We start from the raw sequence: 42,045 nt of genomic DNA on the forward strand, positions 1-42,045 counted from the left end.
GTCGCCGCCAAACTTTTCTTTTTGGCCTTAAAACACCCCGTTTTAAGGCCCTTTTTTTTGCCCCGTTTCTTTCCTTTGTTTTTAGACTCCCTTGTCAACCGCTCGTTATTTACCCTGATATCCCCAATAAAGCTACTCATGGATTCGTTTTGTATTTAAGAAAAACATTTTATAAATATTCAAATTTAATTTTATAAATATTATTATTTAGAGTGAAAACTTGTTGAATTTATATAAATGTTAAAGAGAGATGATATGAATCCAGAATTAAAATTTGAAACAGCATTGAAAGCTTGCTATGGTCAAAACGAAAAAATAAATAGCAATAAAGAGATTTTATTGTTTCAAAATGGTCAATGGCAAAACGTGGATCAATCCTACAAGAATCTCCAAGCTTTATTTGAGCAAACAATTCAAGAAATAGTTTCGCTAGATTCGAGTCAAATAAATACTCCTTTTTTAGCTGTTTGGATTCGAGATTTTAATGCGGCTAAAACGACAAAAGATTTGCAAAATAAAAAAATTACAACTATTAAAGCCTCTGATACCCATATTCAATTTAGTTCTGTAAAAGGATTTGAATGGTTGTCCAATTTTTATCCCACGCTTATATATGATGCTGAAAATCAATTTATTTATCCTCACGTAGAGGCTGCTTATGTGGCTTTTAAAGCTAAAATGGCGGGTAAAAGTCCAGAAGAAGTCAGAGAATTTGCAATAACAATGGACCCCAAATTAGTGAAACGGCTTGGATCTCATTTGTGGAGATGGGAAACTCCTGAAGATGGTAAAAAAGTAATTCAAGAAATGAGACGTTTGGTGGCATTAAAAGTGAGTCAAAATCCACTAATTAAAACTTGGCTAACGCCTTCGGTGGATCGTTTGTTGACTTTCGAAGAATTTACATCAGATACATTTTGGGGAAGTGGTTATGGAGCAAAGATCAATGATATGCAATCTAATCATTTAGGAAGAATTTTTAATGAAATCAGCAACGAACTCGAAAGCAATAGCAATGTCCAAAATTTCACTAATTCGGCATTGAAAGCAAAATCAAAAAAATCTAAAAATTATTAGTAAGCGGGCCGATTTTTATTTTTCGAATAAAAAATTAACTGCTTAGCTCGAGACCAGACAACTTGACTTTGAAATTCACCAAGTAGAATTTCAAAGTCAAGTTGGTTTTTTACATATTTTTTTCTTACGATTTATAAGGGGGTGTAAATTCAGGAATAAAAGGAACAGGATCGCCTGATGTTTTTGGTTTAGGATGAGTAACAGTTCCTTTTGCTAAAACATCTGGGAATGACATTTGATTGGGAACTTTATGAGCAAACCAATGAAGAGCTGCTGTAGTAGGCCGTTGTGCCTGCGCGTTTTGATCCATACCTTTCCAAAAGATGTCTTTAATTTTGCTTAGATCTTGTGGTCTAATTTCTTCTGAAATTGTTTTCATGATCACAGCATGATAAATCTCAAGTTTGATTCCTTTATCTTTTTGTAATTCTTTTAATTTATTAAGAGCAGTTTGTGTAATATAAGGAATAATGACATGAAAAGTAGGCTGTTCCACTTCAGTTTTTTTTTGAATAATTCTATTAGCACTAGAAATATTGTTAGCCATTTGGTTGCCAGAGTAAGAACCATCATCGACAATAACGTAGTCTCGTACGTTCTTGTTTCCTTCCATTTGGTCTAAAGAGTATTCTAATCTAGCAGCTCCTTCTTCTCCTACACAAAGATAGGCTTTTGCGTCGAATCCTTGTTTCATCACTAATTCTGTTACCCATTTTTGACTTTTTTCAGGTTCGACTAAAGCAATATAATCCGCTACTTTGCCGTCAAATTGCTGATAAGCTCGAGTAAGCGCTTCATGAAATACTTCATAGGAAACGTAGGTAATTTTATTTTGTAAGTTGTTTAATGCTGGTTGATATTTAGCTTCGTAACTTTCTACCCATTGTTTATAAGCATGGCCGTCAATTTGTTTTTCTGGAGAACGTTGTGGTTCCCCCATCGTTAATTCCCCTTCAAATGGATAAGTTCCAATGATAGGGATTCCATCATTAACTGGACCAATATGGTGATTAGAATAATCCATTTTAATTATCCTTTATTTTTTAAATTATTCATTAAAATGAAGGCTAAATTGTTTTAATATATTTTAATTTGTTATCTTTATTTTACAATTCGAATGGATTTTATTTATTAAGCATTTATTAATTATTTGTTAATTGTTTAACTGGATCAAAATTGAATAAATTTTTTTGCGAAATATACAGGGGAAAACTATAGTGAGGATAACTACGTTCAAGGAGAAAATATGTCTAAACCAGTCAAAATTGCAATTTCGGGAGGAGCGGGGCAAATTGCTTATAGCTTATTATTTCGCTTAGCGAGCGGAGAATTGTTTGGGCCTAATCAATTGATTGAATTACAGGTTTTAGAAGTTCCAAATGCTTTGTTAGCTTTAGAGGGTGTAAAAATGGAGATAGAAGATTGTGCATTTCCGCTTCTATCTTCCATTAAGATTTGCAGCGATCCGTATCAAGCATTTGAGGACATTGATTACGCTCTTTTAATTGGTGCAAAGTCACGCGGTCCTGGAATGGAGCGAAGAGATTTATTACAGGAAAATAGTAAAATTTTTGTTAATCAGGGACAGGCTTTAAATGCTGTGGCAAAGTCTTCAGCTAAGATATTTGTTGTCGGGAATCCTTGTAATACGAATTGTTTAATTGCATTAAACAACGCCCCCAGCTTAAAAAGAGAAAATTTTTATGCTATGACTCGTTTAGATCAAAATCGAGCTACGTTTTTTCTTTCCCAAAAAAGTCAAGTTTCAACAAAGGATGTCTCTTGTGTAACGATTTGGGGAAACCACTCTGCGACGCAGGTTCCTGATTTTGTGAATGCAAAAATTAGTCAGAAACCGGTTGAAACTATCATTTCCGACCGTCAATGGTTAGAAAAAGATTTTATAGAGTCTGTTCAAAAACGAGGAGCAGCGATCATTCAAGCTAGAGGAAAATCATCTGCAGCTTCCGCGGCCAGTGCTTTATTAGACGCCATGCGAGACCGGATTTTACCAACCCCCACCGGACAATGGTTTTCTACTGCGCTGTTGTCAGATGGGAATCCTTATGGAATTGAAGAAGGATTAATTTTCTCTTTCCCTTGTCGCGTCAAAAAAAATGGCCAGCTTTCTATTGTTTCAGGGCTTAAATGGGATGCATTTTTGGAGGAAAAAATTAAATTAACAGAGCAAGAATTAAAAGAAGAAAGAGAGATGGTTAGTTCAATATTAAAAATTTGAAATATTTTATTTTTTATTTGATATAAAGATGGATTAAACCCAAGGAATTGTTATGTCTGAAGTCCTGTTCGAAATAACAAAAGAAAGCTTAGAAACTGGTTTAAGGGGTTATCCAGTCGGATACTGTACAACTTCAAGTGTTGATCCTGTCAAAGGTCTTTTTTATGCAGGGCATCCAGTATCAGAAATTGATCAATGGGAACCCGAGCAAGTAATTTATTTGCTTTATCATGGACATGTTGGTAAACCTGAAGAGGTTTCTAGATTTAGTCAAGATTTGTTAATAAGAGCCAATTGCTCAACAGCGTTGATTGAATCGATTGAAAAATTGCCTAGAAATATTCATCCTATGAAACTTTTTTCTATTGCTTTACTTTTAGCAAGTGGATTTGAAGGAAAAAATGATTATCATGAAGATTATTTAAATTTAATCGCGAAAGTTCCTGAAATTGCAGCGACTGTTATTAACCATCATGCAGGATGGGGGAAGACCAAACGATCACAGCCTCAACTCGGCTATATGGAAAATTTTACGCAAATGCTTAATGTGCCAGATGCTAATCAGCAAGAGTTAGCAAGAGCCTTTAAATTTTTTAACGTTTTGCACTATGATCATGGAGGAGGGAATCTTTCAGCTTTTGTTGGTAAAGCTGTTGCTTCAGGCTTAGAAGATTTATATGGATCTATGTCAGCAGCTATGTGTGCATTAGCAGGGCCACGTCATGGAAAGGCTAATCAAGATTGTTTGACTTTTGTTCATCAACTCGTTGAAGAGTTAGGCGAGCATAGCACAGAAGAAGAATTAGAAAGGCTTATTCGGGCTCATTTAGATAAAGGAGAGTTGATATTTGGCTTTGGACACGCCGTTTTACGTGTTGAGGATCCACGAGCTACTCTTCTTTACGAAGTAACTAATCAGTATTATGCTTCCCATGCTCTTGTAAAAATGGCACAGCTTTTAAGAAAAGTGGGTAGTAAAGTGTTGCAAAATAATCCTAAAATTTCAGATCCTTATCCCAACGTTGATGCTATTTCAGGAATTTTATTGACAGCCGCTGGCTTTCCTTGTTCTGAATATTACACTGTTTTGTTTGGACTTGCACGTGTAGTGGGAATTGGAAGACAAATCGTCTATGAAAGAAAAGAAGCGCGAGAAGGAAAAGGCACGCCAATTGTGAGACCTAAATACTTTTTTAAGGAAAATAAACAATAGAAGATTTAATGGATTTTAATGCAATTTCTCATATTTTTAATCGGGCTCTAGCTTTAACATTTACAAAGAAAAAACTTTTATTGGTTTTTTGTATTCTTGCCATGAGCGGTGTTTTAATCGTCTTTTTTCGAGGAGTTTCTCTTCATGCGGGACGTTGGGTACAACTCAGCCTCACTTTTTTACCTATTTTCATTTGTACGGGAATTTTATTATCTGCAGGAATTTTATTAATCCGCATTTATCATGATGAAGTAAAAAATTATGAAGTAAATTATTGGAACATTTTATCCAAATCATGGGAAGTCATGATAGGCGCATCGTATTTTGCTATTCCGATTATTCTGAGTTATTTGCTTCTTTGGATTTTATTAGGAGTTTTTGTCTTATTACAAGAAATCCCAGTTATTGGGGAAGTTTTTGGTTTAATTCTTTCTTTTGCTCCTTTTCTCATTAATTTGGGTACGTTAATATTATGTGTACTTAGCCTTCTAGTTTTATTTTTTGTGGCTCCTGTCATTGCCTTAAGAGGAATCGAAAAAGGAGCTGTTTTTCATTTAACAGTCAAAAGATTAGAGCAAAATCCCTTCAACAATATTTTTTTAATAATGATGTCTTTATTACCTCTGATTTTTATTTTAGGTTTATTACTACTTTCTACATGGATGACTGGAACAATCTTTGTAGAATGTCAAAAGCCTATTTATACTATCCTAAAATGGTTTTTTATTATGCTTCCCTTTGTTGCTTTCCTGACACCTGCTGTAATTTTCTTTTTTAATTTTGCTGCAGAAGCACATGTATTGATGCAGAAACAAAAAGATCTTTCATAACCATCTTAATTCTTTATATGTTGTTGAAGGCTATTTTGTTGTAGACTTTATACAATTAAATTGATTTTGCAATGGCTTTAACAAGTTGCTTGGACATGAGGGCGTGGTATAACAGTCCTTTTGATCCCATGCCGGTTAAAATCCAATGACGGGAAGAAAAGCGATGGATAAAAGGTAGATGCTTGGGACCAACCCCTCTTAACCCTGCATAGCTGTTGACGACAGGAAGCTTTTCTAGGAAGGGTAAAATTGCCTGCGCTTTAGGCATAATTTCTGCAATTGCAATTTCTTTTTCGGGTTCGGCATTTGAAAATTTTTTTTCATACGTAGCTCCCACTAAACAGGTGCGTTTAGATTTAGACATCACAATGTATGCTTGAGAATTTACAGCAACTGGTAAAGGGGGAATAGTGTCTGGCCAGGCTAGCTCTAAAATTTGTCCTTTCACCACCCGTAGTGGTAGAGTGGAAAATTCAGGTAAAAGTGAAGTTTGTGCTCCCATTGCCAAAATAATATAATCGTTATTTTCGATTTCTTGTAAGGAGTGTATTTGTCGTTTTTGGAATCGAGCCCCTCTTTTTTGGCAGGCATTCCATAACCCTCGAAGATAAAGGGAAGAATAAACAATTAATCCTTTTTTTATCCATAAGGCAGGAGCTGGTGCGATTCCCGGTATCCAGGATAGAATTTTTTCTTGGGTTAACCACTCGACATCCATTGGATGGTTTAAAGCACAATTTTGAAAGTCTATAAGTTGTTTCGCACTTAAAGCAATTCGTAAAATTCCTGCACCATCACTAAAAACGGATTGTTTTAGTTCACGAGAAGCAATTTGAAGTAATTCATACGTTGCTTGGAAACCCTCCCATCCCGATAAATTTAATTTTGCTTGACCTCCTACATAGGGATGTAAAAGTCCCGTTGCAATCCCTGAAGCTGCTCCACCGATGCCTTTGGCATCAACAATCTGGATAGACGCGAATTGAAATTGAGGATGATTCAGCAAATGCCAGGCTGTGGCTAAGCCGCAAAACCCAGCTCCTACAATGGTAATTTTCATAATAGTAAAAAATGTTAGAAATCGTTTTAACTTGCTTTAGTGTCTCAAATTCGGAGAAAAAATTGTTTAAAATTTTCCAATTCTTCCGAAAAAATAACAAAGCGTCTACTTTGTTAAAAGAGTTGTATACATGATTGTTTTTCAAAATTGTCATTTAAATCTAACGAGGTTAGTATAAATCGAATAAAAAATGTAAAAAAGGCAGCTATTTTGGAAAACACAAGTATCCATAAACAGGTGAAGCAAATTGCCCTTCTTTTAATAATGGTTGTTTTGTCTGCTGTTTTTTTATCTGCTTTTTTTCTTTATCTTTATAATCTTATAGGGCAGAGCGATGTAAATAAAATGCTGATTGATTCAACTGCTTTTAAAAATTCTCATTTTGAAAAAAGGGAACAACAAGTAGTTGATAGATTAGAGTTTTCTTATTTTGATCCCAAACTGGCTCAATTTGTGATGCGTCTTGTGACATTTAAAAAATATCAAGAGTTTTATCGATTCGGTTCTTCCGAAAACATTTTGCAGTCAGTGGATGGGAAATTGGATCTTGTTTTTCATCATCATTCGACGGTATTAACAATGAAATTGAGATCGAATCCACAAAGTCAATCAGTTTTTCAGATCGCTCAATTCCTATTCCTACCTGATCCTTATTTCCGCATTCAGTTAATTGGAGAGGACAAGAGAGGACGGTGGGTTTATTTTTCCCGGTTTGCACTTTACAAAAAAGTTTTTTCATTATTTACGATTAACCAAAACTTTTAGATTATGGGAAAATTATTATTTCTTGGGACTGGAGCTTCGATGGGAATACCTGTTTTAGGTTGTGGCTGCGAAGTGTGCCATTCTTCTTCTACTTTTAACCAACGCTTACGTCCTTCAGCATTAATTAAAACTCATTTCAAACAGTTTTTGATTGATGTAGGACCTGATTTCCGTTTACAAGCTTTACGTCATCGCATTCATGTCTTAGATGGAGTCATATTAACTCATGCTCATCAAGATCATACAGCCGGTATTGATGATTTGCGTCCCATTTATTATAAACGAATAACTCCTCTTCCTATTTTGCTTTCGGAAATCACTAAAATAGATATCCAACAACGCTACCATTATTTATTTGCTACAGAAAAAAAAGATTTTATTCAACGTTTGCATTTGCAAACGCTTCCTTCAGTTAAAGAAGGAAGCGTGACATTTGAAGGAACTTTTATTAATTATATGACCTATGAACAGGGAGGAATGGCTGTTAATGGATTTCGTTTTGGTGATCTCGCTTATTTATCAGACATTCGAACATTTCCACAAACGATTTTTACTCAGTTACAAGATTTAAAAATCCTTGTTATTAGTGCGTTAAAGTATACAGCTTCTCAGCTTCATTTTTCAATTGATGAGGCATTAGACTTTGCTAATAAAACTGGTGCTGAGTCTGTTTGGTTGACGCATCTTTCACATGAATTAGATCATGATAAAGTAAATGCTTATCTCCCCAAACATGTGAGACTGGCTTATGATGGCTTAGAGATAGAATTTAATGATTATAAGGAATAAGAAATGAAAAATGATAAAACTGTCAAAGATGAATCAGATTTTATTTTACATGAAGAAGAAAAAAATCAGAAAGCTTTATTGATTTCGGTTTATCAAGGGAATAAGCAATTAAGGCTTTGTGAAGAACACTTAGAAGAGTTGGCTTTATTAGCTTATACATTTGGGATTGAAGTTGCAAAAAAAGAGCCTTGCTCACTACGAAAATTCGATGCTTCTACTTATGTTAGTAAGGGTAAGCTAGAGGAATTAATTCAAATCGCTAATGAATTAGCTGTAGATCTTATTATTTTTGATGATGAAATCACGCCTGCTCAGCAGAGAAACTTACAAGCAGCTTTCAATAAGCCGGTTATTGATCGAACAGAATTGATTTTGGGTGTTTTCGCGCAGAGAGCTCACACTAAAGAAGCGCGTTTACAAATTGAATTAGCAAAAATTAAATATGAAGCTCCTCGCCTAAAAAGATTGTGGACTCACCTTTCTCGTCAACAGGGAACTTCAGGTTCTGGCGGGGGAGGGGCTTATTTAAAAGGAGAGGGAGAAAAACAAATTGAAATTGATAAACGAATTCTCAAACGTAAAATGGACGTTTTACAAAAAGAGATAGACGATGTTAAAGCCGTTCGTGAGACGCAACGTTTATCAAGAGTCCGCTCTGCAATTCCTGTTTTTGCTATTATTGGTTATACAAATGCAGGAAAGTCTACTCTTCTCAATGCTTTGACTGATGCAGGTGTATTTGTGGAAGATAAGCTTTTTGCAACGCTCGATACGACCACCCGAAAATTTACCCTGCCTAATAATCAAGATATTTTAATTGTCGACACAGTTGGATTCATTCGCAAGCTCCCTCACTTACTAGTAGCTGCCTTTAAAAGCACGCTTGAAGAAGCAATTGAAGCAGATATTCTTTTACATTTGATTGATGTCAGTCATCCCATGGCAGAAGAACAGGCCGCTACAACTTATGAAGTTTTACAAGAACTTGGAGCAGGAAAAAAGCCTATTATTACAGTTTTAAATAAAATCGATCAATGCGAACATCCTCATATGATTCATCGAATTAGAATGAGTTATCCAAAAAATGTGCAGATTTCAGCTTTAAAAAAAATAGGATTTGAAGAGCTTCAAGAAGCCATGATTCAGGAATTGAGTCGCCAAAGACAAGTTGCTGAATTTCGTATTCCTCAAAGTGATTACGGTAGTGTGAGTGAAATTATCCGTTTAGGACATATTTTATCTCAAGATTATGAAGATAATGATGTTTTACTAAAAGTTGATTTGCCAGCATTAATTGTTGATAAATATGCGCATTATCAAATCTTAGCAGAAAGATAGGATAGGGATGAGAATAAATGAGCATTCCATTCAGTCTTTACCTAAAGAAGAAAGACCTAGAGAGCGATTAATGCGGCATGGCGCAGATTCTTTATCGCTGATAGAAATTCTAGCGATCATTTTAGGTAGCGGTTCAAAAGTGGCTTCAGTTTTGGAAGTATCTCGAGCTTTGGTGACACGATTTGGAGGGTTAGAAGCCTTAATGCAGGCAACTTTGACAGAGTTACTAGAAGTTCAAGGAATTGGATTTGCAAAAGCCATTCAATTGAAAGCAGCCCTTAATCTTGGATTTCGAGCGACGCGCCAACAAATTAAATCTCGCTATTTAATCAATCATTCCTCTCATGCCTACCAGCTGGTCAAAGATGAGCTTGAAAATGAGAATAAAGAAATCTTTATGGCGATATTTCAAGATACAAAAGGATATTTAATTACTTATGAAGTAATTTCTATTGGAAGCTTGTCCCAAACGCTTGTCCATCCAAGAGAAGTTTTTTATTCTGCGATTCGCCACAAAGCAGCCAGTTTAATTGTTGTTCATAATCACCCAAGTGGCGATCCAACGCCTTCAAATCAAGATTTAAAATTGACGCAAACATTATTAGAGGGAAGTCGATTGCTAGGCATCCCCCTTCGAGATCATTTAATTATTGGTAAAAACTCTTACGTATCATTTAAAGATCAAAACCTTTTGTTAAAATAAATAGTCTACAAATTTTTTTTGGCATAAAATATGCAGAAATCTTTTTAGTAAATGTATTTTTAGGTTTTTTTAAGATTGAGTTGTTTTTATTTTAAGATATTATTTTTCTGTGAGTATCGATTTACTAATATAATTTTATTTGTTAAAATATAGTTATGTTAAAAATAATAAAATTATAAATAATTTTTAGGTTTTTATGGCACCGATAAATTCTGTCCCACCTTCAAGCCATCTCTCTCAAAGTGATCAATCAAATACTAACGTTGTAAAAGTTGATACTACAGTCAGAACTGATGAAAAAGCCCAAAATGTTTTAAAGGATCAAACTTATTGGGGTGGATCTTTCAATCCTCTGAATTGGGGGTGGGGAATATTAGGTCCTAAAGAACCTAAGGATTCAGATGACATGGATGATGGGGCTGAGCCAAATTTAGATACTGATACTGAGGAAGAGCAAAGCGAGAATTTAGACTGGACTGAAACGGTTGCAACAAACTCGAGAGAGTCTCTAGCAGAAGAGATCCCCTTTTTAAATTCACAAGAAACAGAACTAGATCCTTTTGATACAATTTCCTCTCTTAATAATGAAAATTCTGAGCAAATATCTGCTGCTAAGTCAACCGCTGAAAAAGCAAATGAAATCACTGCCACTCGTATTTGGAATGCTATCACAACTGTTAGTTCTGCTTTACAGACCATTGGTTCATCTGTGAAAGCAGGGACATTTGCTGCCTTAAAAAAAGGTGGTGAAATGTATGTTTCAAATTATGCGAAAAATTTAGATAAAGAAGTTCTTGTTGCAGAAGCTTATGAGCGAATTCACGCTTCGGGAGTCGGTTCTGAATATATTGCTTTTTCACAATTTGTGACTAAAATTCTTTACGAGCCTATTACCAATTTAATTCCCTCTACTATCGATATAGATAAACAGTTTATCAAAGACCTTTTAGATATTAATTTAGCCATTGCTTTTTCAAATCTTGCTGTGAATGTACAAAAAGAGGGAAAATCGATTAAAAACTTTGGGAATCAGCCTGTTTTAGTTAGCATCATTTCTTTATTTGCTCAAAAAATTTCCGAACCTGTCGCTGAAGTAAAAATGGCACAAGTTGAAGAAAAGTATCGTGAGCATAGACAAAAACACGCTAAATTAATCAAAGAAATTTTTCCAAATATTGATGATGATTCTGAAAAGAAAACTCTTTTAAATCAGTGGGCAAATGGACAGCTTACAGGATCTCTTTCTAATACATCGTTATTTCCTGAATTTCAAGGTTTATCAGAAGAAATTCTCGAAGGTTATGTCATGCAAGGTGCGGACGATTCGACAAGAATTGGAAGCCGGTGGAATCAGGCGAGAATTTTAGCATCCAGTATGGAAAAAGAGATAGAACGTCGACAAGAACTAAAAGCTATCTTTAAACCAGCTGTTGATGATCTCATCAAATACTGTTTTCCAAACAAAGTGAAAGATTTGGTGATTCCAAAGCTCAATTTATCAACAATAGGCATGGGATCTTTACAAGAAAAACTTGAGGGTTTTATTTACAATTCCTTAGTGGATGTATTAACCAATCAATTGGTTGAAGCTTATAATCCACTTGAAAAAGATCTTACACTTAAACAAGAAAGAGAAAAAGTAATCCAGGATCGCATTGGAGATGTAAATATTGAAGGATTAATCGATGCGCCAGCTGCTCTTATTCTTAATTTAGGAAAAAAATTTATACAGACTGATCCAAAAGTGATTAGTTTGGTAGAAGATATTTTAAATACACCTAGCCTAGCTGTTCAGCCGCAAACAACTTCTGCAATTTTAGCGAAATGTTCTCAAGAACAATTAGCAGGTTGGATTGTAGAGTCTGTTCAAACAATGTTGCATACGAATGATCCCAACCTACTTAAGGTGGGTTATTTTACCCAAGGTGTTTTGAGAAATTTAACTCTATCTTTATTAGCTCAAGGAGCAGAATTAGTTATCCCTGAAGGTCAAACAATCGATGAAGGTCAATTTATTAAGGAATTAATAGACCGGATTCTAGCAAAAATTAAAACGATTGAAGAGGAAAAAGTTATCACTGACGAGTTTTTAAAAGATTTTGCACGTAAATTACCTTTACCTGATTTTTTAATAGAAAAATTGCTGATACCACAGCTCATAGAGAAAGCAAAAAGTTTGCAGAATGTACTCACTGAAATGAGCCCAAATTTTCAACAAGTTCAGTCTCTTTATGATGATGCAGTACAAAAAGTTAATGAATATCAAGAAGGTGAGCAGCTTTTAGAAATTAGCCAGGCCTTCAGTCATCAAATTGTCGATACAGCTTTATCTCGCCATCTTGATTTGATTGATTCGATAGGATTGGGTAGCGAATTAGAGGAATTATTTAACACCTATTTACCAGGTCTAAAAATTGATGAGACTTTAAAACAATGGTTTAAGAGAAACATCACGGCTTTAACTGCAGATTCTATGGGAGAGCCAGAATCAGTTTCTTTAATAAAGAAAGGGGTACAAGCCGCTATTTTGAAAGCGATGATCAATACGATCCAAATTAATTTTCATGAGGACAGCAGTGATTATGCTGCTCAATTATTTTCAAATATTCATCAAGCTTTTCAAAAAGCTTTTCCTGTATTGAATGCAGAAAAAATTGAAGAAATGAAAACGGCCCTTGCGTTGCAAGGGACTATCACCAAAAATGATCAAGAGATCAAACACCTTCAAAAAATTATTGCGAATCCATTCTCGGGAATTACTCCAGAACAATCTCTACTAATCCAAGCTGTTATTCAAGGAAACAAGCAACTTCTTCGTGCAAGTCATGAAGTAATGCTTCTGGAAAACAGATTAAATCACATTTTTGAGAAATTAAATAAAAATCCATCAATTGATTGGAGTCGCCCTCAATTAAATAAAGCTAGAGCAGCTATCGCTTATCGACAAACAATTCAAGATCAATTTCAAAACGAAAAAGAAAGTCAAAGTTTAATGAGTGATTTAGCAGTCATTCGATCGCTCAAATTGAAATTGGATGACAAATTAGCTTCATCCGCTGCTTTAATTGATTTACAAAAGCTACAAGAGGAGCAATTACATTTAGACATGTTGATTACGCTTTTTTCTCTTTCAACAGAAGAACTTTCGCTAGTTTCTGAAGCGATGGTGATGGAAAAAACGCTTCAAAATGCGAATAAAGAGCATGATTATCTGTTGAAGGTTTTACAAGAAAAGGAAAAGGCCGTTCAAAACGAAAAACCTTCCATTAATCAAGCACAATGGGATCAAGCATTAATTCAGAAAGATTTTGTTATTGATGCTTTTCATCAAATTCAAAAATATAAAGAAGAAAATTTATGTTTAACAGTAGAATTAGATAAGCATTTAGGCATGTTCCAAGTTCTGGTTAATGAATTGTCAGGCTTAATTGGTCTGGGGCAAAAAGAAAAATTAGAGCTTCCAGTCGCCATTCAAGATCAAATTTGGCCTTATATAGAAAGTGTTAAAGAAAAGCAGCTAGGCCGACTCGTTTTTGCTCAACTTTCTCCTATAATTTTAGCTATTGTTGAAGCAAAATCTAATCAACAGATATTGGCTTCAATGGGAACGCGAAGCCAGTTGTTAGCTCAACTTTCACATGTCGCTGCAAGTAGTCTTATAGATCATCTACCTAAAATGGTGGCAAGTTATAAGCCTCTTGCTCAATCCATATTAAAGTTGGGTAACATTATAGCCCCTTCTGAAGGTCAAATTGTTGCTATGGAACAAGCCTTAACTGATGAAATGCAAAAGCAAGGGTTAAGCGCATTAAATTTAGGTCAAATTAAACATTTTTTAGAAAAACGGATTCCTCAGGAAGATATTGATCGTGTTGGTGAACGGCTTCTTGCTTTGAAAGAAAGCAGGCAGATTTTATCAGAAGAGCATATTCGTACCATTTTAGCTGAAAATCAAGAACTTTATGAATTAAATCTGGATAAGAAATCGAAAGAATTGGTTTTAGAGCTTCATCACATGTTTATTCAGTTAGGGAAAGAACACCTTACTACCGAATTAGTGGTTTCAGCGTTTGAAAGAGCTTTAAACCAAACGTTAGATGAACAAGGCCAAGAACTTTTGAAAGCTTCTTTAGAAAATCAAAAAATACTTGGACACATTAAGAAGATTCTCTTGACTCCTGAACGTTTAGCAGAATTATTAAACGATGCTATTCCTGGAGCAAGCAGCTTGCATACTCTAATGGCTCCTCAAATCCAAGAGATGTTATCTGGCACGGGAACTGTTTTTCAAGGTAATTGGAGTATACTTGAGCGTTATGTAGAAGGAACTTTATTAAAAGTTTTTGTTAAAATTGCAGAAACTAATGAAGGAGAAAATTCTTTAGCTGTTATTGGTGAAAAGTTAAACAATTTTATTCAAGATCCAACGCTAATTCAAGGTCGTTCCAAAGAAGAAGCGGCTAATTTGGTGACAGAAAAAATATTAAAAAATATTTTAGGTGTTCAATCTGAGCAAGATATTATTGGTATTCCAGCAGTTTTGCAAAAAATGGCTTATCAAATTCTTAAAGAACAGGCTTATGAACACTTAAGTCCCGTTCTTTTGCCTATGATAGAAAAAGAGCAAAATAAAGAAATACTTAAGCATGCCTCAGGCTCCAAGCTGCTTGGAAATCTCGCCCGAGCTTTTTCAAAAGATGTATTTAAAGTTTTTCCTTCTGTTTTTAGAAGCTTGCGCCCAACAGCTAATCTTATTTTTAAGGATTTAGCCGGACGTGAACCAACAAGTGCTGAACTTGATGAATTTACACACAAAATTGCAGAGTTGACAGAGCATGCTCGCGAGCAAATGATCACGAATAAAGCTGTAGTAGATGCCTATTTACAAACGGCGCATCTTCATATAGAAAATGAAGTTGAATTTACAAATCTCATTCAAATTATTGATCAAAAAAGTTACAGAGATCAACTTTTTATACTTTTGGAAGAGTTATTTGATGTATTAATAACCCCTGAGCAAGTTACTAACTCCTTGCAAAAAGGTTTACCTCAAATGAATGGAGCTATTGCTCAACAGTTAGCAAATCAACTTGAATCAACAACGCGTTTAGATAACCCAGCCTATCAGAATTTGTCCGGATTTGCCTCAAATTATGTGGAATCTATGTTTTTACGATTGTTCGTAAAAATAGCTCAGAAAAATCCTCCAAGTAGAGGTAAGGATAGTTTAATTGTTTTAACTGAAAATCTGTTGGCAGTTGTTGAGCGCAAATACCAAGAAGCTAAAACTAGGCAGATCGAAGTTGTCGCGCAAGAACTCAATGACGAAGTTTTTAAAGAAATTTTAGGATTAGATTCTGAGGAGGCTTTTGAAGGAATTCCAAAACCTCTAAGAAAAGTAGTGTATGACGCTGTTAAAGATCAGCTTAACCAATTAGTTCTGCAAATTCATCACCATGTTTCTGAAACAGCAGATCAGCAAAATCAGACTATTTTTCATACCAAAGAATCATTAAAAAAATACGGTGTGGAAGCTCAAACGGGTAGAGCTTATGTCGATATTATAGTAGAGGATATATCTCAGGAGGTAATGAGAGCTATTCCTTCTATCATCAATGAAGCAGGATCTAATGGAAACCGTTTGATTAATAAAGCGACGACTGGAATAAATAGTTATTTAGAAGATTTATCAAAAGCTAATTTTGAAGTCGCTAAAGTATTGCTCAATTATGCAAAAGCACCAGCCTTCCAACAAATGGTTGGAGAGAAAATTGAAAAAGTTTCAGCTTCGGATGTTCTAATCGAAGATAAACAAAAAGTGGCTGCTCTTGTAGGTAATCTCGTTTTAGGAAATCTGCATCAGCTATTTGAGAGAGTGATTCATTTTGAAGAAGAGCAGGGGGCTCAATTCAATCGTAATTTGATGAGTAATCTTTTCAGCGTAGTTGGTAAACATATTGAAATATATAACAAAGCTAAAAAAATAGCAAAAGTTGCAGGTAGAAACCACATTAGCCATGAAGATTTTGTAAAAGCAGCAGATTCAGAGCTACACTCTGCTATTCCAACTAAACCGATTAGTTACGATCTGTCTGTCGCTGAAATCAATAAACGTTTGAATGAACGCTTAACAATTGAACAGCAAAATCTTTTAAAGATTGAGTTAGCAAACATGGTGGCTTTACAAGTAAAAGGGGACGAGGCTATATCCATCAACAAATTGGTTAGAGTCATCGAAAAAATACGTGGCGTCCCTCAAGATGCTCAACCTCTTAGTAAAAGTCGCAAACATGCTCTAAATAAAGTTATTGATGGTAAATCAATCAAAGATTTTATTAAGAGTGATGCAAATATTATTAAAGCTCAAAGACAAACACATTTTCACGATCCTGCGACTAAAACATTGATGAAAATGTTATTTCCAAATGGTAAAAAAGATTTAGATTTCATTCCTGAAAATCTTCGTTTGACGACTTGGAAATTGTTAAAAACAGATGTGTTCCCCATCGCAATTCAGTCATTTGTTGAAACTGTGCTTGATGAGGCAAATGTTAAAAAAATTATTTCAAGCGCACTAGCAATTACTCAAGAAACTTTAAATAAAGAAATTGTTTTAGATACAACTCCTCCTGGAGATCCTTCTTTAGAACAATTGAATGATGCGTCCGCAGAGTTAATAGCGGCTGTATTAGAAATGGTTGAATTACCTGCAGTTGTAAAAAATAAATTGAGAAATTCTAAAACGGGTAAAATTGATCCATCATTGAAGCGGGCTATTGGAGCCTCGTTAGGAAAACAATTTAATGAAAACTTTATAGAAAAAATTTTGAAATCAGCTCTTAAAAGTGCAGCTGAGCGGGTTCCATTGACTCGAGAACCTACAATTTCGATTGGTCCTTCTTCTGAAACCGCTAAAAAAATTAAGCGTGAGCAAAAAATTACAGAACTTGATGTAAAAATCAAACAACAAACTTACGATGTTGTAGATGCTAGTGTTTCTTATGCGATTAAGAATTTATGGAAGATCGCTCAAGCAAAATTTGATGACCTAGTTTTCAAAGCTTTTGGGAAAATGGGGCTTAATCTCAAAAATGCCTTGGATGTCTTATTTAATTTTATTTTCTTTAAAATAATTGGGTCTGTTCTTGAATTTATCTATGACAAAACAGGGCTTAAAAAGTTAATGAAAAAAGTTCTTTATAATTTCTTATCTCTAGATGCCAATCGTGAGAGAATTTTAGATTTCTTAACTTGTACACCAGATAATCAACCGGTGGATTCTCATCCTTTACATCTAGAAGCTTTGATTTACAATTTAGCGAAGGAAATACACATAACTGTAGAAAAAGCTTTAAGAGAAGATACTTTTTCTTTTCCAGTTGAAGAAAATAGTGTTTCATAAAGCTTGTTTTAATAAAGTTTTTAGCTAAATGGGTAATTTATTTTATAGGAGGCTAGGCTAGCCTCCTTTTCATTTAAAAATTTTTTAAAAGAAAAAATTCTTTCATTCAAGTTAGCTAACTAACGTGAGTTTATTTTCTCAATTTGATATATCTTTAAGCGAATTACATCTGAAAATACATAAAGTAAATGCATGGAAAACGAAACTAATAAATTTAAAATTATAACTTTAGGTTGTCGAACAAATCAGTATGAGTCACAAGCCTATCAAAATCAATTGCTGAGGATGGGATATCAGGAGGCTAAAGAAGGTGAAAAAGCTGACATCTGTATTGTCAATACATGCACGGTTACGGAATCTGCAGATAGTAGTAGTCGACATGCTATTAGGCAATTAGCAAGAGAGAACCAAGGAACGCAACTGTTAGTGGCTGGATGTTTTGCTGAAAGGCAACCAGAAATCATTCAGAAGATAGATGGGGTCACTCATGTCATTCCCAATCGGGAAAAAGAACAGTTGCTGGCTCGTTTATTCCCTAAAGAAAATCTCCCTGAATTTTCAATCACTCAATTTGATTCGCATACAAGGGCTTTTATTAAAGTGCAAGATGGGTGTAATTCTTTTTGCACTTATTGTATTATTCCTTATGTAAGAGGGCGTTCCCGTTCAAGAAGTGTGGAAGAAATACTTGAAGAAGCAAAAGCATTGATTTCGAATGGATATAAAGAAATTGTTTTAACAGGAATTAACATTGGTGATTTTGATGGAAAAGTTGCTAAAGGGGAAAATCCTGTTAGGCTATCCGAACTTGTTCGAATGGTGGATCAATTGCCTGGCTTAGAGCGCCTTCGCTTATCTTCAATAGACCCTGACGAGGTAGACGATGAGTTAAGTGACGCCATTCTAAATGGGAAGCATACATGTCATTCGATGCATATCGTTTTGCAATCAGGATCGAATGTCATTTTAAAACGTATGAATCGCAAATATACAAGGCAAATTTTTTTAGATACTATTGATAAATTAAAAGCGGCTCACTCAGATTTTACTTTTACGACAGATATTATCGTGGGTTTTCCAGGAGAGACAGATTTAGACTTTCAAGATACGATAGAAGTTATGAAGCATGTTAAATTTGCTAAAGTGCATATGTTTCCTTACAGTGATCGACCTCGCACACGCTCGAATCTGATGCCAAACAAAGTTTCACCTGAAATGATACGGATGCGCAAACAAGAAATTTTACGTGTTGCAGAGCAAACTGCTTACAAGTTGCGAGAAGGTTATCTCAATCGACGCATGAAGATTTTAACGGAAAGCATAGATGAAGCAAGGCCTGGCGAAATTCACGGGCATACAGAGAATTTCTTAAGTGTATGGATTCAGGATGAAGGCATTCAATCTAATAAGATTGTTGAAGTAGAGCTCGTAGCTAATACACCTGCAGGGCTAATTGGAAAGCCATGTCTAAATCCTTTCAAATTATACCGATCTTAGTGGGTAGGTAACATCTTTAGTAAAAACTCAACCTAAGTTAATAAATAATGATTAAGATTGCAGAGCGGTTGCGCCCTTTTAGTCACCAAAATGGGACTTTATGTTTAATTCCTATGTCCTCTTTTGCTGTTCAAGTATTTCCTTGTTTGATTCGTTTGTTTCGTTGGGATTTACCTACCCCTCAACTTGTTAACGAATATCATATTTTTTTAAAGGGTCCTGTTGAAGACTTTACTATTCAAACAGATTTAGAAAAAGGTAAAATTCTTGTTTGGGGAAAAACAGCTCTCGGACCGATTCGCTATATTATTACATCGACTTCCACTGGCATATCACTGATGTTAGATCGTTTCTCTGAACAAGGAATCATTTTTAAAAATCAAAATGAAGAACAATATGTGTTGAAAGGGAAATCGATTTATTTAATCAAGTTGATGCAAAGATTAGAGCATCTCTCCTTAGAAAGACTTTCTCTAGGGAATCATAAAAGACAAGATTGGGATTTAATCAAACGTCGGTTGGATTTAACTGAAATCTTTCCCATTTGGTATAGTTTAGGACAATGGATCCCCACTAGTTTAGGAATCAATAACGCTTTAGAGGAAATGGGATGCCATTTCCGAAAAATTGAAGAAATTATTAGTCAGAATCAATCCGATCAAGCAGTTCCTATTTGGAAACAAATCTTTCAAACGACTTTTCAAGGAATTTTAGTCCCTTTTTGGGAAGACGAATTTTTTCAAGGGATTATTGATCAAACAATAAGTCCTGTTTGTTCCCCTTTAGCCCTTTTGAAGAGGGGAATGCATTTGATGCAACGTCATTTTATTCAACAAGAGTTTAATCATATTTATTTGTTGCCTGTTTTACCCCCTGAATTTCATTGTGGTAGATTATTATCTATAAAATTAGCGGAACAGGGGCTTTTAAACATGGAATGGACTAAAAAAGTCATTAGACAAGCTTCTTTTTATTCTGCTCAACAACAAGATTTATATTTACATTTCCGTCAGGTAAAAAAATGTCGCATTAAAAAACAGGGTCAGAAGAAAACTGAATGGATAACGTCTGGTGAATGTTTTAATTTTGAAAAAAATTGTTATTACATCTTTGACAATTTTAAATAATTGACTATGATCCAGTCCAATTGCTGATTCCAATAAGGTAGACTATGATGACTATGCAACAGACTGAATTTGACTCTCAATTTAATGAACACATTTATCGTATCGTTCATGTTGTTCATCACCAACCTCATGCTTTTTTGGGTCTTCATTCTTTTTTCGAAGGATCTAAAGTTATTCGACTTTGGAGACCCAATGCGCAACAAATCTTTCTAGAATTATTCGGAAATATTGTTGAAGCTAGGCGTATTCATGAAATGGGGATTTTTGAATGCATTGTTCCTAGTCATACAACAGCTATTGATTATAAAATATTTCATCAAAATGGAAAACTTCATTTTGATCCTTATGCATTTCTACCTACATTTGGAGAAGTCGATCAATATCTGTTTGGAAAGGGTGTCCATTATGAACTTTATCACCAAATGGGCGGAAGATTAACCACGCATCAGGGTACTCAAGGAGTAAAATTTGCTGTTTGGGCTCCTAATGCGAAAAGTGTTTCCTTAATGGCTGATTTTAATCATTGGGATGGAAAAGTCAATCCTATGCGTATCATGGGATATTCGGGTGTTTGGGAATTATTTGTACCTGGTTTGCAAGAGGGAGAAAAATATAAGTTTGAAATTCATACTCAACAAGGGGAAAGAATTCTTAAATCCGATCCTTATGCGTTGTCAAGTGAACTGCGTCCAGCAACGGCCTCTAAAATTGCTAATATTGAGCGTTTTCAATGGCAAGACCAAGCGTGGATGGAACAAAGAAAGACGAAAAATTGGACTTCTTTACCCATGAATATCTATGAAGTTCATTTGGGGTCATGGAAAAAAAAGGATTCGAATTCAGAATTTTTAAATTATCGAGAACTTGCCCATGAATTGACTGCCTATTGTTTAGATATGGGATTTACTCATATAGAACTTCTTCCTATTCAAGAACATCCTTTAGATGAATCTTGGGGATATCAAGTTTCTGGTTTTTATGCCCCAACTAGTCGCTTTGGGCACCCTGAAGATTTTCAATATTTTGTGAATTATCTTCATCAACACCAGATAAGTCTTATTTTAGATTGGGTTCCCGGACATTTTCCAACAGATGCATTTTCATTAGCACGTTTTGATGGTTCAGCTCTTTATGAACATGCAGATCCTCGTCAAGGCTATCATCCTCATTGGCATACAAATATATTCAATTTTGGTCGACATGAAGTCTCCAATTTTTTAATTGCTAATGCCTTGTATTGGTTAGAAATCATGCATGTCGATGGCCTTCGAGTCGATGCTGTTGCTTCCATGCTATATTTAGATTATGGCAGAGAGGAAAATGAGTGGATTCCCAACGATGTTGGAGGGAAAGAAAATTTACAAGCGATCGAATTTTTAAAACATTTGAATTCTATTGTGCATTCTAAATGCCCAGGTTCATTAATGATCGCGGAAGAATCTACATCATTTACAGGAGTTACGCATTCCGTAGAAAAAGGTGGATTGGGATTTGACTTGAAATGGAATATGGGATGGATGAATGATACACTGCGCTATTTTTCCAAAGATATGTTATTTAGAAACTACCATCATCACGATCTAACTTTTGGATTAGTTTATGCATTTTCTGAAAAATTTATTTCTGTTTTTTCACACGATGAAGTCGTTCATGGTAAAAAAAGCTTATTGAGTAAAATGCCTGGGGATATGTGGCAACAATTTGCTAACTTACGTTTATTGATTAGTTATATGATTTGTCAACCGGGTAAAAAACTGCTGTTTATGGGTGCAGAAATTGGACAATGGAATGAATGGAATTGTAAATCGGGACTGGAATGGTTTTTATTGCAATTTCCTACCCATGCTGGAATTCACAAATTTGTTCAGGAAATTAATCACTTTTATTTAAAACAGCCAGCTCTATGGCAAAAAGACTTTAGTCATGAATCTTTTGAATGGGTAGATTTTGCAGATATGCACAATAGCGTGATTAGTTATGTCCGTAAAGGGGGTACAGAACGCCTTCTTTGTGTCCATAATTTTACGCCTCTTTATCACTCTGATTATATTTTACACTTAAGTCAGTTTGAGCACATTGAAGAAATCTTTAATTCAGATGCAGAGAAATTTGGAGGCTCTGGAAAACATAATTTGAACCCAGAAATTATTCGAAATGAAGCTAGGTCTGTAATAGGGGTACGTCTCATCTTAGCCCCTGTTGCTACCCTAATCTTTAAACTCTCTTAGTTGCTTGGTAAACTAGACGGTTTAAATTTTTTTTGAAAACCTGCCCAGAGACTCAAAATTCATGTGTATGAACTTAGAAAAACAAAATCATTTTACATGTTGACAAGTGGTAGTTTCTAACAGGCAAATTTTATTTCTCTGTATATTTTTATTTACTCAATATCGATTCACATGCAAATTTGAAGCGAAAAACTCAACTTCTCGATTCGAAATATTAAATAACATAATAAAATTAAAATTTAGGTTATGTCTCAATGATCACGCAAAAAGATTATGAAAAACTTTGTCATGAAATTTGGCATCATAACAAACTTTATTACATTGAACATCAACCCATTATTTCTGATGAAGAATTCGATGTTCTTTTAAAAAAATTGGAAGAAATCGAGCGATCGCATCCTGAATGGATCACGGAATTTTCTCCCTCTCAACGCGTTAATGAAAGTTTAACAAGTGGTTTTAAGACAGTTGCACATCGTACTCCTATGCTGTCTTTAGCAAATACGTATTCTAAGGAAGAAATTGAGGATTTTATTAAACGTCTTCAAAAACTCGTCGGAAAACGACAAGTAGAATTTTCTGTAGAGTTAAAAATGGATGGGATTGCAATTACTGCTATTTATGAACAAGGAATTTTTAAGCGCGGAATTACAAGAGGAAATGGAAAAAGAGGGGATGACATCACTACTAATATGCGAATGATTGAAAATCTTCCTCTTCAACTTAGGGGAGAAAATCTTCCTGATTTCTTAGAAATTAGGGGGGAAGTTTTCATGCCACGACAAGTATTTCTGCAATTAAACGAACAAAAGTTACAAGATGGAGAAGTACTCTGGGCTAACCCACGCAACGCTGCAGCAGGATCTTTAAAACTCTTGGATCCAAAAATGGTTGCGGAACGAAGGCTAGCTGTTGTTTTCTATGGTCTTGCTGAAGATTCTTCTGCCTCTATCAAAAAGCAAGCTGAAGTTCCTTCATTTTTTCGATCTATTGGTCTTCCGGCATTAGAACATCACGCATATTGTCAAAATATTGAACAGATATGGAAATTTGCTGAAGAAATTCGATCTTTGCGAACTACTCTTTCCTATGATATCGATGGGATTGTTATCAAATTAAATGATTTTAAAGATCAAAAAAGATTGGGTGTCACAGGCAAAAGCCCTCGTTGGGCTATTGCTTATAAATTTGCTGCTGAGCAAGCAAAAACCAGAATTATTGACATCACTGTTCAAATTGGAAGAACGGGTGTTTTGACTCCAGTTGCAGAATTAGAGCCTATCTTTTTGTCAGGAAGTACGATTGCGCGAGCCTCCTTATATAATCAAGAAGAAGTGCAACGAAAAGATATTCGAATTGGAGATTTAGTCACTATTGAAAAGGGAGGAGATGTCATTCCCAAAGTTGTGAATGTCGAATTATCTCAGCGTCCTTTACATTCCCAACCTTGGCAAATGCCTCTTTACTGTCCTTCTTGCGGGACGCAAGTCATTAATATCATAGGAGAGGTAGCTGTTCGATGTCCCAATGAAAATACTTGTACTGAACAAAAAATTAGAAAATTGATCTATTTTGTGGGAAAGCAAGCTATGGATATTAAACATATGGGAGAAAAAATCGTCATTCAGTTATTTCAAAAAGGATTTATCCATCTTCCATCTGATATATTTGCTTTAACTGAAGGGCAAATTTCGCAGTTGGCGAATTTTAAAACTAAAGCCATTCAAAATTTAATGAGAAGTATTGAAGAGTCCAAATATGTCTCTTTGGAACGTTTTATTATGGCCCTTGAAATTAAATATATAGGAATAGGGACGGCCGAATTATTAGCGGCAAGAGCTGGGACTATTGAAACGCTTATGCAATTAAACGAAAAAGATCTTATCAAAATAGAGGGGGTGGGCGAAAAAGTTGCACAGGCTGTAGTTGAACATTTTCAAAATCCAAAGCATCGGCAAGAAGTTTATCGATTATTAGAATTAGGTGTTTGTCCCCAATCTAAAACAGTTCAAATTTTTACGAACCATGCTTTTCAAGGAAAAATTTTTGTACTTACAGGAAGTTTGGAACATTATACAAGACAAAGTGCTGCTAGTTTGATTAAAGAACGAGGGGGAAAAGTTTCAGATTCAGTTAGCAGAAAAACCAATTATGTGGTTGCAGGAGCCGAGCCTGGATCTAAGCTTGACAAAGCCCGAACATTAGGAATTCCAGTTCTCAACGAAAAAGAATTTATGAGTCTTTGTCATTAGCTTCTAAAAAAACTATTGAGAGTAGGTTAATTTTTTATTTGCTTTAGAAATCCTCTAAAGTTTATGCATAAAGCTGATAAAAATGAGATTTTGAAGAATCAAATGTTTATTTAAAATTGGTTTTGCTTAAGGGATAAACTTCAATACTTATCCATACATGTATTAAAAAGTTTTTACCAAGGAAAGGTGTATATGTCTAAACAATCATTTCATCATGCTTTACGATTTTCAAAGTTTTTTGCAGCAGCTTTACTAGTCATAACAGCCGCAAGTTGCGCATGTAAAGATTCTCATGCTCATACACGACAAAATAACAATAAGAATAACGAAGTGGCAGATGCTGGTGTAATTCAGATTCGTCAAATTAAAAAAGCTAAAGCTGTTGTACGTGGAGTTAATGATAACAAAGTCAGAGGGACAGTGACATTTACAAAAGTTAGTGGAGGAGTCAAAATTATTGCAGATGTAGTGGGATTAACGCCAGGTAAACATGGTTTTCACATCCATGAATTTGGCGATTGTGGAAAAAATGGTGAAGCAGCTGGTGCTCATTTTAATCCCATGAATCAAAAACATGGCGGTCCTGATAGTCTGGAAAGGCATGTGGGAGATTTTGGTAATTTAGAAGCTGATAGCCATGGACATGCTCATTATGAAAGAGTAGATAAGTTTATCGAACTAGATGGTAAAAATTCCATTATTGGTCGCTCGATTATGATTCATGCTGATGAAGATGATTTTAAAACTCAACCAAGTGGTGCTTCTGGAGCTAGAATTGGTTGCGGAACAATTGAAATCGAAAATGAATAACCATTAAAGCTGATTTAAAAAAGTAGGTGATTCGTATTTATATCACCTACTTTTTTAAATCAATCAGTTACTGTAAATCACCTAACAAAGTTTGATGGCTATAGCCATGAATTTTAACTTGCTGCATTGTTCCAATCAACTCATCTCCACCTGTAAACAAAACGTTTTTCCAGCAACGCGTGCGACCTTTGACAAGGCGATCATCTTTAAAGTTTCGTCTTTCTACAAGAACTTCTACTATTTGCCCTAAAAACGCCTGTCTATGTTTCATATAAATAGTATCTTGGAGTTGTAAAAGCCTTTGCAAACGATCTTGCTTGACTTCTTCAGGGACATCATCACGCCATCGCATGGCTGGAGTTCCTTTCCTTGGACTATATGAAAACAAGAAAGCAACGGAGTATTCGATTTCTTTGAGTAAACGGTAAGTTTCTTGAAATTCTTCTTCCGTTTCGGTTGGGAAGCCAACAATAATATCCGTTCCAAGTGCAACATTGGGAACAATTTCTTTAAGCATTTGAACTTTTTCTAAATATTGTTCAACGGTATAAATGCGATGCATTTTTTTTAGGACGCGATTAGAACCAGCTTGTAATGGAAAGTGAACAAATTCGCATAGCGTTTTAAGATCTCGAATAGCTTCCATGAGTTCTTTCGAAATATCAACAGGGTGGCTTGTCATAAATCTGACTCTTTCTAAGCCTGGAATTTTATCTAATTGATAAAGCAAATCATGAAAAAGGCATTTCCATTCAAGCTTGTCTTTTCCGTAGCTATTGACATTTTGTCCAAGTAAAGTTATTTCTTTATAGCCTTGATTGACAAGGTGACGACACTCTTCTAAAATATTTTCAGGAGCTCGAGAAACTTCTGAACCTCTTGTATACGGAACAACGCAATAAGTACAAAATTTATCACATCCACGGATAATTGAAACGTAAGCTTTAATTTGATCTTCCCTTTTTGCATTCAAGTAATCGAGTTCGAACTCAAAATGATCATCTGTTCGAATAGATTGTTTACCTGAAGCTAAAACTTCATCAAGTACATGGTTTAAATCATGGATATTGTTAGTACCAAGAACAAAGTCAATGTGAGGAAGTTTTTGGAATAGGGAGTCTTTTTTAGCATTAGCCATGCATCCGGTTACGCCAATAATTGCTTGACTTTGTTTAGTTAATCCTAATTTTCCTAATTTACCCATGACTTTTCTTTCTGCGAGATCTCTGATAGAGCAAGTGTTAAAAATCAAAAGATCGGCGTCATTTTCATCATGACTACGAATCAGCCCTCGATTTTCTAATTGGCCAATCATAATTTCTGAATCGAGTTCATTCATTTGACAGCCATAAGTTTTGACAAAAAACTTTTTTAAAGATCGCATAATTATGTGTTGGGTTAAAAGATTAAAGCTGAACATTTAAAGGCTTTTGAATCGAGCCAACTCCGCTATTTCAAAAAAGCCAGCCAAAAAAATTCGCAGAGAGAGAGGATTTTAATGATAAAAGATCTTTATTTCAACCCGAAAAGATCTTTATAATTGCGTTTATTTTAATATTCTCTTTGAATGAGAAAATTTAATTCGTTAATTAGGAAAATTTTGAAAATATTTTTTTTGATTTAACAAAGTTTACTTGAGTTATTTGAATTGTTTTTTATTTTTTTTATGCTCTATAAATTTTATGCCAAATAAAATAAACCTCCCTAGTTTTATTTCGGAGTGGATCTGTTTTTTTACAGGAAATTAAAACTTCGATTGCAAGAGATAAAATTAAAAAATGCTTGGCAAAATAGGTGTAAATAAGTATGATTACGGCTTATATTATTTAAATAATCAGGTTTACGACTTACCCGTTAACCTGAGCTCTTTTTTGCAAAAGAGTGAAAATTATGCATAAGGTTCGAAAACATGCAAAAGACGTTTACTCCGAATAAAAATGAAATAAAACTTAAGTGGTTTGTTTTAGATGCAACCGGAAAGACTTTAGGTCGCTTGACATCTGAGATTGCAAAAATTCTTCGTGGAAAGCATAAACCTACTTACACAACTTATATGGATTGTGGAGATGGTGTTATTGTGGTCAACGCTGATAAAGTAGAAGTCACGGGTTCTAAAGAAGCTCAAAAAATTTATCATTATTATACAGGTTCTATGAGCGGTTTGAGAGAAATCCCTTACCGTACAATGAAAGCTCGTAAACCTGAATATATCATTGAGCATGCCGTTAAAGGAATGATGCCTAAGACGCGCTTGGCAAGACAACAAATTAAAAAATTGCGTGTATTTGCCGGAAAAGAGCATGATTTAGCTGCTCAACAACCAATCCACGTTAACATTTAAGAAGAAGTAAGAGGATTATGTTAGAAGAAACAGTAGCAACTGGACGACGAAAAACAGCTGTTGCGTCCGTTAGACTTAGAAGTGGAAATGGCAAAATTGATATTAATGGAAGATCCCTTGAAGAGTATTTCCCACTAGAAATTCAAAGAAGAACCGTATTTGCTCCTTTCGAAAATCTCGGCGGTAATAATCGTTATGATATGGTTATTCGTGTGAAAGGCGGTGGTGTTGAAGCTCAAGCTGTAGCTATTCGTTTAGGATTAGCTAGAGCTCTAGTTGAAAATGATGAAAATTTACGTCATGAGTTCAAAAGTCATGGTTATTTGACCCGAGATTCACGTAAGAAAGAACGCAAAAAATATGGCCGTGCTGGAGCTCGTAAACGATTCCAATTCTCTAAACGTTAATATTTTCTTGCTAAATTCCAAGATCAAGCACAAATTTGCTTTGTGCTTGATCTTACCTATTGCTGAATAAAATTTTTAATCCACCTAGATTTTTTCAAAAGATTACTAAAAAACTTTAAAATTCTTTTCTTTTAATAATTTTTGACGATTTAAAAGTTATCGTTGGCAGTCTGAAACGAGAAAACTCTCATAGATGAAATCTTAATCGCTATATTTTAGAGATTAGGAAAAATTTTGATAGATTGATTTATTTCTTCAAATTTTAATTTAAAGATAAGTCCTCAGGAATCATTGATAGGGTAGCATATTTGCCTCCCATTTCACGTAAAAGATGTTGCCATAGTTTATCAGGTGAAATATAAAAAACATGTCTTAATTCTGCTGGATGTAAAAACCAGTGCCCATCCAAGAATTCTCTTTCTAACTGACCTGCTCCCCAGCCTGAATAACCAAAACATAAGTGAATATGAGGTCCATTTTGATCTGTAATTGCATCTTGTAAAAATTGTAGGTCTCCTCCAAGATAAACACCTTCCGTAACCATCAAGGTTTGTTGCTGAATTTGACTAGAGGTATGAAGAAGCATCATTTGGTTAGTTTGAACCGGTCCTCCCGATCGAATACTGATATAAGGATTGATTAAGTGTTCAGAATTTACAATTTCTTCAGGGAGTTCTAAGTCTAAGCTCTTATTAATCAATAAGCCAAAAGATCCGTTGGCATTATGCTCACAAATTAAAATGACACCACGAAAGAAAAAACCTGAATCAATATCAGGAGTGGCAATTAAAAAAGTTCCTTTCTGGATTTGAGAATAAGGCATGTTTTCCATCCGATTAACTCCTTAAAATCTACTCTTGGTCGATGACTTGTTCATTATACATCTTTAATGCGTTTTCCATTTCCCCCACACGCTTAATAAGGTCCGCAAACCGGCAGGTGAATTCCGGGGTATTCAATAATGAATAGGGATAACACTCTGCTTCGTTTAATACCATAGAAATACTAGAAAGAGAAGATAAAATTTGATTGATTTCGTCATTGAAATAATTAGAAAATTTGTTTGAATCAGATAATTTATGTAATAATTTCATTCGTTGCGCTTGAAGACGTTGCCACCGTTTGTTGTGTTGAAATAGAATTCCATACTGCTTAATGTCGCTAAAAATGTTCTCACCTTTATTTAAAATAGATTTAACTCGTAAATATAAATCATCTGCTACGAATAGCTTACCTAAAGTACCTTTTCCTTGCGCCATATTTGCAACCAAAAGTTGTGTTTGATTCGTCATTTTTTGCAAATTGACTGAAGCTAAATTGAATTCTTTTAAAGTATTTTCAACAGACACCCAGGAAATATTAGCTTTCTCACTGAGTTGATACAAATTTTGACAGGCTGCATCTAACGTCTTCCACGATTGCTGGGTTCGTTCAGATAAATTAACAAAGTTAGTAAGCATACGGCTTAATTTTTCTGGTTGATTTATAACCTGAGTAATTTCCCCTATATTTTTTAACGTTTGAGCAATTCCTTCAATGACTTTTTCATTTTTCAAAATTGTAAAAGTGTCATGGAAGTCTTCCAATACAATTTTGAGTTGCGTGGAAATTTGATCAAATTGTTTTAATGTTTCTTCAACAGATCCAGAAGGAGAAGCATAGAGAATTTGGTTTTCGACATCAATGAGTGTCCCACCTGATTTAAGGGGTTGAGGGTCGATTTCAATATTTTTTTCACCCAATAAACCGGAAGTGCGAATAGAAATTTCATCTGAATTATAGACACTCACGCTAGAATCCACTTTCAAAGTTAGTTGATAGATATAAACGTCACCTTGATGGTTGACTCGACCGATTCTTGCATCAGGTATTTCTTCAATTGAAACAACTTCTCCGACAGGTTTACCGGCAAATGTAACACGCGAGCCAACATTAACTTTATCAATATTGGTAAAGCGAACTCGTAATGTTTTTGCATTATCTCCGACAGAAGGATGAAGAAAAAGAAGTAGGAAGACAATAATGGCAAGAGCGAGAAGAACGAAGATTCCTATTAGAATATTTTTTACCGATGCTGCCATAGTAATTATGAATCTCCCGACTGTTTTGGCTTATAAAATTTTTTTTTATCAATGAACGCATTATTGAAAAAATCATTAAGGAGCGGATCATCGATTTTAAAAAAATCATTTTTTGGAGCTATTTGAGCAATTTTTCCATCATTGTGGAAAGCAAGGCGATCTCCGACTTCCAACGCTGAACGAATATCATGGGTAACAACAATACTTGTTGCATTAAGCTCTGCTTTTGTTTGATTAATAAGTTCGCTAATCTGCATAGAGGTAATGGGATCCAGGCCTGTTGTAGGCTCATCATATAAGATGATTTGAGGTCGATAAACAATTAAGCGAGCAAGAGCCGCTCTTTTACGCATTCCTCCTGAAAGTTCGGAAGGCATTTTTTTTTGAGTACCTTCTAAACCGACCATTTTTAAAGATTCTGCAACGCGTTCGAGAATTTCAAACTCAGAATAAGCAGATTCAGGATGCTGTCTTAAATAGAAGGCCGTATTTTCACCGACATTCATTGAATCAAATAGAGCGGCTCCTTGAAAAAGCATCCCCATCGGTTTGATTTTCGTTTGATAAGCACGAGTATTTAAATTTGTTACTTTTTCGCCTTCTATTTCTACAAATCCTTCATCAGGGGTTTCAAGACCGATAATTTGTTTAAGTAAAACACTCTTTCCAACGCCGGATCGACCTAAAATAACAAGGGTTTCTCCTTCATTCACAATCAAATCAAGGCCTTTTAGGACTTGCAATTTGCCATAACTTTTCCAAATTTTCTGAACCCGAATCATGATTGGTGCATCACTATATGTTTAAGCAAAGTTAACGTTTGGTATTATCTCTTAAAACCATTTTGTCAAAAACTCATTAATGAAGTTAAAGGAAGAATTTAGGCTAAGAGTTAAGATGAAGTTTATAATGAGAATGACAGAATAGCAAATGACAACGCTATTGGTTGTTGAACGTCCCACTCCTGCAGCTCCACCCCGGGTTTTCATACCTTTATAACAAGAAATTGTTACAATGATAATCCCAAATACAAAGGCTTTAACCATGCCACTAATAAAATCAAACGTGTTGATATGAAGAGGTAAAGGATCAATAAAAGAGCTTGCTGGCATTTTATAAAAATAAACAGCAATAAGATATCCTCCAAAAATCCCCATAATAGCGCTAAACACTGTTAGTAATGGCATCATTATCATTCCCGCAAGAAAACGAGGCGCGACTAGATATCCAAGTGGATTAACAGACATGGTACGCATTGCATCTATCTGCTCTGTGACCCTCATGGTTCCTAATTCTGCACACATGGCAGCTCCTACTCTTCCAGTAACCATGAAAGCCGTTAAAACAGGTCCCAGTTCAACTAACATAGCCTTAGCCACCATTAAACCCGTTGCGCTTGCTAAGCCTTTGTCGGAAAGTTGAAAAAAAGATTGAGCAGCAAGAACCATTCCTGTCGAAAAACCTGTAATCGCAACAACGGGAAGTGACATGACCCCAATATCAAAAAGCTGATCTCTGATAAGAATCCAAGTCGGAGGTCGCCGTAAAGAAACCATTATCACGTTAGTAATTAGAAGAATATAATCTCCAAACGAAGATAAGATATTGAAGAAAATAGAATTCATTAAAATACGCGATAAAAATGATAAAAAGAAAAAATAGTTAGGGGATCAAAGATGTGGCTAGATAGATTTGAATTGATTCGTTTTGCCATTTTTTTCCAAATTTTTTAGATCAGAAATATTTTTTAAACTTTCAAAGAAACGTTGTTAAAAATAGAGCTTTCTCAAATGAAGTGTAAAAGGGATTGAATTCTGTAAAAATAATATAAAACCGGATATTAGGAAATGACAAAATTAGAGTCAAGATAAGGTCCCTATTTGACCAGATTTAACCATTATTATTAGCCGTAAAAGTGAAGAAGAAATTGAAAAGCCCTCTACTTTAGAAGCAGAAGGCATAGAAAATTTCATTAAGTTAAAACAGAATTTCTATCCTTACCACCAGTAAAATGGAGAATATCAAAAAATATTTCTGTCAAAATTAACGGAGCAGCCACCATTAAAACAGCTTTTGAGTTTACCGTTTGTTTAGTGATTAAATGTTGGGCAACAAAGCTTATTGTGACTCCCAATGCTGTTGCAATATAAGTAGAAATAACATTGTTAAACATTTTTTTCGTAACAGCACTAACTAAAGAAGCCAAAGAAGCCACTAAAGTTAAGTGTGGAAAAGAAACTGAATAGTGATTAAGTTTTCCTGAAATTGCATTTATTGCAGTCACTGCTGAGGTTTGTAAAATTGGTCGTAATAGGTTGATATTTAGAAAATCTGGTTCGGCATTTATTGCCATAAACAACTCCTATAAGTTTAGAATTCAGCCAATCTTTTATTTGATTGAACTAATTTTGGGGTTAACAACCGATTCGCGCTTCCGACTGGTTTCGCGATTGCATCAAAAGATTGGTTAAAAATAATGGTGATGCAGTTGCAGTAGAATAGAAAGCTAATTGCTTTTTGTCAATAGACCACTTTTTTATTTGGATGAATAATGATTATGAGAAGTTTTATTTTTTCAAAAAATAAAAAGGCTTTGGAGTTTTAAGAAGATAACTGAACATTCCAACTTAGAAGTTAATAATCATTTTTCCATTTTAATGAGATTTTACCTTGGTTGGCAGTACCAAGCTCTACTTCAGCTTGAGCTTTTAAATTTTTATGAACATTAGCTTCAATTGCTAGCCGATTCCCTATATCACTAATACTTTTGTTAATAGAGACAAAAACCCCTTCTGTAATGTATTTTCCAATTTGAAGAGAAAGGTCTTTGTTATTATTATCGTTGGCAGAAATATCTAAACGATCAATCCCAATATTATTTCGAATTTTGGTTAAAAAATCATCACTACTTGAATTTTGTTCGCTAGCATTTAAAGATATGAAAGATTGACTTAATTGATCCCCTTGATCAGGAGTAATGTCGGCAATTCCTCTATTGAAGAGAATGTAAGAAAGAACTTCTCGTTGTGAAAGAGGAGGATTTGATCGAAAACTAACGACTAATTTATCTGCAGCTCCTTTGACGATGATATCTGCACGAATTCGATCAATTTCTTTGCTTGCGACGACATAAATACTCGTTTTTTTTCCAGGAGATCCTGCGAAATGAATATTTCCTTGCGAAAGATTAAAGGTTTTTCCGTTGAAATCATATTGACCATTGATGACGCTTAAATCCCCATTCAAAAGGGGGTTATTTGCTGTTCCTGTAATTGTAATAGCACCCTTCCATTCGGATGAAAGATTATTTCCTTCAATAGAGACATTGCCAGGGATTTGGAGTTTGATATCAAATGCTAAGGGAGAAGAATTAGAAACTTCTGAAGAGCGTTTAGACTTATGATCAGGATTTTGATTAATAAAGATGACTGCTACAGACTTAATTTGCTTAGGTAAAGCTTCTTCCATATGAATCACAGCATTATCCACTGTTAAATCACCTCGAAGTTTAGACTTCTTTAGATTTCCTACAAGTTGCAAGGATCCGCTAGCTTCTATATCAGCATAATCGGATTCCATAATTGCAATTTGTTTAGGCTCTAGTTTAATATCGAAGGGGAAATGCTGCTTTTTATCCAAACTAATTTTCCCCTTAGCAGTAATAGAACCATGTTTACTATTTTCTGCAGAAAAATGTTTGATAACAACAACGGAACCATCACCTTCTAAAATTGCTTGTATATTGTGATAAATACTTCCAGATTTTAAAATCTCATAGGCACCGTCGGTAAGTTTAATTGAGCCTTTGATTTGAGGGTTATCTATTTGTCCACTTAGATTAATGGCAATTTTCACCTGCCCTGTCAAATTACTTGTGTCATTATAAAATAAGTGCATATAAGGACCAATTTCTCCTCGGGCTTCGAGAGTTACAGAAAAGGGGTTATCTTTTTGTATTACCATGGAGATTGGAGATAAACTAAAAGCAATAGGCAGTGTTCCTTGTGCGTGAACAGGAGAACTACCAATTCCATTTAAAGTGCTTTTTAAATTGATTCCCGAACCATTAAGGTCCAATTGTATATTTCCTTGCACTAAAGGATTTTGGGCAAAAATTTCTTCGGTAATTTGCATATTCCTTAAATAAATAAGCAGACTTCCTTCGGGTTGATCAATTGTTCCACCTAAATGTCCTTCAAAGGAGGCTTTCCCTGTAATAGGTAAATCGGGATAAAAATATTTAATAAGTGTGGTGGAAATATCATTTGTTCGGAAGTCGAAAATAATCTCTTTATTAATCTTTTGAAATTGAGCCTCAATCTCCGCCTTACCAAAAGAAAATTTTAAATCTGCTAAAGAAACATTTCCTTTTTGGTATGAAATCCATAAAGGATTTTGAAGTTTTAAAGGTTGGGTACCGTAGATCCCTTCAAGTTTTTCTAAAGCACAGTTTAATCCGTTTTGAAATGACCAAAAGCCATTTGCTTCAGCATTCCACTCGACTTGGCTGTTTCCTTGCACATATATTTGAAAAGGATTCTTTTTTTCAAGTGAATTTAAAGTAGTTATTGCATTTAAATGATTAAACGTAGTTGCTTCTGTTTGAATGCGTTCTAAAGAAACGTTTACCTCTCCTTGAGGATTTGTGAATGGATCTTTTAAGAAAAAATAAATTTGGCCAGATTGTGCTTCGCCCCTTATAGATGAGATTTTATCTAAATGTATTTGAGTAGATAGATCAAAAACAGAGTAGGTATCCACATTGATGTTTTGAGTAGTATTTACAGAAATATTTGATATTGAGTAATCAGTAGATTGTAATTTCTCAGCTTCAATTTCCGATTGAAGAACATAAAAATTTTGTTTTTCAAGAGAAGGATAAAATTTTGCTTGGTAGCTTAATTCATCAATTTGATGATCATTCATATCTAATTGATATCCATTAAGCTTTGCATCGATAGCTTGTTGTTTATTATCATTAATATCGAGGGCTGGTTTAAGTTTAATCTGAGCCAGACCATTTCCCTTCATAGACGGCAAGTTAAAAAAATTAGAGAAATTTTCTAAATTTGTAAAATGAATATCGAGATGCCCTTCTGTGATCAAATTCAGTAAATTTAGTGTTAAATCTCCTTCTGCAAATGAATCTAAAGCTTTGACACTCAAGTCAGAAAGAGTGAGTAATTGATCATCAATAGAAAAATTGGAATTTAAATTACAATTTTGATTAAGATGTTCAAATTCGAGCCCAATCCTTCCAATCATATGTCGATTTTCTAAATGAGTTTTTGAAGATATGTGAACATTTTTAAAGGAATAATTTTCTAATTTTACCTCTGGGCTTGACCCTTCAAAAATAATTTGAGGCTTATTTCTTGAACCTAAAATGCTTCCTTCAAAAGTTAGCAATCCTTTAATGTTCTTATTAGATAAAAAAGAGAATTTTTCTAAATCTAAGATAGTTCCGTTGAAAAGGCTTTCTCTAATATAAAAATTTTTATCTATCGCCGCTTGTCCATTAAAAATGAAAGTTTGGCTATTCAATTGGATTTCTGATAGCAACAAGAGGTGATTTTTCTTGAAAGAAAACTTCCCTTCTAATTGCAGCTCTTTTCCTAATAAATTTTTATAAAACGAATCTGTTTCAGGTAGTAAAGCGATGATTTGATAAGAGCCGTTAATTTTATTTCCTTGCTGTTTGGGATTTTGAATGGTTTTTTGCCAATCATTGAGGGAAGCCATAAAATTGATTTTCATGTCTAAAGGAATGACTTCGTTGGACAACTGGAGAGGATAAGTAAAATGATCGTAATTAAAATTAGATGTGAGATGATTGTTATCAATATCAAGGTTGACTACTAGTGGAAGGGGTAAATAATTATTGTTAGTAATTTCGAGAATAGCGTGAGTAGAAAATAAATTCTTGAAGGGATTATTTTTTAACATACCTTTGATAGAGAATTTAAGATCATCAGCTTGTTCAATAATGTTAGCTGAAAGATTGAGTTGTTTAAAAACAGTAGGTGCTATTGAAATGCTACGTAAATCAATATTTTCAACTTTTACATATAATGGAAAAGGAAAGGTTTTAAAGTTGACTTCAGACGAACTATTTTCGTTTTTAGGCGATTCGTAAATATCTAATAAATTTTGTAGAAGAATATTTTCGGCCTTTAAAAAGGAAATCACAAACTTGCCTTTTAACAGTTGCCAATATTCACAAGCAATGTTGAATTTTTCTATAGATAAAATAGGCTGTGCTTGACGGGAGATTGAAAGGCCTTCAACGTGTAAATGAAAGGGGAATGTATATTCAAATATTTCTGTTTGAATGGTTGTCTCAGTTTGCTTTTCAAGATAAGCAAGACCTTTCTCTACCACCCATTTTTGCCCTTGTCGTGTAGAAAATAAGGCAATCAAGACTATCCAAATAAATATTAAAGTTGTAAGCAATGTTAAAAAGACTTTAACAAGAGATTTTAATAGTTTCATAATATTCAACGTGTTTATTATTAAAATGATTGGCCAATACTAAAATAGACTTCAAAAGCATTATCGATATGTTTTCTTCTGTTGACGGGCACAGCAAAATCCAGACGCAAAGGACCAATAGGTGTATAATAGCGAATTCCTAATCCAATCGATTGTAAAAATTTTTTTCGGAAATTGGGGTAATAATTTTGAAAAACATTTCCTATTTCGTAAAAGGTAACAAGGCCAAAATTTTTCGTGAGTTTACTTCGTAATTCTAATGAGTAAATGAATAAAGAGCGTCCACCTAAGGGTTTATGCTCTCTTCCAATTGGACTAACAGTTAAATAGCGATAACCTCTTAAAGCATTTTCAGCACCGGCATAAAAACGTTCTGGAGGAGGGATATCATGTTTACTCGCTCCTAAAATAGTTCCAAACATTAATTTTACAGCAAAAACATGCTTTTTATTTTTTGTAAGAGCTTGGTAGAGAGAAGTTGTTAATGAATTAATTGAATAGGCAAAAAAAGGAGAAATAAACTGCACCGATGGAATGATTCTAAGTTGGACGGCAGCTCCTTTTGTCGGATCTAATAGACTATCTACATTTGCCCATTGTAGCTGAAGCGGAATTTTAAATAAATCGAAGGTCCCGTTACGTTCAGATCTTTCGCTGCGCAAAAGTTTATACATTAAACCATAGGAGACGCGTAGTTGATCTGAAAGCTTCCTTTCAATAGTTGCTGAGACTGAAAGTGCTTTTTCGGTAAAAGCTTTTGTCCTTTCATGATTATAGTCTAAGAGCCAGACTAAGTTTTGATTTTGCCTTCGATAATCAGGAATCAAGTAAGAAATTCTAGCATCTTGTAATTTTTCCCATAAATCTGTTCGAAAGCTCACTTTCTGTCCTTCTCCAGCAATATTGCGATCCTCCCATTCGGCCGTAATTCCAGGTCCAAATTGGGTGGTATAATTTACCCCAAAACCCATACTTCTTTGTTTTGCTTCTAAAACATTTATTTCAAGGGGAAGTAAATTTCCTTGAACAGGTTCTTGTGCTGGGCTAATATTAATTGAACTAAATAATCCAGAAAGTTCAAGAGCTTCTTGAGTTTTTTCTAATTTTTTAGGGTTGTAAAGTTCTCCTTGATTCCAGTGCAATTTCTTATAAAAAAAGCTTTTTTTTACGCGATCGCAACCATTAATTTTGATAGGGCCAAAGTAAGTTAGAGGCCCAATTTCTACTTCTAATAGGACAACGACAACATCTTTTTTCAGATCAGCAAAAACATCTCTTTTTCTGATTTTTGCGAAAGCATAGCCTTGAAGGTTAAGCTTATCTAATAATATATCTTCTGCCGTTAAAATCACTTCAGGAAGGGCACGTTCTCCTAAAGTTACTTTTAGTTCACATAATGACGGGAAAGAGGTAAGTGCTGAATCTAACTCTTCTCCCATTTGAAAATAGCGAATAATAAATGCTTCTAAAGGATAAATAGGTCCAGGTATGACCTGAATAGTGACAGAAGATCCATCTTCTGCAACTTGAAAAGAAACTTTTGCCTCGTAATAAGCTAAACTTTGCATGGCTAAAGTTAAGTCAGAAAGATCTGATTCCGCCCGTCTTCTTATTCCTGTTATTGTAGCAGGAGGAGAATTTCTGAGTTTAACGAGTTGTGAAACTGATTCAAGTAAAGAAATAGCTTCTTGATCTTGAATTCCTTCAAAATAAACTTCGTAACAAAAAATTGATGAAAATAAATTTGAAAATAGCGCTGCTAGAATAAAGGTCTTTTTACTATTTTTAAAAGCTAGTTCTTTATTCCAAGAGTTTTTAAATAGGTTGCTTATTCGCTGATCACAATTTTGTTTGAATGGGTGAATAATGCTAAAAATGTCCTTCAAAAATGAGTAGAAAACAATAATGATTTTAAACATTATCATTAATATAGACGAAAGACATAGGTTAATAAAATTAAAAAAAGTTAGCAATTAAGCATCCCTAAATTTCTAAATGATTGAAAAAATTTGTTTTTGGTCTATGAGATAAAACTTCTAGCTTACAATTTTATATGCATAATTCTTGCGATTTTATAAGCTTTGAACAATAAATTAAACCCTGATTTTGTTTTTTAATTCTATGGTAAGTGATATGATTAGCCGTCCCATCAGCCAACAAATTTATTCAAACTTAAATCGAGTCATTCCTGGGGGCGTTAATTCTCCAGTTCGAGCCTGCGCTAATATGGGACAAATTCCGATGATCATCGATCATGCCTATCGCGATACTTTAGTGGATGTAGATGGAAAAACTTACATTGATTATTGTGGGTCTTGGGGAGCTTTAATTCACGGCCATGCGCATCCATCCATTCTTGAAGCTGTGCAACAACGAATGAAAAAAGGAACCAGTTTTGGAATTACCACGTCTATTGAGGGGGAACTTGCTCAAGAAGCCATTAAATTAATTGATTCAGTCGAAAAAATTAGATTTGTTTCGTCGGGAACTGAAGCAACCATGAGTGCGGTTCGCTTAGCGCGTGGATATACCAATAAAGAATTCATTGTAAAATTTAACGGTAATTATCATGGACATGCTGATTTTTTTTTAGTTCAGGCGGGATCCGGTGTTTTAGAAGTTTCTCCCTCAGCCTCATCCGCAGGGATTCCTGCTGATATTGTTAAACAAACACTATGTTTACCTTATAATGATATTGAAGCTTGCCGTCAGATCTTTCATCATTCCGATTATCGACATAAAATAGCAGCTATTATTTTAGAACCTATTGCAGGAAATATGGGAGTTATTCCAGCTTCTCAAGAATTTATGCAGTTCTTGAGGGAAGAAACTTTAGCGATGGGAGCGTTACTGATTTTTGATGAGGTCATGACCGGATTTAGAGTCGCCTTGAAAGGAGCACAAGACATTTACCCTATTGAACCTGATTTAACTTGTTTTGGTAAAATTATAGGAGGCGGATTTCCCGCGGCTGCTTTTGGAGGCCGAGAAGAGATTATGAATCTGTTAGCCCCGTTAGGCTCTGTTTATCAAGCCGGGACACTTTCTGGTAACCCCATAGCAATGGAAGCTGGCTTGCAAAGCTTACGTTTAATTCAACAACCGGGTTTTTACGAAGAATTGCAAAGAAAAACAGATTTACTTTTAAACCCTATTAAAGAAACCATTAAAAAAAACAATTGGCCAATTTGTATTCAACAAGCCGGATCCATGTTTACTTTGTTTTTCTGTAAAAATAGAGTCCGTAACTTAGAAGATGCACTGAAAGCGAACACAACTATTTTTGCAAACTTTTTCAGAAAGCTATTTGATCAAGGCATTTATATCCCTCCTTCTCAGCATGAATCTTGGTTTATTTCTCAAGCTCATGAAGAGTCTAATTTAATCAAAACGCAATCTGCTATTTTGACTTTTTTAGAAGAGAATTTTTAGAAATTAATCATTTAATTCTAATATTGTCATTAAATTGCCAGCCAGGCAATATTTGCGATGAGAGGAATAGAAAAATTTGAAACCATGATTTTCTAGACAAATAATATGAGCGATTTTTCAAAAATAAGCTTATATTACCGAATCTGCCAAAATAGAAAAGCCTTCCATTTAATCGAATGCAAACAACACTAGAATAAAATTCTAAATTTTTAAAATAAATATTAAAATATTTTGATGGGTCAGAGAGGCTGGTCGGAAGTAAAAGCAAAAGACATTTTATTAGACCGAGAAATTTATACCCATTTAGCTAGTGCTAAATAGGTAAGACTCTCAATTGCCTATTGTAACCACAAATAAAGTATTTTATTAATCTAAGGGGATTAATTAGCTTTTTAGAAAATGAAAGTGTTTTCCTTATAAAGCTTGTACACTTTTGTCTTAAGAGTATAATTAAATCTTTTCATGTCGCTTGTCTGATCAGATTGCTTCTAATTGGTTGATGTTAGCTCCAAGGATAAATAAACATTAACCTTAATCAGTGAAATAAAGGGCTTTTTTTAATGATCCAGGTCATTTTGCAAAAAGAAGCACAGCGTTCATCTCGAAGATCCCCTTGCCTAGCAAAAGCACTTGGCGACTTTTTTTATGGAAGACGAGCCATAGCTACGGATCATTTTCCTTATTTCTTACCAAACTCCATCGCTCTTTCCTTAAAGTTTAGCCAATTCCAACTCATCTTTCTCATGACAAGTGACTTGTGCATTTAAGTTCTCCTCAGGTAAATCTTTGATAATGAAATTAATAAAATTGAGCAAATATGGCATTCTTATATCAAAAATTCCATGAAGAGACACCCTTCCTCTAAGAGCTTTTTGACAAGTTCCTTTAACTGTTCGTTAATAATTTTAGCTTCATTGTTTTCGCTCCACTTTTGCTACACTCTAAACAGCAAAAATTTTGCTTTTCCTGTTTTGGATCATCAATCTTCTTTTCTTTACCAAATCTGATCCGCAATGCATGCATTTCATTGCTCTTCTCCGCTTGAATTAGAATAATTAATCTATCTTTAGATAAGTTTATTGAAATAGCTTTACCTATTCAATACTATCTGTGTTTTTATTTTTTTTATTTTAATAATAAACCAAAATTTCAAATGTTTTAATTTTTTAATATAAAATTAATAAATTAGTTTAATAATTAAGAAGGAGATTAAATTAAAATTTATAATAAGGAGGCTGTGTATGAATATACCGACTAGTGGATCAACTCCATCTCTTCAAATAGGAGAACCAGTGCAATCAAGGGAAATGACATCTGAACAACCAAAAGAAAATACTTCAAAATCATCTGAGGATTCTCAACAAAGTATATCTACAGAAATAGGTGATACTAGTGTTTCTATGCAGGCTAATCATAATGCTTCTGTGCTTGGGCATTTAACGTCAACAAAATTACATCGAGAAATAGATCAGCAACAATCTGTTGCTAAAACACAAGAAAGTGAAACAATTTCTGTAAATCCAAATGCACTTAGACTAGCAAGTGCCGAAGAATTTCATCAAGCAATAACAAATGCAAAAGCTGGCAAAACTGTATATATTTATCCTGTTGAAGAGTATGCTGAAATGACAATGTTGCTATCTAATGCTGGATCTTTTGGCGTTGCCATTAAGAAAGATGGAGATATTGTTTCTGTCTTTAAAAGTACTGTTTCAGAAGTGCCTAAAGGTGTCACAGATATTCTAATTCCGGAAGCTTTAAAGAATGGAGGAAAACGTTTGGATTGTTTTAATATGCCAAATCTTCCTTTACCTCTGATGTACTCTAAACACGGGCTTGTTCCGGTTGCTAAAGTTGCATTTGATCCGAAAGAAAAGCCAGAGGGTTGGGAAGAGAAAGATGGAACACCCGATGTTATATTTATGGCTTACAATCCTGCAAAACCCTACCCTACAGACACAA

At 34.6% G+C, this 42,045-nt stretch carries 28 protein-coding genes and 1 pseudogene; 18 read left to right on the top strand and 11 right to left on the bottom strand.

Annotated elements, in window-relative coordinates; genetic code table 11:
• The first annotated feature begins 255 nt into the window (after positions 1 to 255).
• Positions 256 to 1,077, top strand: a complete 822-nt coding sequence (locus tag BU804_RS03350) for an NADAR family protein (RefSeq protein WP_075882970.1) — start codon at positions 256 to 258, stop codon at positions 1,075 to 1,077.
• Between the two features lie 124 nt (positions 1,078 to 1,201).
• Here BU804_RS03350 and BU804_RS03355 read toward each other — a convergent pair whose 3' ends face one another.
• Positions 1,202 to 2,101 (bottom strand): phosphoribosyltransferase-like protein, encoded by a 900-nt coding sequence (locus BU804_RS03355; RefSeq protein WP_075882971.1) that lies wholly within the window; start codon positions 2,099 to 2,101, stop codon positions 1,202 to 1,204.
• Positions 2,102 to 2,323: 222 nt separating this feature from the next.
• Between BU804_RS03355 and BU804_RS03360 the strand changes: the two genes are divergently transcribed.
• Genes BU804_RS03360 through BU804_RS03370 form a run of 3 tightly spaced genes read left to right on the top strand, consistent with a single transcriptional unit; the run spans position 2,324 to position 5,359 of the window.
• Positions 2,324 to 3,316, top strand: coding sequence for a malate dehydrogenase (locus tag BU804_RS03360; RefSeq protein ID WP_075882972.1), 993 nt, complete (start codon positions 2,324 to 2,326; stop codon positions 3,314 to 3,316).
• Between the two features lie 52 nt (positions 3,317 to 3,368).
• The gene (locus BU804_RS03365; RefSeq protein ID WP_039358852.1) at positions 3,369 to 4,529 is read left to right on the top strand and encodes a citrate (Si)-synthase; all 1,161 of its coding nucleotides are present in this window, start codon (positions 3,369 to 3,371) and stop codon (positions 4,527 to 4,529) included.
• An 8-nt stretch (positions 4,530 to 4,537) separates the two neighbouring features.
• The gene (locus BU804_RS03370) at positions 4,538 to 5,359 is read left to right on the top strand and encodes a hypothetical protein (protein WP_039358849.1); all 822 of its coding nucleotides are present in this window, start codon (positions 4,538 to 4,540) and stop codon (positions 5,357 to 5,359) included.
• 55 nt (positions 5,360 to 5,414) lie between these two features.
• On the opposite strand, the gene BU804_RS03375 is transcribed toward BU804_RS03370, so the two are convergent.
• A complete protein-coding gene (locus BU804_RS03375) occupies positions 5,415 to 6,419 on the bottom strand; it encodes an NAD(P)/FAD-dependent oxidoreductase (RefSeq protein ID WP_075882973.1) in 1,005 nt (334 codons plus the stop codon).
• A 210-nt stretch (positions 6,420 to 6,629) separates the two neighbouring features.
• On the opposite strand from BU804_RS03375, the gene BU804_RS03380 reads away from it, so the two are divergent.
• From BU804_RS03380 to BU804_RS03425, 10 genes are all read left to right on the top strand, one after another.
• Entirely contained in the window at positions 6,630 to 7,184 is a 555-nt protein-coding gene (locus tag BU804_RS03380; protein WP_075882974.1) for a hypothetical protein, read from the top strand.
• A gap of 39 nt (positions 7,185 to 7,223) precedes the next feature.
• Complete coding sequence (locus BU804_RS03385; protein WP_226996114.1) at positions 7,224 to 7,973, top strand: MBL fold metallo-hydrolase; 750 nt, start codon at positions 7,224 to 7,226, stop codon at positions 7,971 to 7,973.
• 3 nt (positions 7,974 to 7,976) lie between these two features.
• The gene (gene hflX, locus BU804_RS03390; protein ID WP_011176311.1) at positions 7,977 to 9,311 is read left to right on the top strand and encodes a GTPase HflX; all 1,335 of its coding nucleotides are present in this window, start codon (positions 7,977 to 7,979) and stop codon (positions 9,309 to 9,311) included.
• Between the two features lie 7 nt (positions 9,312 to 9,318).
• Positions 9,319 to 10,014, top strand: coding sequence for a RadC family protein (gene radC / locus BU804_RS03395; protein WP_079988579.1), 696 nt, complete (start codon positions 9,319 to 9,321; stop codon positions 10,012 to 10,014).
• 196 nt (positions 10,015 to 10,210) lie between these two features.
• A complete protein-coding gene (locus BU804_RS03400) occupies positions 10,211 to 17,416 on the top strand; it encodes a hypothetical protein (protein ID WP_075882976.1) in 7,206 nt (2,401 codons plus the stop codon).
• A 192-nt stretch (positions 17,417 to 17,608) separates the two neighbouring features.
• Entirely contained in the window at positions 17,609 to 18,913 is a 1,305-nt protein-coding gene (mtaB, locus tag BU804_RS03405; RefSeq protein WP_075882977.1) for a tRNA (N(6)-L-threonylcarbamoyladenosine(37)-C(2))-methylthiotransferase MtaB, read from the top strand.
• Positions 18,914 to 18,960: 47 nt separating this feature from the next.
• A complete protein-coding gene (locus BU804_RS03410; protein ID WP_075882978.1) occupies positions 18,961 to 20,040 on the top strand; it encodes a hypothetical protein in 1,080 nt (359 codons plus the stop codon).
• A 44-nt stretch (positions 20,041 to 20,084) separates the two neighbouring features.
• Entirely contained in the window at positions 20,085 to 22,268 is a 2,184-nt protein-coding gene (gene glgB, locus BU804_RS03415; RefSeq protein WP_079988580.1) for a 1,4-alpha-glucan branching protein GlgB, read from the top strand.
• 254 nt (positions 22,269 to 22,522) lie between these two features.
• Positions 22,523 to 24,520 (top strand): NAD-dependent DNA ligase LigA, encoded by a 1,998-nt coding sequence (gene ligA / locus BU804_RS03420; RefSeq protein WP_075882979.1) that lies wholly within the window; start codon positions 22,523 to 22,525, stop codon positions 24,518 to 24,520.
• 192 nt (positions 24,521 to 24,712) lie between these two features.
• Complete coding sequence (locus BU804_RS03425) at positions 24,713 to 25,330, top strand: superoxide dismutase family protein (RefSeq protein ID WP_075882980.1); 618 nt, start codon at positions 24,713 to 24,715, stop codon at positions 25,328 to 25,330.
• A 67-nt stretch (positions 25,331 to 25,397) separates the two neighbouring features.
• On the opposite strand, the gene miaB is transcribed toward BU804_RS03425, so the two are convergent.
• Positions 25,398 to 26,750 carry a tRNA (N6-isopentenyl adenosine(37)-C2)-methylthiotransferase MiaB gene (gene miaB, locus BU804_RS03430; protein WP_193427186.1) on the bottom strand — a complete coding sequence of 451 codons (1,353 nt, stop codon included), beginning with the start codon at positions 26,748 to 26,750 and terminating at the stop codon, positions 25,398 to 25,400.
• Between the two features lie 489 nt (positions 26,751 to 27,239).
• On the opposite strand from miaB, the gene rplM reads away from it, so the two are divergent.
• Both rplM and rpsI read left to right on the top strand, forming a co-directional pair.
• A complete protein-coding gene (gene rplM, locus BU804_RS03435) occupies positions 27,240 to 27,671 on the top strand; it encodes a 50S ribosomal protein L13 (RefSeq protein WP_011176302.1) in 432 nt (143 codons plus the stop codon).
• Positions 27,672 to 27,688: 17 nt separating this feature from the next.
• The gene (rpsI, locus tag BU804_RS03440; protein WP_075882981.1) at positions 27,689 to 28,078 is read left to right on the top strand and encodes a 30S ribosomal protein S9; all 390 of its coding nucleotides are present in this window, start codon (positions 27,689 to 27,691) and stop codon (positions 28,076 to 28,078) included.
• A gap of 262 nt (positions 28,079 to 28,340) precedes the next feature.
• Here the strand turns inward: rpsI and BU804_RS03445 are convergent, their stop codons facing one another.
• The 7 genes from BU804_RS03445 to BU804_RS03475 all read right to left on the bottom strand — a co-directional run bounded on the left by BU804_RS03445 (position 28,341) and on the right by BU804_RS03475 (position 38,570).
• Complete coding sequence (locus tag BU804_RS03445) at positions 28,341 to 28,910, bottom strand: YqgE/AlgH family protein (RefSeq protein ID WP_075882982.1); 570 nt, start codon at positions 28,908 to 28,910, stop codon at positions 28,341 to 28,343.
• A gap of 19 nt (positions 28,911 to 28,929) precedes the next feature.
• Entirely contained in the window at positions 28,930 to 30,159 is a 1,230-nt protein-coding gene (locus tag BU804_RS03450; RefSeq protein WP_075882983.1) for an MlaD family protein, read from the bottom strand.
• A gap of 5 nt (positions 30,160 to 30,164) precedes the next feature.
• Positions 30,165 to 30,941, bottom strand: a complete 777-nt coding sequence (locus BU804_RS03455) for an ABC transporter ATP-binding protein (protein WP_075882984.1) — start codon at positions 30,939 to 30,941, stop codon at positions 30,165 to 30,167.
• Positions 30,942 to 30,992: 51 nt separating this feature from the next.
• A complete protein-coding gene (locus tag BU804_RS03460) occupies positions 30,993 to 31,715 on the bottom strand; it encodes an MlaE family ABC transporter permease (RefSeq protein ID WP_079988581.1) in 723 nt (240 codons plus the stop codon).
• Between the two features lie 416 nt (positions 31,716 to 32,131).
• Positions 32,132 to 32,512 carry a hypothetical protein gene (locus tag BU804_RS03465; RefSeq protein ID WP_075882986.1) on the bottom strand — a complete coding sequence of 127 codons (381 nt, stop codon included), beginning with the start codon at positions 32,510 to 32,512 and terminating at the stop codon, positions 32,132 to 32,134.
• Positions 32,513 to 32,793: 281 nt separating this feature from the next.
• On the bottom strand, positions 32,794 to 36,579 hold the full coding sequence (locus BU804_RS03470) for a translocation/assembly module TamB domain-containing protein (RefSeq protein ID WP_158025007.1): 3,786 nt from the start codon (positions 36,577 to 36,579) through the stop codon (positions 32,794 to 32,796).
• Between the two features lie 92 nt (positions 36,580 to 36,671).
• On the bottom strand, positions 36,672 to 38,570 hold the full coding sequence (locus BU804_RS03475) for an autotransporter assembly complex protein TamA (protein WP_075882988.1): 1,899 nt from the start codon (positions 38,568 to 38,570) through the stop codon (positions 36,672 to 36,674).
• A 214-nt stretch (positions 38,571 to 38,784) separates the two neighbouring features.
• Between BU804_RS03475 and hemL the strand changes: the two genes are divergently transcribed.
• Entirely contained in the window at positions 38,785 to 40,083 is a 1,299-nt protein-coding gene (gene hemL / locus BU804_RS03480) for a glutamate-1-semialdehyde 2,1-aminomutase (protein WP_075882989.1), read from the top strand.
• Between the two features lie 313 nt (positions 40,084 to 40,396).
• Here the strand turns inward: hemL and BU804_RS11175 are convergent.
• A pseudogene (locus tag BU804_RS11175) lies at positions 40,397 to 41,111 on the bottom strand (IS1 family transposase).
• Positions 41,112 to 41,324: 213 nt separating this feature from the next.
• Between BU804_RS11175 and BU804_RS03490 the strand changes: the two are divergent.
• Positions 41,325 to 42,045: hypothetical protein (locus BU804_RS03490; RefSeq protein WP_075882990.1), on the top strand; the 721-nt coding region annotated here is incomplete at its 3' end.

Source organism: Candidatus Protochlamydia sp. W-9, from assembly GCF_001950615.1.
Classification (GTDB): domain Bacteria; phylum Chlamydiota; class Chlamydiia; order Chlamydiales; family Parachlamydiaceae; genus Protochlamydia; species Protochlamydia amoebophila.

Excerpts from the sequence above, each read along its gene's own strand:
- mtaB (WP_075882977.1), top strand. The coding sequence starts at position 17,609 with ATGGAAAACGAAACTAATAAATTTAAAATTATAACTTTAGGTTGTCGA.
- BU804_RS03450 (WP_075882983.1), bottom strand. The coding sequence starts at position 30,159 with ATGGCAGCATCGGTAAAAAATATTCTAATAGGAATCTTCGTTCTTCTC.
- BU804_RS03465 (WP_075882986.1), bottom strand. The coding sequence starts at position 32,512 with ATGGCAATAAATGCCGAACCAGATTTTCTAAATATCAACCTATTACGA.
- BU804_RS03385 (WP_226996114.1), top strand. The coding sequence starts at position 7,224 with ATGGGAATACCTGTTTTAGGTTGTGGCTGCGAAGTGTGCCATTCTTCT.
- ligA (WP_075882979.1), top strand. The coding sequence starts at position 22,523 with ATGATCACGCAAAAAGATTATGAAAAACTTTGTCATGAAATTTGGCAT.
- BU804_RS03355 (WP_075882971.1), bottom strand. The coding sequence starts at position 2,101 with ATGGATTATTCTAATCACCATATTGGTCCAGTTAATGATGGAATCCCT.
- BU804_RS03475 (WP_075882988.1), bottom strand. The coding sequence starts at position 38,570 with ATGTTTAAAATCATTATTGTTTTCTACTCATTTTTGAAGGACATTTTT.
- BU804_RS03375 (WP_075882973.1), bottom strand. The coding sequence starts at position 6,419 with ATGAAAATTACCATTGTAGGAGCTGGGTTTTGCGGCTTAGCCACAGCC.
- BU804_RS03370 (WP_039358849.1), top strand. The coding sequence starts at position 4,538 with ATGGATTTTAATGCAATTTCTCATATTTTTAATCGGGCTCTAGCTTTA.
- radC (WP_079988579.1), top strand. The coding sequence starts at position 9,319 with ATGAGAATAAATGAGCATTCCATTCAGTCTTTACCTAAAGAAGAAAGA.
- BU804_RS03460 (WP_079988581.1), bottom strand. The coding sequence starts at position 31,715 with ATGGTTTCTTTACGGCGACCTCCGACTTGGATTCTTATCAGAGATCAG.
- BU804_RS03445 (WP_075882982.1), bottom strand. The coding sequence starts at position 28,910 with ATGGAAAACATGCCTTATTCTCAAATCCAGAAAGGAACTTTTTTAATT.
- hflX (WP_011176311.1), top strand. The coding sequence starts at position 7,977 with ATGAAAAATGATAAAACTGTCAAAGATGAATCAGATTTTATTTTACAT.
- rplM (WP_011176302.1), top strand. The coding sequence starts at position 27,240 with ATGCAAAAGACGTTTACTCCGAATAAAAATGAAATAAAACTTAAGTGG.
- rpsI (WP_075882981.1), top strand. The coding sequence starts at position 27,689 with ATGTTAGAAGAAACAGTAGCAACTGGACGACGAAAAACAGCTGTTGCG.
- hemL (WP_075882989.1), top strand. The coding sequence starts at position 38,785 with ATGATTAGCCGTCCCATCAGCCAACAAATTTATTCAAACTTAAATCGA.
- BU804_RS03360 (WP_075882972.1), top strand. The coding sequence starts at position 2,324 with ATGTCTAAACCAGTCAAAATTGCAATTTCGGGAGGAGCGGGGCAAATT.
- BU804_RS03400 (WP_075882976.1), top strand. The coding sequence starts at position 10,211 with ATGGCACCGATAAATTCTGTCCCACCTTCAAGCCATCTCTCTCAAAGT.
- BU804_RS03365 (WP_039358852.1), top strand. The coding sequence starts at position 3,369 with ATGTCTGAAGTCCTGTTCGAAATAACAAAAGAAAGCTTAGAAACTGGT.
- glgB (WP_079988580.1), top strand. The coding sequence starts at position 20,085 with ATGATGACTATGCAACAGACTGAATTTGACTCTCAATTTAATGAACAC.
- BU804_RS03425 (WP_075882980.1), top strand. The coding sequence starts at position 24,713 with ATGTCTAAACAATCATTTCATCATGCTTTACGATTTTCAAAGTTTTTT.
- BU804_RS03350 (WP_075882970.1), top strand. The coding sequence starts at position 256 with ATGAATCCAGAATTAAAATTTGAAACAGCATTGAAAGCTTGCTATGGT.
- BU804_RS03455 (WP_075882984.1), bottom strand. The coding sequence starts at position 30,941 with ATGATTCGGGTTCAGAAAATTTGGAAAAGTTATGGCAAATTGCAAGTC.
- BU804_RS03410 (WP_075882978.1), top strand. The coding sequence starts at position 18,961 with ATGATTAAGATTGCAGAGCGGTTGCGCCCTTTTAGTCACCAAAATGGG.
- miaB (WP_193427186.1), bottom strand. The coding sequence starts at position 26,750 with ATGTTCAGCTTTAATCTTTTAACCCAACACATAATTATGCGATCTTTA.